Annotated in this window: 41 protein-coding genes and 1 pseudogene; 20 read left to right on the forward strand and 22 right to left on the reverse strand. The window is 59.2% G+C overall.

Annotated features, from left to right (window positions below; translation table 11 throughout):
* Together DXX3274_RS23985 and DXX3274_RS12025 are read right to left on the reverse strand one after the other, a co-directional pair.
* The coding region (locus tag DXX3274_RS23985; protein ID WP_193747025.1) for a filamentous hemagglutinin N-terminal domain-containing protein at positions 1-469 on the reverse strand (469 nt) is incomplete at its 3' end.
* A gap of 65 nt (positions 470-534) precedes the next feature.
* Positions 535-2,211, reverse strand: coding sequence for a ShlB/FhaC/HecB family hemolysin secretion/activation protein (locus DXX3274_RS12025; protein ID WP_042862085.1), 1,677 nt, complete (start codon positions 2,209-2,211; stop codon positions 535-537).
* A gap of 350 nt (positions 2,212-2,561) precedes the next feature.
* Between DXX3274_RS12025 and DXX3274_RS12030 the strand changes: the two genes are divergently transcribed.
* Positions 2,562-2,963, forward strand: a complete 402-nt coding sequence (locus DXX3274_RS12030; RefSeq protein WP_084478771.1) for a cupin domain-containing protein — start codon at positions 2,562-2,564, stop codon at positions 2,961-2,963.
* A gap of 179 nt (positions 2,964-3,142) precedes the next feature.
* Here the strand turns inward: DXX3274_RS12030 and hrpN are convergent, their stop codons facing one another.
* From hrpN to DXX3274_RS12075, 9 genes and pseudogenes are all read right to left on the reverse strand, one after another.
* On the reverse strand, positions 3,143-4,168 hold the full coding sequence (gene hrpN / locus DXX3274_RS12035) for a harpin HrpN (RefSeq protein WP_042859960.1): 1,026 nt from the start codon (positions 4,166-4,168) through the stop codon (positions 3,143-3,145).
* Between the two features lie 160 nt (positions 4,169-4,328).
* Positions 4,329-4,739, reverse strand: coding sequence for an HrpV family type III secretion system protein (gene hrpV / locus DXX3274_RS12040; protein WP_042859961.1), 411 nt, complete (start codon positions 4,737-4,739; stop codon positions 4,329-4,331).
* Positions 4,736-4,924 carry an HrpT family type III secretion system protein gene (gene hrpT, locus DXX3274_RS12045; protein WP_039694342.1) on the reverse strand — a complete coding sequence of 63 codons (189 nt, stop codon included), beginning with the start codon at positions 4,922-4,924 and terminating at the stop codon, positions 4,736-4,738. Before hrpT ends, hrpV begins: the two co-directional genes overlap by 4 nt.
* Positions 4,925-4,958: 34 nt before the next feature.
* Positions 4,959-7,028, reverse strand: a complete 2,070-nt coding sequence (gene sctC / locus DXX3274_RS12050; RefSeq protein WP_042859962.1) for a type III secretion system outer membrane ring subunit SctC — start codon at positions 7,026-7,028, stop codon at positions 4,959-4,961.
* Complete coding sequence (locus tag DXX3274_RS12055; protein WP_042859963.1) at positions 7,021-7,455, reverse strand: type III secretion system chaperone; 435 nt, start codon at positions 7,453-7,455, stop codon at positions 7,021-7,023. Before DXX3274_RS12055 ends, sctC begins: the two co-directional genes overlap by 8 nt.
* Positions 7,442-7,669 (reverse strand): type III secretion protein HrpF, encoded by a 228-nt coding sequence (locus DXX3274_RS12060; protein WP_038658225.1) that lies wholly within the window; start codon positions 7,667-7,669, stop codon positions 7,442-7,444. Before DXX3274_RS12060 ends, DXX3274_RS12055 begins: the two co-directional genes overlap by 14 nt.
* Before the next feature lie 287 nt (positions 7,670-7,956).
* Positions 7,957-8,361 (reverse strand): annotated as a pseudogene (locus tag DXX3274_RS12065) (type II toxin-antitoxin system YafO family toxin).
* Positions 8,358-8,651, reverse strand: a complete 294-nt coding sequence (gene yafN, locus DXX3274_RS12070) for a type I toxin-antitoxin system antitoxin YafN (RefSeq protein ID WP_042859964.1) — start codon at positions 8,649-8,651, stop codon at positions 8,358-8,360. Before yafN ends, DXX3274_RS12065 begins: the two are co-directional and overlap by 4 nt.
* Before the next feature lie 274 nt (positions 8,652-8,925).
* Complete coding sequence (locus DXX3274_RS12075; RefSeq protein WP_033568584.1) at positions 8,926-9,975, reverse strand: hypothetical protein; 1,050 nt, start codon at positions 9,973-9,975, stop codon at positions 8,926-8,928.
* 536 nt (positions 9,976-10,511) lie between these two features.
* On the opposite strand from DXX3274_RS12075, the gene DXX3274_RS12080 reads away from it, so the two are divergent.
* Entirely contained in the window at positions 10,512-11,672 is a 1,161-nt protein-coding gene (locus DXX3274_RS12080; RefSeq protein ID WP_042859965.1) for an alpha/beta hydrolase, read from the forward strand.
* Between the two features lie 10 nt (positions 11,673-11,682).
* Here DXX3274_RS12080 and DXX3274_RS12085 read toward each other — a convergent pair whose 3' ends face one another.
* The 10 genes from DXX3274_RS12085 to DXX3274_RS12130 all read right to left on the reverse strand — a co-directional run bounded on the left by DXX3274_RS12085 (position 11,683) and on the right by DXX3274_RS12130 (position 20,687).
* Positions 11,683-12,996: a lytic murein transglycosylase gene (locus DXX3274_RS12085; protein ID WP_042859966.1), complete on the reverse strand. Its 1,314-nt coding sequence runs from the start codon at positions 12,994-12,996 to the stop codon at positions 11,683-11,685.
* 99 nt (positions 12,997-13,095) lie between these two features.
* A complete protein-coding gene (gene sctL / locus DXX3274_RS12090) occupies positions 13,096-13,923 on the reverse strand; it encodes a type III secretion system stator protein SctL (RefSeq protein ID WP_238556037.1) in 828 nt (275 codons plus the stop codon).
* A 74-nt stretch (positions 13,924-13,997) separates the two neighbouring features.
* On the reverse strand, positions 13,998-14,591 hold the full coding sequence (locus tag DXX3274_RS12095) for a serine kinase (RefSeq protein ID WP_042859967.1): 594 nt from the start codon (positions 14,589-14,591) through the stop codon (positions 13,998-14,000).
* A 2-nt stretch (positions 14,592-14,593) separates the two neighbouring features.
* Positions 14,594-15,376, reverse strand: a complete 783-nt coding sequence (gene sctJ, locus DXX3274_RS12100) for a type III secretion system inner membrane ring lipoprotein SctJ (protein ID WP_042859968.1) — start codon at positions 15,374-15,376, stop codon at positions 14,594-14,596.
* Between the two features lie 121 nt (positions 15,377-15,497).
* Complete coding sequence (locus DXX3274_RS12105) at positions 15,498-15,863, reverse strand: EscI/YscI/HrpB family type III secretion system inner rod protein (protein WP_038658200.1); 366 nt, start codon at positions 15,861-15,863, stop codon at positions 15,498-15,500.
* 81 nt (positions 15,864-15,944) lie between these two features.
* Positions 15,945-16,151 (reverse strand): hypothetical protein, encoded by a 207-nt coding sequence (locus tag DXX3274_RS12110; RefSeq protein WP_033575736.1) that lies wholly within the window; start codon positions 16,149-16,151, stop codon positions 15,945-15,947.
* A gap of 164 nt (positions 16,152-16,315) precedes the next feature.
* Positions 16,316-17,299, reverse strand: a complete 984-nt coding sequence (locus DXX3274_RS12115; protein ID WP_042859969.1) for a sigma 54-interacting transcriptional regulator — start codon at positions 17,297-17,299, stop codon at positions 16,316-16,318.
* Between the two features lie 440 nt (positions 17,300-17,739).
* Positions 17,740-18,381, reverse strand: coding sequence for a response regulator transcription factor (locus tag DXX3274_RS12120; RefSeq protein ID WP_038919214.1), 642 nt, complete (start codon positions 18,379-18,381; stop codon positions 17,740-17,742).
* A 32-nt stretch (positions 18,382-18,413) separates the two neighbouring features.
* A complete protein-coding gene (locus DXX3274_RS12125) occupies positions 18,414-19,880 on the reverse strand; it encodes a PAS domain S-box protein (protein WP_042859970.1) in 1,467 nt (488 codons plus the stop codon).
* 252 nt (positions 19,881-20,132) lie between these two features.
* Positions 20,133-20,687 carry an RNA polymerase sigma factor gene (locus tag DXX3274_RS12130; RefSeq protein WP_042859971.1) on the reverse strand — a complete coding sequence of 185 codons (555 nt, stop codon included), beginning with the start codon at positions 20,685-20,687 and terminating at the stop codon, positions 20,133-20,135.
* 322 nt (positions 20,688-21,009) lie between these two features.
* Here DXX3274_RS12130 and sctW point away from each other — a divergent pair, with 322 nt between their 5' ends.
* From sctW to DXX3274_RS12210, 16 genes are all read left to right on the forward strand, one after another.
* Positions 21,010-22,179 carry a type III secretion system gatekeeper subunit SctW gene (gene sctW / locus DXX3274_RS12135; protein WP_042859972.1) on the forward strand — a complete coding sequence of 390 codons (1,170 nt, stop codon included), beginning with the start codon at positions 21,010-21,012 and terminating at the stop codon, positions 22,177-22,179.
* Positions 22,180-22,182: 3 nt separating this feature from the next.
* The gene (gene sctV, locus DXX3274_RS12140) at positions 22,183-24,285 is read left to right on the forward strand and encodes a type III secretion system export apparatus subunit SctV (protein ID WP_042859973.1); all 2,103 of its coding nucleotides are present in this window, start codon (positions 22,183-22,185) and stop codon (positions 24,283-24,285) included.
* A gap of 11 nt (positions 24,286-24,296) precedes the next feature.
* Positions 24,297-25,265 (forward strand): type III secretion system inner membrane ring subunit SctD, encoded by a 969-nt coding sequence (gene sctD, locus DXX3274_RS12145; protein WP_042859974.1) that lies wholly within the window; start codon positions 24,297-24,299, stop codon positions 25,263-25,265.
* A complete protein-coding gene (gene sctN, locus DXX3274_RS12150) occupies positions 25,265-26,644 on the forward strand; it encodes a type III secretion system ATPase SctN (protein ID WP_038922969.1) in 1,380 nt (459 codons plus the stop codon). Before sctD ends, sctN begins: the two co-directional genes overlap by 1 nt.
* The gene (locus DXX3274_RS12155; protein ID WP_050569868.1) at positions 26,631-27,110 is read left to right on the forward strand and encodes a hypothetical protein; all 480 of its coding nucleotides are present in this window, start codon (positions 26,631-26,633) and stop codon (positions 27,108-27,110) included. The genes sctN and DXX3274_RS12155 overlap by 14 nt, the downstream gene beginning before the upstream one ends.
* Entirely contained in the window at positions 27,107-27,634 is a 528-nt protein-coding gene (locus DXX3274_RS12160) for a type III secretion system HrpP C-terminal domain-containing protein (protein WP_042859975.1), read from the forward strand. The genes DXX3274_RS12155 and DXX3274_RS12160 overlap by 4 nt, the downstream gene beginning before the upstream one ends.
* A complete protein-coding gene (locus DXX3274_RS12165; protein WP_042859976.1) occupies positions 27,631-28,731 on the forward strand; it encodes a FliM/FliN family flagellar motor switch protein in 1,101 nt (366 codons plus the stop codon). Before DXX3274_RS12160 ends, DXX3274_RS12165 begins: the two co-directional genes overlap by 4 nt.
* Positions 28,728-29,381: a type III secretion system export apparatus subunit SctR gene (sctR, locus tag DXX3274_RS12170; protein WP_042859977.1), complete on the forward strand. Its 654-nt coding sequence runs from the start codon at positions 28,728-28,730 to the stop codon at positions 29,379-29,381. Before DXX3274_RS12165 ends, sctR begins: the two co-directional genes overlap by 4 nt.
* Positions 29,382-29,388: 7 nt before the next feature.
* On the forward strand, positions 29,389-29,649 hold the full coding sequence (gene sctS, locus DXX3274_RS12175) for a type III secretion system export apparatus subunit SctS (protein WP_033568601.1): 261 nt from the start codon (positions 29,389-29,391) through the stop codon (positions 29,647-29,649).
* 7 nt (positions 29,650-29,656) lie between these two features.
* Positions 29,657-30,460, forward strand: coding sequence for a type III secretion system export apparatus subunit SctT (gene sctT, locus DXX3274_RS12180; protein WP_038658155.1), 804 nt, complete (start codon positions 29,657-29,659; stop codon positions 30,458-30,460).
* Positions 30,461-30,504: 44 nt separating this feature from the next.
* On the forward strand, positions 30,505-31,584 hold the full coding sequence (gene sctU / locus DXX3274_RS12185) for a type III secretion system export apparatus subunit SctU (RefSeq protein WP_042859978.1): 1,080 nt from the start codon (positions 30,505-30,507) through the stop codon (positions 31,582-31,584).
* A gap of 96 nt (positions 31,585-31,680) precedes the next feature.
* Positions 31,681-32,172 (forward strand): OsmC family protein, encoded by a 492-nt coding sequence (locus DXX3274_RS12190; protein WP_042859979.1) that lies wholly within the window; start codon positions 31,681-31,683, stop codon positions 32,170-32,172.
* A gap of 193 nt (positions 32,173-32,365) precedes the next feature.
* A complete protein-coding gene (gene sbmA, locus DXX3274_RS12195) occupies positions 32,366-33,595 on the forward strand; it encodes a peptide antibiotic transporter SbmA (protein ID WP_042859980.1) in 1,230 nt (409 codons plus the stop codon).
* A gap of 624 nt (positions 33,596-34,219) precedes the next feature.
* Positions 34,220-36,205 carry a methyl-accepting chemotaxis protein gene (locus DXX3274_RS12200; protein ID WP_042859981.1) on the forward strand — a complete coding sequence of 662 codons (1,986 nt, stop codon included), beginning with the start codon at positions 34,220-34,222 and terminating at the stop codon, positions 36,203-36,205.
* Positions 36,206-36,764: 559 nt separating this feature from the next.
* Entirely contained in the window at positions 36,765-38,720 is a 1,956-nt protein-coding gene (locus DXX3274_RS12205; RefSeq protein WP_042859982.1) for a methyl-accepting chemotaxis protein, read from the forward strand.
* A gap of 350 nt (positions 38,721-39,070) precedes the next feature.
* Positions 39,071-39,880, forward strand: a complete 810-nt coding sequence (locus DXX3274_RS12210; protein ID WP_371206907.1) for a transporter substrate-binding domain-containing protein — start codon at positions 39,071-39,073, stop codon at positions 39,878-39,880.
* Positions 39,881-39,897: 17 nt separating this feature from the next.
* On the opposite strand, the gene DXX3274_RS12215 is transcribed toward DXX3274_RS12210, so the two are convergent.
* Positions 39,898-41,310, reverse strand: a complete 1,413-nt coding sequence (locus tag DXX3274_RS12215; protein ID WP_042859984.1) for an MmgE/PrpD family protein — start codon at positions 41,308-41,310, stop codon at positions 39,898-39,900.
* A 333-nt stretch (positions 41,311-41,643) separates the two neighbouring features.
* Here DXX3274_RS12215 and DXX3274_RS12220 point away from each other — a divergent pair, with 333 nt between their 5' ends.
* Both DXX3274_RS12220 and DXX3274_RS12225 read left to right on the forward strand, forming a co-directional pair.
* Positions 41,644-43,023 (forward strand): cystathionine beta-synthase, encoded by a 1,380-nt coding sequence (locus tag DXX3274_RS12220; protein ID WP_042862090.1) that lies wholly within the window; start codon positions 41,644-41,646, stop codon positions 43,021-43,023.
* Between the two features lie 30 nt (positions 43,024-43,053).
* A complete protein-coding gene (locus DXX3274_RS12225) occupies positions 43,054-44,208 on the forward strand; it encodes a PLP-dependent aspartate aminotransferase family protein (protein ID WP_042859985.1) in 1,155 nt (384 codons plus the stop codon).
* Positions 44,209-44,324: the final 116 nt, after the last annotated feature.

Here is a 44,324-nt window from a genome sequence, read left to right on the forward strand (position 1 = left end):
CGCAGCCGCTGCAGGTGATGCCGTACGGGTTCGCCACCACCACGTTCGCCGCCTGACCGGCCACCTCCAGGTAGCCCGCCAGCCGGCTGCGGTTCGGCGACACCACCTCGTTGAGGATGGCCGCGGCCGCACGTCCGTTCAGGTTGGGGTTGGTCTGCAGCAGACCGCCCAGCTGGCTTGGATTGAGCTGGGCGGTGCCGTTGTTGAGGACAAGTCCGCGGCTGTCGACATTGAAGTCGTGGTAGCGGTTGTGCGACAGCCCCGCGGCGTCCGGCGCGGCGATGTTCACCACCGGCACCCCGTTGCCCGCCGCCTCCAGCGCCGTCGTGCCCGACGCCACCGTCACCCCCGCCGCCAGCGCCGGCAGCACCGGCTGCAGCCCCGTCAGCCATACCAGCACCCACACCAGCACCCGCTGCGACGTCTTCACCGCTTTCATCCCTGAACTCCTGCTGCATGAAAAATTCAATGCCATGAAAGCATTGAAAAATATGTTGATTTATTGAATGTGTTAAAACGACTTTATTAAATGAGTTAAAACGACAAACCTACCCGGTAACCCACCACCATAGTGTCGGGTTGTAACCATGCCGGGTAGGCGATCGGCCACCCCACCGTTACCTGCTGGCTCAACCAGCGGCTGGCAACGGTCACGCCGACTGCGCCGCCCCATAATGAGGCCGCCGTCGAGTCATCCTGTTTATAGTTGTAGAGATGACCGCCATCGACCGCCGCCATGAAGGTGACGTTGCCCAGCACCGGCAGTTGCCATGCCTGCCAGTTCAGCTCGTTACGCCAGTAGGCGCCCCGGTTGCCGGAGGTGTACTGCTCGCGAAATCCCCGCACGGAGGATTCCCCGCCCAGCGTCAGCTGTTCGCTGCCGTAAAGCGCGCGGGCCGAGTACTGGCCGTACAGGCTGCCGAGGTAGGTGATGCTGTCGGTGACAGGGTAGTAATAGCTGGCCGACAGCGTCCATTTGTTGAACTCGGCTCGCGGTTCGTCCGCGTTTTTATCGGTGTCGGTTTCCGCGCCAAGCCAGCGCACGCCGCGGTTGTAAGTCGGGTTGAAGGTCGCCAGCCCGCCCCACAGTTTCTGACTGTGATTGACGCCCAGCGACACGCTGCTCAGCTTACGGCTGCTGGACGGCAATAGCGTTCCGTTAAGATAGTTATTGCCGGTGCGCTGGCTGAGCGTGCCGGCGATGGCGGTTTTCATGGTGCCGTTGCGGAACACGACGCGGGAGAGCGATAGCCGATGGGTATCGCTGTCGCCGGTGGAATGCCAGGGAAAATCGCGGCTGATAAACGTGTTGCGATAGCGGCTTTGGGAGTAGCTGTAACCCAGGTTCCAGTAGCCATACGGCATAGAAAAACCGGCCTGCAGGCTTTCTGCGTCATGGCTGGTGGCAAAGCGGCTGCTGTGGCCGGCGCTGATAAACCACTGATCGGCCACGCCGAACAGATTATCCAGCGCCAGGCTGCCGTTGAGCTGTTGTTCGCCGGTGCTTTTTTGGCCGCTGTTATCGAAGGTGAGGCCGCCGGTGAACGGCAGGTGAGCCCCGCGGGTCAGGTTCACCACCGAATACCCCGGCTGGCTGCCCGGCAGAATCTCGATCGTGACCTGCTGGGACGGCATACGGTTCATCTGCTCCATGCCCTGTTCGATATCGCGCAGATTCAGGATCTCCCCTTCCCGCGCAGGAAACGCGGTGCGGGTCATTCGTTCCGTCTGGTTATTGATGGTGATCTTTTCCAGCCGCCCTTCCAGGATCTCCAGTTGCAGCACGCCGCCCGACAGATCCTGCTCGCTCAGAAACGCCCGGCTGGTGATGTAGCCGCGCTGGATATACCAGTTGCTGACGTCGTGCACCAGTTGGTTGATCTGCTCAAGGTTGTTACAGCGATTAAGGTAGCCGGCGGTCAGCGCCGTCTGGTCGCGCGGGCCCAGCAAGGTACTGTGATTGAAGCGGATCTCACGCAGGGTAAAACAGGGGCCTTGCGGCGCGTTGTCCGCTTTCAGCGGCGCCTGCACGATATTGTTCAATTGCTGCAACGCTTCCCGCTGCTGACGGGATTGTTCAATCACTTCCGACTGGCGTTGCTGGGTTTCGTTTCGCTCCGCCGGATCCAACAGAGCGGAAAACGCAGAAGCGGTGTAACCAATGAGGGAAAAACAGACGATCAGGCCAGTTTTCCTGCTACTGACAAACATCATGCACGTCCATGTAATAGAAACAGATGGTAAAAATTGCCGAAATAATAATGCGCATTCCTTTCAAAAACAATACAAAAACTTACAATTCAGCTGACAGTAATTACGGCGAGATTTAAAATCAATTAATTGATTTTAAATGAGTAATTTAATTTTCTATACAAAGAAAACCTAAAAAGAATCGTTAACGTCACGAGGTATGGCGAAAGAAGATGTAAAAATAAGGAAACTGCATTTTCATCGGATGTAACAGTTGTTCGCTTTTTAAGCAATGCATTGTGTGAGATCTCTCCGCCACAGTTCATTTGCAGAACTGATTATTTCAGGTCGCAGCACCAGACGGAGAAAAAATGATGACTAACCAACTCAAGATTGTCAGACCGGTTAATCTCACGGAAACACAGCAGAAATTACCCTATTTTGTCGGTATTTCCCGCGATACCGTCGGCGCTAAACACCTCTCCATGAATATCGTGGTGATTCCCGCCGGCGCGGAAGCGGAACCGCACTACCACGTTGATTACGAAACCGCGATCTATCTGCTGAAGGGGCGGGTCGAAACACGCTACGGCACTGATTTATCGCAGACCTGCCTCCATCTGGCCGGCGAGTTTCTCTATATTCCACCCGGCGTGCCCCACCAGCCTCGCAACCTGAGCAATGAGGAAGACGCCATCGCGATTGTGGCGCGCAACGACGCCAATGAACGGGAAAACGTGCGTTTGTACCGGGTAGTGGATGACAACGCATAAGGCTGGGTCAAGCCACGCAATGCAACATGACAATAGCCGCCGGGCGGCCATCCGCGTTTCGACGCACGATCCGTTTGCCAGCCCCCCAGTTTCCACAAATAACCGGTTTCCACAAAGAAAAAGAGACAGGCTTCCCCGTCTCTGTTTTCTTTTCCGCGTTATCGGACAACCAAGGCGTATCAGGCGTGAGCCAGCTTACCCAGCGCCAGATTGGCGATCTTGTCGCCGACGACCGCGGCATCGATACCCAGCGACGCACCGCCCGCACCGCGCAAGTTCAGGTTGGTATTGCCGGTATCGCCCGCTACGGCGCTTTTGATCATGCCCAGCGCCTGACGGAATTTGTCCATGCTGGCGCCGGTCATACCGTCATCATCCGGTTTGCTCAGCGCTTTGGCCCAGGACTTGTCGTCAGTTTTCGCTGAACTCCAGCCATCTTTCTGATACTGCGGCTTACCAAAAATTTCCGGATACTGATCCATAAACTGACCGATCTCTTTAGCCAGACCACGATCTTCTTTATCCACGAAATGACGGTTGTTGCCGTCGACATGGGTGCTGACATTGCTCAGCGCATTCAGCGCCGCATTCTGGCCCACACCCATACCAATGGCGTTGCCCAGCTGATTGAACGATCCGGCACCGCTCAGCCCCTGCAAACCGCCGGCGCCCAGCGTCAGCGGCGAAGCGCCGCCCATCGCCTGGCCCAGGCCGTTGCCCAGAATCGACGACAGCGCATTGCCGACGCCTTTACCGAAAGCATCCATGTTGCCCTGCGTCATCTGGCTGGCATTCAGCATCGCGTTAGCCATCTGATTACCCTGATTGGTCAGGCGGTCAACCGTGTCTTTCCCCAGCAGATTATTCAGCGCGTTTTCAAACATTTGGGACAGGGGGTCATTGCCGGTTTTCGGCGGCGACAACAGGTTACCCGCACCCTGAGCGCCATTACCGAACGACTGGCCCAACTGGTTGCCCGCGCCAAGGCCCTGTTTCTGGCCGGAACCCAGTCCCTGCGCCATCGCGCCGGCAAACATCATCGACGTCAGCGCGGAAGTCAGCTTATCGATGGTGCTGCTGAGTTTGTCTACGCTGGAGCCCAGAGATGATGTCGCGGCGTTAAGCCCCTTCAGTCCCTGAGAGCCCAGCCCCAGACCGGAGACGCCCAAATCACCGCCGATGTGCGCTTTGATCGTAATTTGCATAATTTCGTTTCCTCATTCATGTCAGGTGTTCGCAAAAGTATCTGCAACGGATGCCCGCTCCGATCCCGATGCGGGCATCATGATGGATACTTGTTACTGAGTGACGCCAGCGGTGAAACGGTTCCCCGCTGGCGCCGGTTTACCGTAAAAAAACCGCGCGTCACCCCAACGGTCGGGCAATGCCGACGCCGGTTTGCGGGCGTACCGCTCGCTCCGCCGAAACCGGCGGCAGCGTCAGCCCCGCCAGCTCGAACAACCGTTCGATGACCTGCGGGTAGCTATCGGGCGCCGGCGGCAGCGGCCACCAGAGGATCAGCACGTCGCTGCCGTTCAAACACAGGTGGCAACCATCGCATTCCGCCGCCTGCTGATGACGACGGCCGAGCATGTTGCGTAACATGCCGGGATACTGTTGCCCCGGCTGAATCTGCAGCATCAGCTCACGACCGGTATCACCGTACTGAAACACCAGATCAACGCCGGATTGCGGCGACCAGCGCGCCGCCTGATGCCGGTTCATCGCCGCCATAAACGCCGTAACGCTTTCGAAAACCGCGATGCCGTCGGTCATAGCACGCTCACCCGGGTAAAATCGGCGGCGCCGGGGCGCATGTCCGTCTGCCACCAGATCACCATCTGCCGGTTGTCCGGCTCAGGACGGCAACTGACTGAGTCGCAGGCGCCAAGCGGCGCCCGGGCGGCACAGGCGCTGAGCAGCAGCGAACCGCACAGCACCAGCAAGAGTTGATAACGCATGGCTTTTCTCCCTAAAGGCTATCGTTTTGAACTGTCAGGGTTTAATCAGTGAGGCGCGCGACGGCTGCGCGTTTTTGGCCGGCAACAGCGCCAGATACACCTCGGTGGATTCGCCGGGCGCCAGCGTGGTTTTCGGCCAGGCGGCTACCGCCAGTGTGCGGCTGCCGGCACAGCTGGCTTCGTCAAAACGCTGGGGGCGAGTGCCGGTGTTTTTCACCACGCCCACCGCCAGACTGAGGGTCAAATTGCTGTACCACTGATGGCGATTGCTTTGATAACTCATTGACGGCGACGTGCGGCAGATGTCTGACAAACGCGCTCCACTGCCGTCGATGGTGAATCCGGCGGGCGTCTGGCCGCTGGCCAGATCGCGCATGGCGTTCTCAACCATACCGAACAGATCGGTTTTGCTGTTGCGCTGCGCCACGCGCCCCATAGCGTCATTGAGCTGGCGACGGTTATCCGCCGACACGAATCGGGTGGGATCGTTCTGATCGCCAATCAGGTGCGGGGTAAGAATGAACAGCCGTTCGCGGCGGGACACTTCGTGCTGGCGCGAGGTGAACAGTTTGCCGATCCAGGGAATATCGCCCAGCAGCGGTACGCGCTTATCACGATCGCCGCTCTCTTCGACGTGGAACCCGCCCAGCACCAGCGCCCGGTTCTCGCCAATCAGCGCCTGCGTGCTGACGGTGCCGCGTTTCACGCCGGAGGCGGTGCCTTCGGTATTGGTTTCCACCTGGCCGTCTTCAATATCGATCACCAGTTGAATGCTGCTCAGGCTGCCGCGGCCGACCACGCGCGGCGTCACCTGCAGGCTGGTGCCGGCCGTCACCGGTTGTACGTTAGCCACCCGCTCGCCGGTGGCGGTGATGAAGGCGGTACGGCTGAAATCGATCACCGCCGGCTGGTTTTCCAGCGTCAGCACCGACGGATTGGCGACAATCGACGCGGTACCTTCGCCTTCCAGCGCCTGAATATCGGCGAAGAAGCGTTTGAAATCGCTGACAAACAGCGTGCTGGAGCCGGACATCATGCTGGCGCCGCCGGTAACCGCGCCCAGTTTGCCCTGCCAGTTGGCCTCCAGCCTTGAAAGCGCGGTGCGATCGACATCCAGGATGATCGCGTCGATGTTGACCAGATTTTGCGGCACGTCGATCTTGTCGATCAGTTGCTGGTATTCGTCCCGACGCTTTTCGTCGTCGCGGATCAACAGCGCGTTGTTACGCACATCCGCCGATACCTTGCCGTTAAGTTGATCCTTGCGCCGGGCCGTTGCGCCGGCGCCACCGCTGCTGCGGCTTGCCAGCCGAGCCAGCATGGCGCGAGCATTGACCTCAATCGCCTGACTGGCATCCTGCCCGCCGCCGCTGGCGGCCGCCATCGCGCCGTCGTTGCTCATACCGCTGGCGGCGGCCGACGCGCCGGCAGGCGTGTTGCGGCTGCCATCCATCAGTTCATTGAGAATGGTCGCCACGCCGGGGATCACCAGACGCTGGTCGCGATACTGAATGGTACGATCCGACACCGAGGCATAACGCAGCGGGAAAATCATCACCTTGCGGCGATCTTCCTTGGTTTCGCGTTGCTGGCTGAAGTTACGGATCAGGTTGACGTACTCCGCCGGGCCGGTGACCAGCACCACGCCCTCTTCCGGCAGTTCCCCCCAGCCGAAACGCGCATCCAGCAAACCAATGCCGGTCAGCGCCTGTTTCATATCCGGCGCGGCATCCTGCGACACCTCAATGCGCACCGACGTCTGGTCATCCTGCGGGCTGACGTACAACACGTTGTTGTAGACGAACCACTGAAAACGGTGCTCCAGCGCCAACCGATCCAGAAACGCCACCGCGTTGTCGGCGCGGATTTTGGCCTCTACGTTGACGTCCTGAATGTTGCCCAGCACCAGATCGACGCCGTGGCTGTTGGCGAAATCCTGCAACACCGCCGACAGCGGCGTCTGTTCGGCGGAATAGGCATACGCGCCTTTGCTCCAGTCAGGCGGCGTCGCCGCATGGGCGATGGGCAACATCCCCATCAGCACCAGCGACCAGCAGAACAGGCGGTAGAGGTTGAACAATAGTGCATACAGCGCGTTACGCATGCTGATCTCCTTGCAAAAAAGCCAGTGTTTTCAGATTCAGCGGCGGCGGCGATGCCGGTCTGGCAAGCGGCGCCAACAGGCTCTGCCAGACATCCCGCTGATTAACCAGCGCTTCCAGTGAGCGACACAGCCGAATCGGGTCATCCGGTTCGCGTCGCATCAGTAACCATAATTGCTCGTCGGCGGCGGACCAGCAGAGCGCGGCGGCCTCCATGCCCAGTCGCAACACGGCGGCTGACGAGTAGCGCAGCGCCTTGTGCAACAGCCGGTCATTCACCTTGACCGACAGCGTGACGACGGCGGAGCAGCCCACCCCGTCGTGATAACGGGTCAACACCACCGGGCTGCCGTCAATGTGCAGCGTCAACTGGCCCGCGGCGCTGTTGAGCCAGCGTTCGATGACCCCGATCAACTCAGTTGAAGTCATTGATGATGGCCTTCGCCAGACCGTGCTTGACGCTCAGCATCTGCCCGGCGGCCCAGTTGGCGTTCGAATAGTCCATGCTGGCTTCATAAAAGGCATAGGTATCCGCCGCGCTGACCTCCCCCTCCGAGACGGTCAGCGCCATCTCGTCGAGCCGGGACTGCGCATCGACAAACGCGCCGTCCAGCCGGCGCTGAATAGGTGAAGATGAAGACATGGTTGCTACTCCCGTTGATTGAGCTGGTATGGTTGGCCTGCAGTTGTGTGGCCGGGGAGTGACGGCGGTTCCATCGGGTGAGGGAAAAGGAGAAAAGGAGAAAAGGAGAAAAGAGGCTGGTGGCGACAGCGATTGAGGTCGATTAACGAATTAGTGAAAGGTAGCGGGAGAGAGGGATGTGTACCAACTATCAGCCCCAACGTATCAGAGCCGGTTCACTCTCTGGCTGAGCGTTCAGTCATGGGCATGATGAGTCCGTCACCATCACCGACCAATAGCTAATCAATTCAAAATTTCATCCTGAACGCAGCGGCCATCATCCCGATCTTATGCATATTGTTATTGTTCCGTGCCATTTTATGGGCTTCGGGTTTTAAAATGATAATCAGCAGGTAGGCGTCGGGAGCCATCGCCCCCTGGCAGTAGACCTAATGGGCCTGATCGCTGGTTCTTTTGAACTGACGCAAGAATCTGGGAAAAGGCGCATCCGCATCAGCCAGGTGGATATGAGCCACCTGCTCTTCTTTTACCAACGGATAGGTCCGATCATCATCATAAGGCGCGTCACGCCCAAAGGTGTCCGGCAGGGCCCCATCCTGCTTATAGGCGTGAAAATCCGCCACCAGATCATCAAGCTCTTGCGGACTCAATTGTTGACGGATCAGCGCTGACTTGAAAATCCTTATGCTCATTCCGTGAACTCGGTAAGATCCTTATCAGAGGCATCATTCAGCAGCTTCTGTCCGTTATCTGCAAGAGCTCGTAAACGTTCGGCCGTTGGTCTGAAACGAGCGGCGGTATGAACCCTTTCCTGCTTCGCCTCCAGAAGATCGATCAGTTCTTCAAAGACCTTTGCACTCACCATGTAACCTGCAGGCCGATTGTTAGAGAGCACAGCAACAGGCTCATCAATGAAATACTTAGCCGGGTTTTTCCTTAACTCTGTAATATTTATTGATTTTTCAGCAAGAATACGTTCCATAAACCACCCATGATGTCTGTTTTAGTGATCATTTAAATACATACTATAGTATGCATTTATAAAACATGCAGTCAGTTAAGTATCGAAACCTGATGGCCCACCAGAAACGTAAGATCATTCAGCGATATCGCTGGTGCGAGCATCATGCGTTGAAAGCGAGAGAATAATAAAGGTCATTCTCCCGTATACATCAATGAGCGGCTCAAGCAGGAAATAAAAACAGGCCGCTATCCCCGATAGCGGCCTGTGGTCTGTGGATTAAACCGAAGGAAGATTAAAACGCGGTCTTACCGTACTGATAACGGTAAAAACGGCGGTACTCCGGTTTCTGCGGGTTATCCGTCGACAGCGTTTTCTGTAGCGATTTACCGCCGATCAGGCCGGTGATGCCGTAGGACAGCAGGCTGGTCTGCTTGTCCAGCAGGCTGATCAGATCGGTTTTCGCGCCGGCGGCGAGCTGATCGAGATAGCCGTTTTCAATCTGACTCAGCAGGCGGGCCGATTGCTCCCAGTTGGGGTCGAACGACACCAGCTGTTGCAGAAACGCAATCGGCGCTACGCCTTTGCCCTGATACAGCGCGGAGATTTCATCTTCTTTGCTGACCGGCGCGGAATGGCGGAAACCAGCCATCACCAGTTTGGCGCGTTTGGCCGGGCCGGCTTGTTTGCCCATCTGCTCGGTGATGAAGCGATACCAGCGGGAATCGAAGGCAAAGCTGGAGCGGGCATCGTAACGCGCGCTGTACACCAGCGTGTCGAACACTTCCCGCCCGCCAAACCATTTGGTTTCCAGTTCGGCCAAGATCTGAGCGAGGGTTTTATCTTTGAGAATCGCATTAAACGCGTTGGTGTCCTTGTCGGAATCCTGCTGCCCCTGCACCGGGTCCACTACCACCAGTCGGATGGTTTTCGCGTTGGCCCACACACCGGCAGCCTGATTCTGCACCGCCAGATGGTACAGCTCGGCCAGAAACTCGGTTAAACCGACCGCCGCGCCGCGGCTATGCCCGCCGACCACCAGTTGGTACTCTTTCAGCGTTTTCAGGTAATCCACCAGCGGGAACAGGCTGTCCAGCGTCACCACGCCGGCACGGTCGTCATAACCGTTGACCTGATCGTAGAGCACGCCCAGCGTTTCGCTCATATCCACAAAGCTGCCGCCCCAGCTGGCGCGTTTGGCCAGCGCCTGGGTTTTGGTCAGCATGGCGGCGGTGCCGATGCCGTCAATGGCGACCACGGCGCTAAAGCCGCTGATTTCGACGTTGGCGAGAAAATCCTGCTTGGTGGTGCCGGTGCCACAGAACCAGATTAGTACTTTTTCCATGTGTAACCTCTTGGTTTAAATCGATTAAGAACAGTGGTGTCTTCGTCAGGCAATGTAGCGGGGGCGAAGGCCGGCATGCTGCGTCAGAACAACGCGAATTCAGGCCGTAACGACGGCGAACCGGCCCGGACAAACACGCCTGAGAACCAGAGAGAGGCCGGGAACGCTCGCGCCCGGATAAGCGGAATGAAGTCTATTGTCGACGGCATAGAGCCTGCGACGCCGCGTCCATTGCGATAACGATTCATTACAGCGCCAGCCTTCCATCTCAGCCTCTCAGCTGACCGGCGGCGCTGAATGAGTGCAGACTACAGGATGATGCCCGCCGGTTAACGGCGCGGAGGTTGTGTGGTCGACCGGCGGGAAAATGCGGCCGAAAAAGGGGGATGATGAGTAACGCCAGAGGGAAAAGCGCAGAACTGACCGGGTCATGCCGGCGATAGAAAAACCGGGCGGACCTGCGCCAGCGCAATGCGGCGACGCACCAACCGTCTTACATTGCCGGACAGCGTGCCGGACAATCAGGAGCAATCCCCGTGAAAACCTATCTTGGAAATGACGAACTGAATGAAAAATACCCGGCGTACCCGTTTGCGTTGCAATCACAGGATGGGAACGCGACCCTGACCGGTCAGATCAACTATCCGGAGACACCGGCGGGCGAATATCCGTTGGTGATGCTGACGCCCGGCAGCGGCATGCACGACCGTCACTATCTGATTGGCGACAGCGGCACCCAGGCGGATTTTGTCTTTAGCTGTCTGGCGCAGGATTTTCTGGCCGCCGGACTGGCGGTGCTTAGGTTTGACAACCGTGGCGTCAAAGGCCACCTGCGCGACAAAACGCTGGATAGCCCGGAATACCTGTTCAACCGCGAACTGGCTTACCGGCAAATGTTTATCGACGCCGCCGTCCGCCAAACGGTGACCCCGCAAAGCCAGTATGAAGACCTTTATACGTTGTACCGGTATGCCAGCGAATTGCCGCATATTGACCGCCACAATCTGATCCTGCTCGGTCACTCCGAAGGCGCCATCAACGTCGGCCGCATGGTGGCGCGCTATCCGGTCGCCGCCAAAGCTCTGATGCTGGTATCGCCGGGCTTCTCGTCCATGAAACACGTGCTGGAATGGCAGCTCATCCACCGCACCATCGCCTGGCTTAAGGCGATCCCACATACCGGCGACCGGCTCACGCTGGAAGATCTGAAAAACGGATTCGGCCACAGTCCGCTGGCTTTTTTACAGCCCATCAGCAGCCTGTTGCCCTACAAGGGATACTGGGATGAAGCGGATTTCGACGGCATGACCGCCAGACTGCAGGCCAGTTTCGATGCGCAGCGCGACGTGGTCTTGAGCCACGACGATCGAGAGCCCTGGCCGGCCGACGCGCCGTTCACCCAGTCATCCTACGCCTGGTGGAAACAGTGGTATCAGAATGATCAGCCGGAAATTGAGCATCTGGCGCGGTGTCAAAGCCGGGTGGTCTGCTATTTCGGCATGATGGATACCCAGGTGAACGCCGCCGCCGAAGCGGCATGGTTCGAGGGGGTAAAACACCGCTTTCCGCATATCGATATCACCCTGCTGCCGGATGTCGGACATACCCTTGGCCTGCATGGTCTGCTGGGGCCGATGACGGAATCGTGCGCCGACCTGCTGGTACGGACGGCGCACGATATCGTGACGGCGCGCTAAACGCCGGCGTTTAACGACAGCGCAGTCTGTCCAGCAAAGCATGGTCGGGATACCCATCCGCCGGTAACCCTTCCTGCTGCTGGTAAGTGCGGATCGCCCGCGTCGTGGCGCGGCCAATGTTGCCGTCGATAGCCCCCTGATACAGTTGCTTTTCCTGCAGCAGAATTTGCAGCGCCTCGCGCTCTTTGCGGGTTAACGACGTCTCCTGACGCGGCCAGGGCTTGAGCACCGGCGTCTCGCGCTGGTAGTTATCCGACAGCAAGCCGACGGTAAGCGCATAGGAAATGTCATTGTTATAGCGCAGAATGGCGCGGAAATTAGCCGTCACCAGAAACGCCGGGCCATTCTTCCCGACCGGCAGCAATATCGAGGCTTGCTCCGAAGACAGCGCGGCCAGATCTCTGGGCGCCGCGGTTTTCACCCCGAACGCCTGCCAGTCGGCAACGTTTTTCTGGTTATCCAGCCCGGAAAGGGAATAGTCAAAACCGGCGGGCAGCGTCACTTCAAATCCCCAGGGGACGCCCGCTTTCCATTTGGCCTGCTGCATATAGTTCGCCACCGACGCCAGCGTGTCCGGGAATGAGGTCCAGATATCGGGGTGATGATCGCCATCGAAATCCACGGCGTATTGCAGGTAAGAGGTCGGTATAAACTGCGGCATCCCCATCGCCCCGGCCCAGGATCCTGTTATCTGCTGCGGCCGCGCATCGCCGTTTTGAATCATGCGTAATGCAGCGATTAAATTCTGCCGGTTAAACGCCCGACGATAGTTGTAGTAATCCAGCGTAGCCAGCGAGCGCACCACCGCTTTATCGCCGGTATTGGCGCCATAATGACTTTCAATGGAGAGAAAAGCGAACAACAGGGGCGGTTCAACCTGATAACGCTGTTCGATACGAGACGCTACCCCGGCGTATTGTTTAAGCAGCGCTTTCCCTTGCGCAATGTTCTCCGGCGTCACCCGTTGCTCAATATAGTTCCACACCGGCGTGACCAGCTCAGGCTGTTTTTGCGTGGCCGCCGCCACGTCGCTGTCCGGTGTCAAACCAGCAAACGCGTTATCAAAGGTGCCGGCCGTAATGCCCTGAGAAAGAGCCTCCTGACGCAGCGCGGCTTTCCACTGTTCAAAACTTTCGTCTGGCGTCGGCAGCCCCGCCGGCGTGTCAGTGACGCCGTGCGATTTCAGCAAGCCATCAATATCCCGGCATTCACGTGGCGGGTAATGCGTGTGGGCGCATGAACTCAGCACCCCGGTACCGATCAGCAACACCATCACCTTTGCCATCGACATCATTGATGATGCCTGTGTTCTGTTATTGACCATTTGACTATTCCAGTAAGAGACATACCCGTCATACCGTAACTCGAATTATTTAGGGTATGGAAACATGCCCAAAGCAGGTCCGTAACATCATCGGCCAGATCATGGCTGCCGGAACACCGTTGTCGGACGCCGCCGGAATCGTGCAACATCTACTCTTACAGTAATAGTGCAGCAACAGGCGGGAATATACAGACAACCACTGATATAAGTGTCACTGACAGAATTTATCCGTAGTATTCCCGCTGTTTTCGTAACGACGTATTGCGGCCTGGTCTCCTGCCCTCCTACTCTCGCCGTCGCACTCAGTTTAACGATAGCACCTCCGCCTTCGGCAACAGCTGTTCGACCGCCCGTTGCCAGCTGTTCGACCGCCCGTTGCCAGCTCAGGGTCATGACGCCCTGCCCGGTGATCAGTTTCAGGGTATCCTGCGCCAGCGCGTCGTCATGGCTCAGTTTCCAGCCCAGGTGGCTGTGTTCGCTCAACCAGGCGGCGACATCAGCCAGACAGTCGGGATGGCAGTACAGCGTGCCGCGCCCTTCTCCGCCCTGCGTGCGCAGCAGTTGACGCAACAGCGCCGGGTAGCGTTCGGCGTCGGGCACCGCTTTGAGAATTTGGGTCATCGCGTCGGTCAGCAACTGACCGCACCGCGCCACCAGCCAGTTTTCCATCTGCTCGCGTTCCTGCTGCCAGCCGCGCAGTATCTCATCCGCCTGCTGCCAGAATTGCTGTTCCGCCTGACCGGTAGCGATGGCGATCGCCTCGTGCGCCTGCTGGCGCGCCTCGTCCAGCAGCGCATCCGCCTGTTGCCGCGCTTCGGCCATCACCGCCAGCCCGCGCTGATGCTGCTGCAATTGTTCAACCCGGATCAGTTCTGCTTCCTGCACATCCGTGCCGGCCACCAGTTTTAAACACCGCCTGGTCAACATACTCTCCCTCCCTGATGTCGATGATGCTTACGATTGATAATTTACCTTCAATATAGTTTAGTTGGTAAATTATTTTATACTAAACCGCCCTCATGCGCCGCCGGGTTGCCATCCGCCGCTTTCCAGATGATGGCATCGCACAGGCTGGCGATACGGCTGGCGGGCAACGCCTCGCCCAGCGGCCGACCGGCGCCGTCGCGCCAGTCGCGCGGGTACAACAGTTGCAGACGCGACCAGCAGGCTGGCGGGAAACGACAGCGTAGGACCATCAGCGCATCACGCTCCCGGTGCTGGTCAAACGCCAGCGCCGGCGGCAGCCACAGACCGGGGCGCAGCGCTTTCGCCAGTCGCCGGCACCAGACGGCCAGCGCCTCCGGCAGGTCGCCCGGCGTTTCGCGGCATACCGCCGCCATCAGTTGCAACACCTGACGCCGTCGCCCCACATCCAGTTGCCCGAGTTGCAGCAACGTGCTCTCCGGCGCGGGGGGAAACGCCTCGGCCACACCGAGACGACGGCGCATCGCGGCATGGTGCACCGGCGCCAGCGCCATCTGGTCCTCGCTGAAAACCGTCGCTCCCCGCCAGCTGGGGTCCGCCTGCCGCAGGCAGTCATAGCACCACCATCGGCTCCAGCGCAGGGCGTCGTTGTTATCGGCCACGCTTATCATGCTTAAGCCCCTGCGTCCGGTTGCGCCTGTTTCCTGCGCGCTTGCTGTTGTTCCCACCAGGGCTTGCCGAAACGCCAGCCCAGCACGCCGGCCAGCCCCAGCGCCAACAACCCGGCCAGCCATTGCAGCTGCGTCATGGTCTGCGGCGTCAACTGAAACGGCCCCAGCGACACGGTTGGAATATGATCTTTGTACGGTTCCGCCGGAACAAACACGATGGCCAGATCTTTATCGCTCTTGCCGGCCAGCCCCGGAATACTGCTGGCCACCATGCGGCGGATACGCGGTTCGATACTGTCCGGCTCCAGCTCCGGCCGGTATTTGATGAATACCGCGGCGGACGCCGGTTGAATGGGTTCCCCCGGTGCAATACGCTCAGGCAGCACGACATGAACCCGAGCCACCAGCACGCCGTCAATTTGCGTGAGTGTGGATTCCACTTCCTGAGACAAGGCATAAATGTAACGGGCGCGTTCTTCCAACGGCGTCGAGATCACACCGGTTTTCTGAAACACCTGGCCCAGATTGGTGCGGGCCTGACGGGGCAATCCCGCGGCGTTGAGAATATTGACCGCCCGTTCCATGTCTTTGACATCAATCAGAATACTGACGCCGGCTTTCTCCGTGCGCTTTTCCGCCCCGATGTGATATCCCCCCAGCGCGGCGATCACTTCGTTGGCATCGTTTTCGGAAAGACCGCGATGGAGTTCCACGCGATCGCCGCAGCCAGCGATCAGCAACGCCAGCAGCAGGGTCAGGAATCGGTGCAGGACGGATTTACTCATCATGGTGCCATTATTGTGAGTTGTTCATGATTCGATCATGATTGGATTAGTCACGATGGCGTTGACTAATCACGACAGTGTTAACTCATCACGATCGTGTTGATTACAGGTTTGATCCTGGCTATTGCAGGTTGGTCAGTTTTTCCAGGCTCTGGACGCTTTTAGCCACCACTTTGGCATTGAGCAAACTTTCCAGATAAAACGAGGACAGCGTCCGGGTGGCATCCATCACATCCTTTGGGTTATTGCTGTTGATGCTTTTGCCTACCTGACGTTCTGCTTTCTGCAACAGGTTTTCCAGGTTATCGGATTTCTCCGCCAGCGCGCCCAGCCAGGCCTTGTTGTCCGCTGTCGGCGTTGCCGGCGCGGCGGGTTCCATCGCGGCGCTAAACCAGGTCACATCCGATTGCGCAGGAATATCAACGCTGCGCGGCTCACCGTCACCGATCAGTCCCTGAAGCTCATTGACGCGGGTGATTTTCATCATGAATCCGTTCCTCTTTGATGGATGTTAATGTGACAAAAAACCGGGGGAACTTCCCCCCGGTAGTCGACTACCTACACAACATCAGAACTGGATGGCTTTTGCCGCTTTCTGCCCGGAGTTCATGGCTTTGGTGGCGGAGTCCATCTGACCGTCGGTGATTGAGCTGATAGCATCGGTTTTCATTTTTTGCGCCTGGGCGGCCGTGGTCATCGCCGTGGTAGAAGCCATGGTTTTGTCCAGAGTCTGCATGCCTGCCAATGCTGCTGCGTTAGAAAGTCCCATCATGATAGATATCTCCAGTTAATAGTTGATTGATAAAGTGATTTCGCTAATGAACTTTGCGACTTACACAGTCATCGTGTTCATAAGTTAAGTAGGAGATAGCGAGAGGTGGTTCCGAAAGATATTCACTTTTTTTCCCCTGGTGGTGATAACAGGATACAGCCGATAAATTACAGCCCGCGCGCCGCCACATTCAGCAGCTTGATGCGGTGATAGAGCGTGCGTTTGGGAATACCCAGCTCATTAACCACCGTATCGATACAGTGGTCGTTGCGCTGCAACGCCTCCTGAATCAGGAACCGCTCAATACGGCGCAGGCGCACTTTCAACGACGTCAGCGGCGTATCCGCCCCCATTCCCTGCCCGTCGCCGTCAGCGGCTATCGGCACCGGCGACAGCCCCAGCACCCAGCGTTCGGCCGCCGCTTTCAACTCACGAATGTTGCCGGGCCAGCCGTGCATCAGCAGTTGTTCCTGCATGACTGCCGATACTCCTGGTACCGGCAGTTTCAGACGAGCAGCGGCTTCGTGTAGGAAACGCTGAAACAACGGCAGAATGATTTCCGTACGCGAACGCAGCGTCGGCAGCTGGATTTTTACCGTATCCAGCCGGAAATAGAGGTCACGCCGAAAACGCCCTTCGTCCACCAGCTTCTGCAGCGGCGTCTGAGTGGCGACAATCACCCGCATATCCACCGGTTTGAACTGCGTGCTGCCCAGCCGTTCGATGCCGCGGCTTTCCAGTACCCGTAACATTTTGGCCTGCAGCGTCAGCGGCATACTGTCGATCTCATCCAGAAACAGAATGCCTTTGTCCGCGGTTTCAAGGTATCCGGCGCGGGACCGGCTGGCGCCGGTGTAAGCCCCGGACACCACCCCGAACAACTCGCTTTCCGCCAGCGTTTCCGGCACGGCGGCGCAGTTCACCGCCACCAACGGGCCGGCGCAACCGGAAAGCTGATGAATACGGCGCGCCAGCGTGTCTTTGCCGGTGCCGGTTTCACCTTCCAGTACGATATCGACGTTAAGGGGCGCAATAGTGTGGATGAGAGAAGAGAGCGGTCCGTGTATATCTTCCGACGGATGCGTTAACGAGGACTCATGGGAGACACAATGAAGTGACTGCACGGATTCATTGCTATTCCTTATCGTCATGACAACTCCTGTACCTTTTTCTGTATTCCATTATCAAACTGTCGAATCTATCCCGTTCCAGACTGTCTCCCGCAGCAACATAGCCATCAGTAGCTGTCATTGCATCATTACGGGATACAACCTAATCCTGAACGCTGGCGCGGTCTTAAGTTCCGATGGCTCATTGTCGTCCTGACAATTCCTTAACACTTAACAATCGCTAACCTGCAAGTATTAACAAATCATTCATGGTGTGTGTAAGCATTACCGTCAACGGCAAAACAAACCATCAGCCAACCGCTGAAGTTGTGGTAGGAATTTCAGAGCAAAAAGTAGGAATAATCTTACCCCGGAGACAACAACGCCGGCGGCGTTCCGGGTACTGAAGGCGTGGCTCCCCCCTTCGTCATGGCATTGTCTTACGGCAAGGTCATAAGCAAAGGGAGGAATACAGACTACGGTCAGGCGATTAAACGCTGGCTCAATGCATATTTCACAATGTCCGCGTTGGTGGTGAACTGCATTTTTTCCATTAACCGTGATTTATGGGTGCTGACGGTTTTGTTGCTGATGGCCAGCGTTTCGGCGATGGCGTTAACCCCCTGTCCCTGAGCCAGCATCACCATGATTTGATGCTCGCGCGAGGTCAGCAGCTCATGGCGCCCGTCGCCGCGGGTCTGGCAATCCGCAAACACAATCTGCTCGGCGATACTGTGGTCGATATAGCGCGCGCCCTGCGCCACCCGGCGAATAGCCGACAGCAGCGCCTCCGGGTCTTTGTCTTTGGTGATATAGCCGAGCGCCCCGCTTTTCAGCACCCGTCGGGCGATCTGCGGTTCGCTGTACATGCTCAACACCAGAATCGGCAGACGCGGATACTGCGCCACAATACGAATAATCAGTTCTTCGCCGCAAATCCCCGGCATGCTCATGTCCAGCAGCAGTAAATCGATCTGGCTCTCGCGCAGTTGCGCCAGCACCTGCGACCCGGTCCCCGCTTCCGCCACCACCTCCAGATTCTCGTCTAATGCAAAGATCTGCTTTAATCCTTCACGCATAATCACGTGATCGTCAGCGATCATCAGCTTTATGAGTCTATCCATTCGCGTTTCGTCCTCTCCAGAGAAAATCTATTCTACGCGGTATCCTGCGGAAACGTCAGCCGAACCAGCGTACCCGCGCCAGGCTGACTTTCTATTACCACTTCGCCCCCCAGCATCCGGCCGCGCTCTTTCATGCTCATCAGGCCGAAGGCGTGAGGTTTACGGGCCTGGGCGTCAAACCCTTTGCCGTTGTCGCGCACGCTCAGCACAATCAGTCCTTCGCGGTTTTCCAGCGAAATCACCACCTGCGTCGCCTCGGCGTAACGGGCGATATTGGTCAGCGACTCCTGCACCACCCGGAACGCCGCGGTGGCGCATTCGTCATTCAGCACCACTTCCGGCTCCGGCGCCTGCAACAGACAAGGGCAGCGATACTGGCGGATAAAATCATCACGCAGCCACTCCAGCGCGGGGGTCAGCCCCATATCCAGCACGTTAGGGCGTAACCGGGTCGCTACGTGTCGCACCACCTGAATGGTTTTATCGGATAACGCCATCAAATTCTGTAACTGCGTTAGCATATGCGGGTTATCGCGGGCGAACTGCATGCGCATCAGCGACAGGCTCATGCGCATCGATGTCAGGTGCTGCCCCAGCTCATCGTGGATCTCTCTGGCGATGTGCTTGCGTTCTTCTTCGCGGGAGATTTCCCGCTGGCGCGCCAGCAGCCGCAGCTGCATGTGGGAATCCTCCAGTTTTTTTTCGGCATAGCGGATGGCGGTGATGTCGCGCCCGACGGTCAGGATCGACGTCAACTTACCGCTTTGATCGAATTCCGGCACACAGCGGATATGGTGAATCACCCGGTGGCGCGTTTCCGTGGCGCCGATGTCTTCCTCCAGCTCGCCTTCGACGCTGCTTTCCGAATCCACCACCATCTGCACCAGTTGCAAAATGCGCTGGGCGCAGCGGGCGTTCGGCAGCAGATCGGTCAGCCGCCGCCCGCGCAGCTGCTCGGCGGTAAAACGCAGGTGGGCCAGTGTGGCGGGATTGGCGTACTGGCAGTTGAGCTGCGGATCAAAGCGCGTGATCAGATCCGGCGTATTCTCCACCAGCGCCCGGAACTCCTGCTCGCGGGCGTAGGCCAGTTGTTCGATATGCTTGCGTTCACGAATATCCCTTACTACGCACATACTGTACTTTCGTCCTTTATGTAGAAAATGATTCACGCTGACCTCAACCGGCAGCACCATGCCAAAGCGGGTTTTATGCCGGGTTTCAAACGTCAGCCCGCGCTTCCAGCAGCGGGGATCGCTCCAGTGGCGGTTGGTCTCTTCCTTTGTCCAGCCAAGGTCGATGTCCTGTATCCGCATGCGACGAAACTCGCGGCGACTGTAGCCCAGCATGCGGCAGGCTTCATCATTGGCGTAACAAAACTGCTCCATATCGTTGACAATATAAATAGCATCTTTGATACGACTAAAGGCGAAATCCACCAGTTCAAGCGGCGGTACGTCATCCGGGTGGTGGGGTTGTGGGGAAGTCGGGGTATATAACATTGCCATCTCCTTGCTATCGCTAAGCCTGCCGGCCCCCGTAAACCGGGCGCCGACAGCAGAAAGGAAAGCCGCAGAAATCGCCTCCGGGGAAGGTGGCCTGCGACCCTGTTAGGCTGCTCACCGCACGACATGCGGGTACGCAGCCTGATACTGACAGGTTCCTTCACCTCCCCTGATTCAGGGGAGATGCCCTCCCGGGGCATGGCAATATAAGCGAGCCCCCGTGCCAGGCTGCCGCACGGGGGATTCAACTTATGCATCAACGGCCTGGCGGAGATATCCCCTGGCGCGGGAAAGACGCGAACGTACAGTGCCAATAGGAATGTTGAGCTGCTCGGCGATATCCTGGTAGCTGACATCGGCATCCAGCAGCATCATCAACATCTTACGCGTTTCCTCCGGCAGGTGCGCACTGGCCGTCAGCGCGCGGTTCAGCGAATGATCGCACTCCGTAATGCGGCTGGGATCGATATCCGTCGACAGAATTTCCATCGCTTCCAACGCATCGTCGCTGATATCGACGGCACGATAACGCGCCTGCTTGAAGTGGTTTCGCACCAGATTCAGGGCGATGCCGAATACCCAGGTCTCCGGGCGCGAGGCGCCGGCGAACTTTTCACGGTTTTTCAGCACTTCCAGATAGGTCATCTGCTGTAAATCTTCCACATCTTCACGGTTCGATACGCGCTTGCGAATGAAGTTTTGCAGTCGCTTGCCATGCAGGCGAAAAACCTGCTCCCAGTCCACGGTATTGGCAGGGGTATGAATCTGACACGCGTCCATTTGTTTCAGTGCAATCGTTTCCATTTCATTAACTCTCCATCGTTATGCCCCAATTGGCGCATCTGGGAGAGCAAGGCGCGTGCCAGCCGATGAAAACGAATTAACTAATTGTTATATAATAATTTATTTTTTATCGAACTGGCTTTTTATGCCAGTTTTTGCCGGTAAAATCCGGCCTGAATTGCAAGCTTTTGCAGAACACACCAAACAAATAGTAATCAAATTTATAATAACATTATGTTATTTGTTTTCGTTGACTTACATCATCCAATGGGAACCCGTTTCCCGGTCCTGCCACATAACAGCACACCGTTAAAGCAGAGGCTGCTTCAGGCAGGACAGGACCATGATTTCACTCAATAACGTTTCTTCCGTGCTCAACACCAGCAGCACGTCCATCGCCAATGACATTGACGAGCAGGAGCCGGTCAGCACGCCGGTCAAAACCAGCGAGGCCAGACCGTCGCACGACAAAGCCCTTCATGATGCGATGGAAGAAGTCGCGGCCAGCTTCGGCGAACAGGTCGAACGCAAAAGCAAGGCGCTGAACCGGCGGCAAATCAGCCAGCCGCAAAGCCGTATGCTGGCCAACATCGAACGCATCGAAAAACTGACCGAGCTGTTTCAGCTACTGGAAAATCCGAAACATCCGACGCTGGACCAGCAGATCCGGCAGATGCAGGCGCTGCTGCGCCAGTCATCGCCGCCGTCGGTCGAGGCCATCATGCAGGCGGCAGGCGGCGACGCCGCACGCAGCGATATCGTGCTGCGCCATGTGCTGAGCCAGGCGCAACAACAGCAGGACGCCTCTCTTGCGCAGTCGACCAGCCAGAGCCTGGCCCAGTTGCATCAGGAAAAAGGGCCGGAAGTACGGGCGGGGTTGAACACCGCCGCCGCCATTTCCCTGTTCAGTACCGACCCGAACCAGAAACAGGCGCTGCGCGACCTCTACTACCAGCGCATCGTCCATCAACAGTCGCCCAGCGCCCTGCTCGACGCGCTGCTGGAGCGTTTTGACGCTCAGCACTTCGCCGCCGGGCTGCGTACGCTGCAACGGGCGCTGGCGGCGGATATCGCCTCGCTGGCGCCGTCCATCTCGAAGAATGCGCTCAGCAAAATGCTCAGCAGCCTGAACGACTCGCGTCAGCTCAGCCATACGCTGTCGGCCAGCCAATCGTTGCTCGCCCGGCTGGCGTCGCGCATGCCGGAGTGCACGTTGGGCGCGGTGGAACTGACCCGGCGGTTGATCGGCCTGAGCGCCAACGGCGCCTACGCTCGCGACCTGCACAATCTGGGCCGCGAAGTCGCCGGGCAGGATGCCCAGCGCCAGTTGCTGTTTTTCAACGGCCTGTTGCCGCTGGTTAACGACCTGCCGCACCCGCTGTGGCGCGACGCCAAAAACCGACTCACCGCCCTGCAACTGATTCGTAGCCTGATCGGCGATTTCGCCCAGTACGAAAAGCAGCAGCAGGATGAAACCAAACCGATGAACGACCGATCTCGGAACAAGGGGTAACCGATGGCTGTGCTGATCGCCTGGCTTAACCGTTTTGCCATGAGCGCCATGCAGCGCTCCGAGGTGGTGGGCGCCGTCATCGTCATGGCGATTGTGTTCATGATGATCATCCCGCTGCCGACCGGCCTGATCGACGTGCTGATTGCGTTCAACATCTGTATTTCATCACTGCTGATCGTGCTGGCGATGTACCTGCCCAAACCGCTGGCGTTCTCCACCTTCCCGGCGGTGCTGCTGCTGACCACCATGTTCCGGCTGGCGCTGTCCATCTCCACCACCCGGCAGATTCTGCTGCAACAGGATGCGGGTCACGTGGTGGAGGCGTTCGGCAACTTCGTGGTAGGCGGCAACCTGGCGGTCGGCCTGGTGATCTTCATGATTCTGACGGTGGTGAACTTTCTGGTGATCACCAAAGGTTCGGAGCGCGTGGCGGAAGTGGCGGCGCGTTTCACCCTCGACGCCATGCCCGGCAAACAGATGTCCATCGACAGCGACCTGCGCGCCGGGTTGATCGATTCCCAGCAGGCTCGCCAGCGACGGGAAAACCTGGCCAAGGAGAGTCAGCTGTTCGGCGCGATGGACGGGGCGATGAAGTTCGTCAAAGGGGACGCCATCGCCAGCCTGGTGATCGTGTTCATCAACATGATCGGCGGCTTCGCCATCGGCGTGCTGCAAAACGGCATGGCCGCCGGCGACGCCATGCACATTTACTCGGTGCTGACCATCGGCGACGGTCTGATCGCCCAGATTCCGGCGCTGCTGATTTCGCTGACCGCCGGGATGATCATCACCCGCGTCTCCGCCGACGGCCAGAAAATGGACAACAACATCGGCCGCGAGATCGCCGAGCAGCTGACCAGCCAGCCCAAGGCGTGGATCATCTCGTCGATAGGCATGCTGGGGTTTGCGTTGCTGCCCGGAATGCCGACGCTGGTGTTTCTCATCATCAGTCTGGTATCGCTCGGCAGCGGGTTATTCCAGCTGTGGCGCGTCAAACAGAGCGGTTTGCAGGATGCGCTGCTGGCGGATGACAGCATGCCCGCCGAACAGAACGGCTATCAGGATTTGCGGCGTTTCAACCCGACCCGCGCCTACCTGTTGCAGTTCCATACCGTGTGGCAGGGTGCCGCCGCGGCCGCGGTGCTGGTACAGGACATCCGCCGCCTGCGCAACCGGCTGGTGTATCACTTTGGCTTTACGCTGCCGTCGTTCGACATCGAGTTTAACCCCAACGTGCCGGAGGATGAGTTCCGCTTCTGCGTGTATGAAATCCCGCAGTTGCGGGCCAGTTTCGGCGTGCCGCTGCTGGCGGTGCCGCGCGGACAACTGCCGGAAGAGACGCTGGACGACGGCATGATGCCCGGCCTGTCCGCCCGCGACGAACACCATCTGCTGTGGCTGACGCCGGAACATCCGCTATTGCAGCAGCCGGAACTGAGCCCCTGGAGCGCGGACGCGCTGATCCTCAGCCGCATGGAGAATGCGATTCATCGCAGCGGCGCGCAGTTTATCGGCCTGCAGGAAACCAAATCGATCCTCGCCTGGCTGGAAGCCGAACAACCGGAGCTGGCGCAGGAACTGCAGCGCATCATGCCGCTATCGCGCTTCGCCAGCGTACTGCAGCGACTGGCGTCGGAGCGGGTGCCGCTGCGCTCGGTACGGCCGATCGCCGAAGCGCTGATCGAAGTCGGTCAGCACGAGCGCGACATCAATGCCCTCACCGACTACGTGCGGCTGGAGCTGAAAGCCCAGATTTGCCACCAGTACAGCCAGGACGACAGCCTCACCGTCTGGCTGCTGACGCCGGAAACCGAAGAGTTGCTGCGCGACGCATTGCGCCAGACGCAAAACGAAACCTTCTTCGCGCTGACCCAGGAATACGCCGCCACCCTGCTTGGTCAGTTGCGGCGGGCGTTCCCGCCGATGACGCCGCCGTCGGCGCTGATTCTGGTGGCGCAGGACCTGCGCAGTCCGCTGCGCATTCTGTTGCAGGACGAATTCCATCATGTCCCGGTGTTGTCGTTCACCGAGCTGGAATCGCACCTGTCGATCAACGTGGCGGGCCGTATCGACCTGCAGGACAGGGTTGACCCCTTTAACGCATAGGATAACGCAAAATGTTTGAACTCCGTGTTCTGACCGGATTGCACCGTGGGGCCGCGCTGCCGCTGAGCGGAACCTCATGGCGTATCGGTTCCGCCGATGAGGCGGATATGGTGCTCTACGATCCCGGCATCCGCGAGCAGCATTGCCTGCTGGAAAAACAACCCGACGGCTGGCTGGTATCCGTACTGGACGGCCCGGTCAGCAACAGCGAAGGCCACGCGGCGGCGCAATCGCTCTGGTTGCCGTCCGGCACGCCGTTCGCCGCCGGCGGCATCTGGCTGTGCGTGGTCAGCGCCGATACCCCCTGGCAGGATGAGGCGGAAGAAACGCCGCCGGATGACGACCAGACCGCCGACGACGCCGTCACCGGCGCGCAAGACGCCCTGCCTGACGCCGCCACTTCGGACACGCCCCCCGCGCCGACGCCGGAACCGACGGTGACGCGCCGGGAAAAGCCGCGCCTGCCGCTGTGGGCCAAATTCAGCTACCTGCTGCTGGCGGTGCTGCTGTTCATGATCGTCGGTAGCTGGATGTTGCAGGAAACGGCGGCGATGCCGTCCGCGCCGCCGCCGCAGGATAACCGTTTACCGATCGGCACCTTGCCGCAGTTGAACAGCACCCTGCAAACCATGCTGACCGACCGCGAACTGGAGCGGCTGGTTTCGACCAGTCAGGATAACAACCGCATCGTGCTGAGCGGCGCGCTGCCGCCCGCGCAGCACACCCGGCTGGCGCGCATGCTGGCGCAGTTCCACCAGCGTTACGTCACCGCCTTGCAGATTGAAAACCACACCACCGTGAAGAACGACCAGCTGCCGTTCCAGATCGTGCAGGTCACCAGCGGCCCGAAAGCCAACGTGGTGACCTCGGACGGGCGGCGCATCTTCGTCGGCGACGAGGTGGACAACCTGCGGCTGGTCAGTATCAACGACAGCCAGATCGAATTTCGCGGCAAACAACAGATCAAGGTGAACTGGTGATGAACGCGCAGGACGCAATCGATACCCGCTATCCCCGGCTGAGTCGGTGGCTGCAACAGCAACAACGCCAGCTGGCGGCGTACTCGCCGGTGACGCGACAGGGGCAGATCATCGGCATCAGCGGCATTCTGCTGGAGTCCAGCCTGCCGAACGCCCGCATCGGCGACCTGTGTCTGGTGGCGCGCGACGACAGCTCGCAGGTGCTGGCGGAAATTGTCGGCTTCAGCCCGGAAAACACCTTTTTGTCGGCGCTGGGCGCGCTGGACGGCATCGCGCAGGGCGCAGTCGTCACACCGCTGTACCAACCGCATTGCGTGCAGGTGTCCGACGCGCTGTTCGGCAGCGTGCTGGACGGCTTCGGCCGCCCGCTGGAAGACGGCGGCCACAGCGCGTTTGTCGAGCCGGGCTCACTCAACGCCAACCCCATCCCGGTGATCGGCGACGCGCCGCCGCCAACCGAGCGCCCACGCATCGCCGACCCGCTGCCCACCGGTATGCGCGCCATCGACGGCCTGCTGACTATCGGCTGCGGCCAGCGCGTCGGGGTATTCGCCGGCGCCGGCTGCGGCAAAACCACCCTGCTGGCGGAGCTGGCGCGCAACACGCCGTGCGACGCCATCGTGTTTGGGCTGATCGGCGAACGTGGCCGCGAACTGCGCGAATTCCTCGATCACGAGCTGGACGAACAGCTGCGCAGCCGCACCGTGCTGGTCTGCTCCACCTCCGATCGCAGCAGTATGGAACGCGCTCGCGCCGCCTTTACCGCCACCGCCATCGCCGAAGCCTTTCGCGCCGCGGGCAAGCAGGTGCTGTTGATTATCGACTCGCTGACCCGCTTTGCCCGCGCCCAGCGCGAAATCGGCCTGGCGCTGGGCGAGCCGCAGGGGCGCGGCGGGTTGCCGCCCTCGGTCTACACCCTGTTGCCGCGGCTGGTGGAACGCGCCGGGCAAACCCGTCAGGGCGCGATTACCGCGCTGTATTCGGTGCTGATCGAACAGGACTCGATGAACGACCCGGTGGCCGACGAAGTACGGTCGCTGATCGACGGCCACATTGTGCTGTCGCGGCGGCTGGCCGAACGCAACCACTACCCGGCGATCGACGTGTTGATGAGCCTGAGCCGCACCATGAGCAACGTGGTGGAGCGGGAACACACCCGCCACGCCAACGCGGTGCGGCGGCTGATGGCCGCCTACAAGCAGGTGGAAATGCTGATCCGCCTCGGTGAATACCAGCCGGGGCACGACGCCTTTACCGATGCCGCCGTCAGCGCCAACGACGACATCAACCGTTTTCTGCAACAGGCGATGCGCGAGCCGCAGGGCTTCGACCACATTCAGTCGCAACTCGAAGAGGTGAGCCAGTATGCCAATCTCTAACGCCACGAAATCCGTCAGCGCGATGGAGGAGCAGCAGCCGGACAGCAGCGCGCAGGAGCTGAGCGCAGTGCTTAACCAGTTGCTGCCGATCCGTCGGCAGCGCCTCAGCCGCGCCGAGCGCCAGTTACGCCAGACCGAACAGGCGCTCAGGCAAACCGAAGCGGCGCTACGCACGCAACAGGCGCAACTGGCACAGTTACAGGCCGACTGGCAGCAACAGCGCGATATCTTCCTGCGCGAAGCGCTGGGTAAAACCCAGACGCTGGAGTCGCTGAAAAACCAGCTGGAGCAGGAACAAAAGCATATTCGTCAGATTCAGGCGCAGGTGCTGCTGTGTACCGACTGGCAGCAACAGTATCTGAACCGGCAGCAGCAGGTCGGCCAGGCTCGGGAAGCGGCCCGGCTCTGCCAGAAAGCCGTTGAAAAACTGGAGTTTCTGTTAACCACCTATCAGGAGGCGATATGACCCCTCATCTGCCCGCGACACAAGATGTTTCTCTGCCTGCCCTGCGCCCGTTGCCGCACGGTCAGGAGCAGGATTTCCCCGGCTACGGTTACGACGATGCCTTCTGGGAACCGTTCGGCGAACTGTCCGAACCGGAAATGCGCTTTCCCGACGCCAGTTGGCTGCCGTTCGGTCCGCCGCTGGCGCTGAATCCGTCGCTGAGTCTGGACGCCTTCGCCGATGCCCCGTCGCAATCGGAACCGGTCACACCGGCGTACTGGCCGGCGCTGGAGTCGTCGCTGACCGACATGCCGCTATTACGCCGCGGGGAACCGCTGTCGTTCAGCCTGCAACTGCCGCAGTTGGGCAGCGTGGACGTTCGGATGGTGACGCTGCCCGCCAGCGGCTGGGACGTTTCGCTGCGCTTCGGCAAATCCGCCTACGAGCAGTTGAAAAGCCAGCGCGACGCCTGCCGCCGTTCGCTGGCGGATACGCTGCGCGCGCCGGTGCGCCTGCAGTTTGAAAGCCGGGAGGATGAGGAATGATCCCGCTCGCCCGGACGCTGCGCCCGGTCAGCCAGGCGCGAGCCGCGCTCTCCCGCCAGTTGGCGTCGGCGCACCGTTTTGCCTTCATGCTGGACGGTCAGCCCGGCGAATTGCGCCTGCAACTGGCGGACGACGCGCCGACCGGCGGGCAGGAAAGCCGCTGGCGCTGCCATGCCGGCACGCTGTGGCTGGACGACAACGCCGCGCCGCTGCTGTCGCTGCTTTCCGCCTGCCCGGCGCTCACGCCCGGCCCCGAGGACACCGCGGAAACCGCCGACTGGTACTGGACGCAGTATAACCACCATCTCAGCCCGGCGCTGCGCGAGCTGTTCGGCGAGATGCGGCCGGCGTCATCGCCGCAGCCGGACAGCGAAGCGCATGGCGACCTGACGCTATGGCTGGAGGTTATCCGCGGGGATTTCCGGATTCGCAGCCGGTTGCGAACGTCGACCCGGACCTTGCAGCAGTGGCAAAGCCAGCCGGGGTGGTACGCGCCCCGCTACCCGCTGCCCGGTCATCTGGCGATGCGCGTGCCGTTGACGCTGGCAGACGTGACGTTGTCACATGAACAATTGGCGACGCTGGAACCGGGCGACCTGATCTGTCCACTCAAACAGTACTTTTCACCGCAAGGCAACGGCTGCATCACGCTGGCCGACCGGCGGCTGACCGGGCAGCTCAGGATGGATGCGCTCGCCCCTTACTGGTTTACCGTGACAGAACTGGAGGAATGTCCCGTGACAATACCCTTTGACGACGCAACCCCGTTTGAAACCTACGCCGTCCCCGAGACGTCGCAGTACGCCCCGGATAGCGACAATCACGCCGGCGCGCCGTCGGGCTACGCGCTGCCGCCGCTAACGCTGGCACTGACCGTGCGCTGCGGCTACCTGACGCTGACGTTGCAGGATTTGCAGCAGCTCGCTCCCGGCACGGTGTTGACCCTGCAACAGGCGACGCCCGGCGAAGCTACCCTGTACCACGGCGAGCAACCGCTGGCGCTGGGCGAACTGGTGGACGTGGAAGGCCGGCTGGGGCTGCAAATCACCCGCCGTCTTGGCGTGGATGGGGACATCGCCCCGGAGCCATCGTTATGACCTCGGGCAGCTTCGACCCGGTGATGTTTGCCCTGTTTCTGGGCACGTTGTCGTTGATTCCGCTGATGATGATCGTCTGCACCTGCTTTCTCAAGGTTTCCATGGTGTTGATGATTACCCGCAACGCCATCGGGGTGCAGCAGGTGCCGCCCAACATGGCGTTGTACGGCATCGCGCTCGCCGCCACGCTGTTCGTGATGGCGCCGGTATTCAGCGACATCAAGCAGCGGTTTCAGGACACGCCGGTGGATTTCAGCAGTCTCGACGCGCTGGAAAGCAGCGTGACCCGAGGTATCGAACCGTTGCAGAAATTCATGTCGCGCAACACCGACCCGGACATTCTTACCCACCTGCATGAAAACAGCCTGCGCATGTGGCCGGCGGCGATGGCCGAAAAAATCACCACCCAAAGCATCCTGCTGGTGCTGCCGGCCTATGTGCTGTCGGAACTGCAGGCCGGGTTTAAGATCGGTTTTCTGATTTATATCCCGTTCATCGTTATCGACCTGATCGTCTCCAACGTGCTGCTGGCGCTGGGGATGCAAATGGTGGCGCCCACCACCCTTTCGCTGCCGCTCAAGCTGCTGCTGTTCGTGCTGGTCAACGGCTGGACGCGCCTGCTCGACGGCCTGTTCTACAGCTACCTGTGAGGCGACCATGGAAACGCTCAATCTGTTTAGACAGGCGATGGTGCTGGTGGTGATGCTGTCGGCGCCGCCGCTGCTGGTGGCGGTGGTGGTCGGTGTGCTGATTTCGCTGTTGCAGGCGGTAATGCAGTTGCAGGATCAAACCCTGCCCTTTGCCGTCAAGCTGGTGGCGGTAGGACTGGTGTTGGCCATGACCGGCCGTTGGATCGGCGTAGAGCTGATCCAACTGGCGATGATGGCTTTCAACATGATCGAACAAACCCGGGCGTGAGGCGGCCATGTTCTCCATCGCCACAATCCAGAATATCTACGATTTTATTTACGCGCTGACGCTCGGCGTGGCCCGGCTGTATCCGTGCCTGTTCCTGGTGCCGCTGTTCTCGTTCACCATCATCAAAGGCATGCTGCGCAACGCAGTGGCGATCGCGCTGGCGCTGGTGCCGGCCGGCGCCATCCAGCAACAGATGCTGACCACCACGCTCACCTGGCCGATGTTGCCCGGCCTGCTGCTCAAAGAGCTGGTGATCGGGCTGCTGCTCGGAGTGGTGCTGGCGATGCCGTTCTGGCTGTTCGAGTCGGTCGGCGCGCTGTTTGATAACCAGCGCGGCGCGCTCACCGGCGGCCAGCTCAACCCGGCGCTGGGCAGCGACGCCACCCCGCTCGGTCACATGATGAAAGAGCTGTTCATCATGCTGCTGATCATCACCATCGGTTTTCCCGGTTTTACCCAGTTACTGTGGGACAGCTACCGGCTGTGGCCGGCGTTAGACTTCCTGCCGCCGTTGTCGGAACAGGGGTTTCACACTTATCTCGACCTGCTTAAAGACACCTTTCAGCACATGGTGGTGTACGCCGGGCCGCTGGTGGCGCTGTTGCTGTTGCTGGAATTCAGCATCGCCATTCTCAGTCTCTACAGCCCGCAGTTGCAGGTTTACGTGCTGTCCACCCCGGCCAAGTGTCTGGCCGGCATGGCGTTTTTCGTGCTCTACATGCCGGTGCTGCAGTTTCTCGGCGAAGGCCGGCTCAAGGCGCTGACCGACCTGAAACACCTGTTCCCGCTGTTTTTTCAGGCGTCGCCCTGAAATGGCAAAACGCGCGATACGGTTAGTAACCGCGAGGTACTGCGATGAGTGAAAAAACCGAAAAACCCACCCCCAAAAAATTGCAGGACGCCCGCAAAAAAGGGGAAGTGGGACAGAGTCAGGACGTACCCAAGCTGCTGATCAGCTTCGCGCTGCTGGAGATGATTCTGGCGCTGACCGACAGCGGCATGAGCAAGCTACAGGCGCTGATGCAGTTGCCGTTGAGCCGCATCACCGACCCGTTCGGCCACGCGGCGGATGAAATTTTCAGCGAAGCGCTGTCGCTGCTGGCGACCTTCTGCCTGCTGACCATCAGCGTGGCGTTGCTGATGCGCGTCGTTGGCGGCTGGATCCAGTACGGCCCGCTGTTTGCCGTCGAAGCGCTGAAAATTGATTTCAACCGCCTCAACCCGATCAACCAGATCAAACAAATGTTCACCATGCGCAAGCTCACCGACATGCTGACCAACATCCTGAAGGCGGTGACCATCGGGCTGGTGTTCTGGCTGGTGGTGATGCCGCAGTTGGAGTGGCTGGTGGAGCTGGCTTACGGCGATCTGACCGCGTTCTGGAAAGGGGTGGAAAGCGTACTGAAAAGCGTGGCGCGCACCACCCTTTCCGCACTGCTGGCGCTGGGGTTGCTCGACTTCGGCCTGCAAAAATACTACTTCCTCAAACAACAGCGCATGAGTCACGAAGATATCCGCAACGAGTTTAAAAACTCGGAAGGCGACCCGCACATGAAAGGCCATCGTAAATCGGTGGCGCAGGAAATCCTCAACGAGCCAGCCAGCCCGCGCGCCAAACCCAAAGTGGAGGACGCCGACCTGCTGCTGGTCAACCCAACCCACTACGCGGTGGCGCTGTTCTACCGCCCCGGCAAAACACCGCTGCCGCGCATCCTGCTCAAGGGCGAAGACGATCAGGCCAAGGCGTTGATCGCCCGCGCCCATCAGGCCGGGGTGCCGGTGGTCCGTTTCATCTGGCTGGCGCGCACCCTGTACCGGATACCGGAAGGTCACTACATTCCGCGTGATACCCTGCAACCGGTGGCGCAGGTCTACCGGGTGTTACGACAGTTGGAAAAAGACCTGCCGCCCCAGGATGTGATTGAGATGGGCTAGGGGCACGGCGCGTCGCCGTTCGCTGCCGTTATGGCATCGGCGTCATCGCCTGTTAGACTACAGCCGGGTATTTCTTAATCGGAACACGAGGGCAGCATGGCAGACAAAATTCATCGCTATCAGGTCCAGGTCAGTTGGACCGGCAATCAGGGCACCGGCACCCAAAGTTATCGCGGCTACAGCCGCGACCATGATATCTGCGCGCCGGGCAAACCGACGCTGCCCGGCTCATCCGACCCGAGTTTCCGCGGCGACCCAACGCGCTGGAATCCGGAAGAGCTGCTGGTCGCGTCGCTGTCCGCCTGCCACAAGCTGTGGTATCTCGGGCTGTGCGCGGGAGCCGGCGTCACGGTGGTGGCCTACGACGATCGGGCGGAAGGGGAAATGGTGGAAGAGGCTGGCGGCGCCGGGCAGTTTCTGTCGGTCACGCTGCGTCCGCGCGTGGTGATCAGCGCCGACAGCGACGCGCAGACCGCTCTCGCGTTACATCATCAGGCCCACGAAATGTGCTTTATTGCCCGCTCGGTTAATTTTACCGTCACCCACCAGCCGGACATCGTGGTCGACGCGCCGTCGCCCCGCCAGTAATACTACGGCGGCGATATCAGAACCTCTCGCCGCCGCTCCACCTCTGCGCCCTGCTCATTGCTGCGTCGTCTTGCTCATTGCTGCGTAAAGAAAACCGCTCCCCAGTCAAAAATCGTTTCAATATAATCCTGCGCCTGCGTTAAATATTTGCTATCACGGCAGTTATTCTCCTTTTACGGATAAAAGTGCGTTTATGTTCAAATCGTTTTTTCCCAACCCTAAACTGTTTTTCTCCTCCGCGCTGCTCTGGTCGCTGGTCGCGGTAATCATCTGGTATAGCTGGGGTCGTCCGTTGGGCGATAGCCTGCTGCACATCACCCAGCCGCTGCCGCAAGGCGCAATCCGGTTCCTGTCGCCCGCCTTTCTGTGGTTCTACGGTTACTACCTGCTGTGCGTGGCCATATTCGCCGGCGCCTGGGCGCTGTTCAACCCGCATCCCTGGCAACGCTGGTCGATTCTCGGCTCCTCGCTGATCATTTTCGTGACCTACTTTTCGGTCGAAGTCGGCGTGGCGGTCAACGACTGGTACGTCCCGTTTTACGATCTGATCCAGAAAGCGCTGAGCGCGCCTAACGCGGTGACCATTCAGGCGTTTTATCAGCAGTTGCTGATTTTCCTCGGCATCGCGCTGACCGCGGTGACCGTCGGCGTGCTGAACCTGTTTTTCGTCAGCCATTACGTCTTCCGCTGGCGTACCGCCATGAACGACTACTACACCTCGCACTGGCAAGCGTTGCGCCATATTGAAGGGGCGGCGCAGCGTATTCAGGAAGACACCATGCGTTTCGCTTCCACGGTAGAAAGCCTGGGGGTGGATCTGGTGAAGTCGCTGATGACGTTGATCGCCTTTTTGCCGGTGCTGGTCAGCCTCTCGTCTCACGTCAAATCATTGCCGCTGATCGGCGAGATTCCTTACGGCCTGGTGATTGCCGCCATCATCTGGTCGCTGGTGGGCACCGGCGTACTGGCGCTGATCGGTATCAAACTGCCGGGGCTGGAATTCAACAACCAGCGGGTGGAAGCCGCCTACCGTAAAGAACTGGTGTATGGCGAGGACGACGCCAGCCGCGCCACGCCGCCCACGGTAAAACAGCTGTTCGGCAACGTACGGAAAAACTATTTCCGTCTCTACTTCCATTACACCTATTTCAATATCGCGCGGGTACTCTATCTGCAAAGCGACAACGTGTTCGGCATCATCATGCTGCTGCCGTCGATCGTGGCGGGCAGCCTGACGCTTGGCCTGATGACCCAGATAACCAACGTGTTCGATCAGGTGCGCGGTTCGTTCCAGTACCTGATCAACTCCTGGACCACCATCGTGGAACTGATGTCGATTTATAAACGTCTGCGCAGCTTCGAGTCGGTGATTCAGGACGTGCCGGTGACCAGCGACGCTGCGGATATGACTTCCAGCGCCTGATAGGCGTGTCCCTTCCGCGCTGTCGAAGCGGCAGCGCGGAGTCCGGCTACATCAAGCCATTACCCCAGCACCGGCGGATTCAGACAGACGCCGGCGTCCTGTCCGGAGAATGCGGGACGCCGCCCGCACCGGCATCAAAAATCGGTTGGGATTACCGTTGGAAAAATCGGATACCTGAACGCCGTCGCAACGAAAAGTGCGCTTTTTTCGCGCCGATATTTATCGGACCAGGGGAAGAAACGATAAAACGCAATCTCTCTCCATCAACGAATAAAATAAAAAAATAGGATTTAATGCTTTATTTCAGGCTGAATTTTGGAATGAGCAGCAAAATAGACAACCCTAAACACATCCCCAGACTAGTACGCGAAATCATTTAACAAATAAGGAACAAAAAAAGAATAGATCATATAACCCAACCTGTAACAAAAACCGGTAAATAGCGGACTATTTGATTAGCCAGCAGACTATTTATGTCTCTAAAAAATGTGATACTATTCACACGTTTTTTCTCACCTCTGGAAATTCGATATTTTTTATTCTGAAAAAACAAGGACGTAGACAGATGAACCCCTTCTGTTGATCTTGCATTATCAAAGCGTTAGCCCCAATAGGAATCCCTTGATGAGCACAATTCTACATACCTATAACAATCTAAAGGTTGGTATTAAGCTGGCGATTGGGTTTGGCCTGATTTTGATCATGTCTGCCTTCATCATGCTGTCAGGCATAAATGGTTTTCGTCACATTGACGGCTACGTCAATAAATCCATTATCAGTAACGACATTAATAACAATCTGGACGAAGCCCGCCGGGCACGTCTTAGCTTTCAATATACTCACGATTACACCGCCATTAATAAAGCCGGCGCCTTGATAGAAAAAGTCGGCCAGTCGCTCAATCAGGCCAATCAATTAACCTGGTTGCCCGCGTCGCAGCAATTGCTGGATCAGTTGAACGATGCCTACAAAAAATATCAGCCTGCCCGCGAAGCACTGATCACCGCCAGCCGTCAGCGTGACGCCGTCGCGCAGAAACTGGATCAGGACAGCAGCGCCAAAACGCTCGATACGCTGCGCGCCCAATTCGACGGCAGTACCCTGACGCCGGAATTGCGACTGGAATTCATCACGCTGCTCGAACAACTGGTGGACATTCGCGACCTTGCCCACGAACTGCTGCTGCAACCGTCCACCCAGTCTGAATCCAGCCTGCGCAAGGCGCTCGCCGCCGCCGCTACCGCCATCAATCAGGCGCTGCCGAACTTCAGTTCCGAACAACAAGTCTGGCTGAACCAGTCATGGGGGCTGTTCGCCGCCTACAACGGCTACATCAACGATTACATGCGCGCCTTCCAGGACGAAAATACCGCCACCAGCGCCATGCTGGATGCCGCGGTGATTCTGGATAAGGCTTCCAGCTCACTGTATGAACGCCAGTTGTCGCTGGTCAGCGCCACCACCACCAGTTCGCAATGGCAGTTATTGTTTACCGGTCTGGTGATTATCGCTATCGGGGTACTGATGGCCTGGCGCATCACCCTGCAGATTACCCGTCCGCTGCATCAGAGCCTGTCGCTGGCTGAACGGATCGCCCAGGGTGACCTGACCGCCTCCATCAACGTCGTTCGCCGCGACGAACTGGGGATGCTGATGGCCGCCATGGCGGCCATGAACCACAAGCTGCGTGAGATGATCGGCGAAATTCGCGAAGGGGTGAGCAATGTGGCGTCCGCCGCGTCGGAAATCGCCGCCGGCAACACCGACCTCTCCTCCCGCACCGAGCAGCAGTCGGCCGCCGTAGTGGAAACCGCCGCCAGCATGGAACAGTTGACCTCAACGGTGAAACAGAACGCCGACAACGCGCATCACGCCTCGCAACTGGCGGCCGATGCGTCCGGCAACGCCACCAAAGGCGGCGAGATCGTCACCAACGTGGTGAGCACCATGAACGAAATCGCCGTCAGTTCCCGGCGCATTTCCGAAATCACCTCGGTCATCAACGGCATCGCCTTCCAGACCAACATTCTGGCGCTCAACGCCGCGGTGGAAGCCGCGCGCGCCGGCGAACAGGGCCGCGGCTTCGCGGTGGTGGCGGGCGAGGTGCGCAATCTGGCCCAGCGCAGCGCCCAGGCCGCCAAGGAGATCGAAACCCTGATCGGCGAGTCGGTCACCCGGGTGAATACCGGCTCCACGCTGGTGGAAAGCGCCGGCAAAACCATGGACGAGATTATCCGCTCCATCTCCCATGTGCATGACATCATGGACGAGATCGCCTCGGCCTCTGACGAGCAAAGCCGCGGTATCAATCAGATCTCCACCGCGGTAGCCGAAATGGACGCCACCACCCAGCAGAACGCCGCGCTGGTGGAAGAGTCTTCCGCGGCGGCCAATTCACTGGAAGAGCAGGCGCAAACGCTGGAACATGCGGTATCGGTGTTCCGCCTCGGTAATGACGACGTTTCGACGCGCCCGGCGCAACGCGCCAGCCTTAGCGCCAGCAAACCGCTGAAGTTGACGACATCCGCCGCGAAAGCGACCACCGTCGCCAAAACCGCCGTCGTGAGCCGCCCCTCGGCCAACGGTAAAGATGACTGGGAGTCATTCTAACCCTCGCCCAGTCTGACGACAGGCGCCACGACACGGTAGTTAACTACCTGCCGTGGCGCTCTGTTTATGTGCCTCCTGCATCGCACGCCCGCCGCATTATTCTTTAATCCCGCCGACGATTATTTCCCACCGATAGCCATTGGTATTTATCGATATTCTTTCTGACTTACCGTCTGCCCGAATTACCCCAGAGTTCAGGGTCTCGTTTTATTACACTTTTATGTCAGTCATTTAAAAAAATTAAAAAATTGAATTACGCTTTAACGATAGCGGATCGTCCTTTCAATTACTAAAAATGATAGTACCGAAATAAAATATTACGATATTGAAACATAATTTTTACATTACCTTTCCCTGCGTTAAGGATGAGGTTATGATGTTCTTGATAGTAAAGACCTGTTTATAAAACAGCAGCATCGCCGCTGGCTATCCTATAATCGATAACAATAAAACACAGCTTCGGCGCCCACGTTCCTGAAGCGATACTGCAATTTTTCTGTTTAATTCGGTGTTTGTTTTTCCCGTCACTACCCTGGTAAATCAGAAAAAGGAAGGCCCAATGAATACTGTTTTTGGCGCTTATAACAATTTCAGAGTCGGTGTGAAGCTGGCGATGGGATTCGGACTGATATTATTAATGGCAGCGATAATCATGCTGTCAGGGATCAATGGCTTTCGCAATATTGATGCCTATTCCCAGAAATCCATTATCAGCAATACGATTAATAGCAGCCTGGAAGAAGCCCGGCGGGAACGTCTGCGCTTCCAATATACCCATGACTACTCGGCTATTAATAAAAACGGTGAATTGCTGAATAAAATGACGCAATCGCTGGATATCGCCCAGACCATGAAATGGGATGCAGACACCCGTATCCTGCTGGACAAGATTATCCAGTCCAGCAAAGATTATGGCGTCGCGCGGGAAAGTATGGTCAGCGCCAGTCAGAAGCGGGACGCCATCGGCCAGAAACTGTCTCAGGAAACCATCGGTAAAGTCATTGATACCCTGCGCGGGCAATTTGATGCCGCCACGCTGCCGGCGGAATTACGGCTGGAATTTATGTACATCAACGAGGGACTGTCCGATATCAAAGACACGGCCCATGAACTGACGTTGATGCCGTCCGCCGAAACCGAAACGGCGCTGCGCAAGGCGCTGGGCACCGCACAACAGGCCATCACGCAGGCGCTGCCGACATTCAGTGCAGAGCAGCAGACCTGGCTGAATCAGACCTGGCTGCCTTTCGCTACCTACAGCGGCGATATCACCCTTTACATGGCGGCCTATCAGGAAGAGAACGCGGCGTCTCAGCGCATGGCGGATATCGCGCTGGTTCTTAACCAGTCTGCGACCCTGCTCTACCAAACCCAGTTGGACAAAGTGGATAACATTACCCGCCAGTCGCAATACGAACAGTGGATCATCGGGCTGGCGATTATCGCCATCGGCGTGCTGCTGGCCTGGCGCATCACCCTGCAACTGACCCGCCCGCTGCGTCAGAGCCTGTCGCTGGCTGAACAAATAGCCCAGGGCGACCTGACCGCCTCCATTACCGTCACCCGTAAGGATGAATTGGGTCAATTGATGACGGCGATGAATGAGATGAACCACAAGCTGCGCGGGATGATCGGCACCATTCGCGAGGGGGTAAGCAATGTGGCGTCCGCCGCGTCGGAAATCGCCGCCGGCAACACCGACCTCTCCTCCCGCACCGAGCAGCAGTCGGCCGCGGTAGTGGAAACCGCCGCCAGCATGGAGCAGTTGACCTCAACGGTGAAACAGAACGCCGACAACGCGCATCACGCCTCGCAGCTGGCGGCCGATGCGTCAGGCAATGCCACCAAAGGCGGTGAGATCGTCACCAACGTAGTGAGCACCATGAACGAAATCGCCGTCAGTTCCCGACGCATTTCCGAAATCACCTCGGTCATCAACGGCATCGCCTTCCAGACCAACATTCTGGCGCTCAACGCCGCGGTGGAAGCGGCGCGCGCCGGCGAACAGGGCCGCGGCTTCGCGGTGGTGGCGGGCGAAGTGCGTAATCTGGCCCAGCGCAGCGCCCAGGCCGCCAAAGAGATCGAAACCCTGATCGGCGAGTCGGTCACCCGGGTGAATACCGGCTCCACGCTGGTGGAAAGCGCCGGCAAAACCATGGATGAAATTATCCGCTCCATCGCCCATGTGCATGACATTATGGGGGAAATCGCCTCAGCTTCCGACGAGCAGAGCCGCGGCATCAACCAGATCTCCAACGCGGTAGCCGAAATGGACGCCACCACCCAGCAGAACGCCGCGCTGGTGGAAGAGTCTTCCGCGGCGGCCAATTCACTGGAAGAGCAGGCGCAAGCGCTGGAACAGGCGGTCTCGATATTCCGCCTCGGCAATGACGACAGCCATCGCTTTGCCCGCAACACGCACAAACCCGGCGCCGCCGGCGCTAAAAAACCGCTGATGCTGGCTGGCGCCGCGACGGGCGCCCGCTCCGGCAGCGATGAGTGGGAATCGTTCTAAACCGTTAATCCAGCCTCATCATGGCGGGCATCGCCCGCCATATGTTGCCGCTTTCCTCGTTTTACCGCCCAGCGCATAAGCTCAGTCACTCTTCGCATTTAATGTCGCAGCGATTTCCTGCAATACTGCCTGAATGCGTCGTCATCATGTTAATGATATTAAAGCATTATTTATGAAATAAACCGATGCCGCGCGTCCTGTTCGCCTTTTACTTATTGATTAATTCAACGCCTACTTTTATCGGGGGATGATCGACGTAGCCAGGCCGACACGGGCACGTCACCTCCCCCACCGATATCGGCGCTTAACCATTCACACACGGGGACATTATGCATTTATCTTTTCGCACCATGATTGCCGCACTGGCGCTGGCCGCCGCGCCCTGGCTGGCTCAGGCCGACACGCCCGCCTCTACCTGGCAACACATCAAACAAACCGGCGAACTGCGCATCGGCGTGGCGCAAGGCGAACCCTGGTATTTCAAGAACGCGGCGACCGGCGAATGGGACGGTATCGGTTATCAGGTCGGTAAGGTGCTGGCGAAAGACCTTGGGGTCAAACTGGTGACGGTGGAAACCACCTGGGGCAACGCGGTCGCCGCGCTGCAAACCGGCCAGATCGACACCATGCTGGTGCTTGACCCAACCGACGAGCGCAAAAAAGCGGTCGATTTTCCTGAACAACCGTTCTTCTGGTATGCCCAGGGCGTACTGGTGCGCGACGGCATCAGCGTCGCCAACTGGGAAGACCTCAACCAGCCGGATGTCAAAATCGGCGTCACGCTCGGGTCCAGCCCAGACCTGCTGCTGACCAAAAATCTGCCGAAAGCGCAGCTGGTGCGTTTCCCCAACATGGATGAAGGCGTGGCGGCGTTTTATGCCGGGCGGGTGGATGCGTTGTCCTACTTTCATCCAGCGCTGGCGCTGCAACAGGCTAAAGTCGGTAAAGGCAACCTGATTCTGCCGAAGCCCATTGTGGCGGTCAGCACCAGCGGCGCTATCCGCAAGGAAAGCGACCAGACCTTCCATCAGTTCCTCAACGACGAATTCGGCAAGCTCTATCAGTCCGGTCAGATTCAGCAGTTCTACGAGCAGGCGCTGAAAGCCCGCGGCGTCGATATCAGCAAGGTGCCGCCGGTGATCCGCGAAGCGTGGAAATAACCGGCGAACGAGGAACGTCAGCCCGCAAACAGCGGCGCCAGCGCCGCCCCTGCATCCGGCTGGCGTTCCAGTTCCAGCAGCGTATCAATAAGGCGATCGATCTCGTTCTCACCCAGCCGCCGCGACAGATTGTCGCGGCACTTGCGCACAATCTCCGCTTCCGTCATCGGGTTCTCATCGCACCCCGGCGGATAATCTACTGCCGGCGCGTTCAGCCACTGCCCGTCGACTTCGAGCCGTACCCGATTGACAGGCCGTCGTTGCACCGCCATCAACCGATCCAACTCGTCGTCCACCACTAACTCGACCCGCCGGGCAAACGCCAGCAGCGTCGCATTCTGCCGGGCGGCCGCGTTGCTCCAGCGCTGCCGGGGAATCCCGTAGGCCAGACAGGCCAACGCCAGCGGCACGCTGAACTGGGCATCGGTTTCGCTCAACACCTGCGTATCGGCGAATTGCTGCACCAGCGTCTGGCTGCCGATGACCTGAATCCGCGCGATCCGATCCGGCGTCAGCGCCTGCTGCGCCAGCAATGGCTCAAACGCCGCCAGCGCGGTGTGCATCCAGCGGCAAACCGGGTAGCGCTTGAAACTGGCATGGCGCAGCCGCCAGTCATCCCCCAACCCGTCGACCAGCAGCGACGTATCACACCGGTCGGAGCCGATCATGCGCCAGAATCCCTGTTCGCCCGCCAGCACGTCGCGCGGCCCGACGATCCCTTCCTGATGCAACAACCCCCCTCGCACCCCGGCTTCCGTCGCCGGCGCGTTATAATCCTTGAACGCCACCAGCGGCCGCTGCTGCCAGTTGTACTTGTGCAGCCCCGGCAGCGGAGTCAGCGACGCCGCCAGCCCGATGGCGTTTTCCAGCCCGGCGGCATCGCAGCCGCGCAGCAGACCGAACGCGACCGCCGCGCCCAGCGACTGATGCTGGCACACGCCGTACACCTGCCGAAAACGCTCCGGACTCGGCTGCTGAGCGAGAATCACGCGCCCGTTGATTTCCCAGGCCGCCGCCAGCGCGCACAGCAATTGCGCGCCGGATATCCGCCGCTCGCCCAGCGCGGCCAGCGCCGCAGCCACCAGCGTGGCGCCGGGGTGACCCATGCCGCGGCCCTCCCGCTCAAAGCCGTCGTCATAATCCAGCGCGTTCATCGCCGCCGAATTGACGAACGCCGCCCCCAGCGCCGACAGCCCGTCCCGGCTTCCCAGCACCGGCGATGCTCCCGCGGCATACTGCCGACGCGCCATGCGCTGTGCCTGCTGAAACACCTCGCTCTCCAGCCCGGCGATGCCGCACCCCAACGTATCCAGCAGGTGCAGCAGAATTTTTCGCCGCCAGAGCGCCGGGATTGCCTCTGGAGTTAGCCGGCAGGCAAAGCGGGCCAGCGTCAACGTGAGTGAATCGTTTTGGTTCAAAGGGACGGGCATCGGTTCAGGCTCCGGTCGAGTGGGCTGAAAACAACGTAATAAGCGGCATGATAACACCCTGTTTTACGACTGTTTTATTCCATTTTCGCCGTCTGGCGCGAGCAAACGCCATAACCCCCCGGCATCGGACGGATATACTGCCATACGGCTGTCACCCTACATGTCTATCTATCCACATCTCTATCTGCCTGCACGGCTATCAGGCTGTATGGCTTTACCGCCAAACAGCATTTTATTTCTGAAAATCACATATAGATGGTTAGTTATATTATTTTTATGGCGTTACGACTGAGTTCTACCATGTCCACCTCGTTATTAACCGAGGTGATGACTATGCCTATTTCTACGTCCGTACCGACATCCGTACTCGGCCTGATCGGCAACACCCCGTTGCTGGAGCTGACGCAGTTCGATACCGGCCCTTGCCGGTTATTCGCCAAGCTGGAAAACCAGAATCCCGGCGGTTCGATAAAAGATCGCGTCGCGCTATCGATGATCGAGGCGGCTGAGCAACAGGGAAAACTGCCGCCCGGCGGCACGCTGATCGAAGCCACCGCCGGCAATACCGGGCTTGGGCTGGCATTAGTGGCGGCGCTCAAAGGCTACCGCCTGATTCTGGTGGTGCCGGACAAGATGAGCCGGGAGAAAATCTTCCATCTGCGCGCGCTGGGCGTCGATGTGCGGCTGACCCGTTCCGATGTCGCCAAAGGCCACCCGGATTACTATCAGGACTACGCGCAACGACTGGCGGACGAGATCCCCGGCGCGTTCTACATCGACCAGTTCAATAACCCGGCCAATCCGCTGGCCCACTACCGCACCACCGCGCCGGAACTGTGGCGGCAGATGGAGCACGATATCGACGCCATCGTGGTCGGCGTCGGCTCCGGCGGAACACTGGGCGGACTGAGCCGTTACTTCGCCGAAGCGTCGCCGAACACCGAGCTGGTGCTGGCGGACCCGGCCGGGTCAATCCTGACCGATTACGTACGGCAAGGCACCACGGGCGAAGCGGGAAGCTGGCTGGTGGAGGGCATCGGCGAGGATTTCCTGCCGGCGCTGGCGAATTTCAGCCAGGTGAAACACGCCTACGCCATCAGCGATCGGGAATCGTTTCAGGCCGCCCGCGAGCTGTTGCTCAAAGAAGGCGTGCTGGCCGGTTCCTCCAGCGGCACGCTGCTGGCGGCGGCGCTGCGCTACTGCCGCGCCCAGACCGAACCGCGCCGGGTGGTAACGCTGGTGTGCGACAGCGGCAACAAGTACCTGTCGAAGATGTTCAACGACTACTGGATGATTGAGCAAGGGCTAATCCAACGCCCGCCGCTGGGCGACCTGCGCGATCTGATCACCTATCGCCATAACGAAGGCGCTACCGTGTCGGTCTCCCCCGCTGACTCGCTGGCGGTTGTTCATGCCCGGATGCGGCTGTACGACATTTCCCAACTGCCGGTGCTGGAGCACGATCGGGTGGTCGGGGTGATCGACGAGTGGGACCTGCTCAACAATCTCAAGACCAATCCGCGCCATTTCTCGCTGACTGCCCGTGACGCGATGACCGATCAGGTCAACACCCTGCAGAAAGATGCGTCGTTCGATCAACTGCTGACCACCTTTGATCGCGGGCATGTAGCGGTGATTCTGGACGGCCAGCGTTTCCTCGGCCTGATTACCCGCACCGATGTGCTCAATCACTGGCGGCATCTGGTGCGCTGACCTTTCTACCGTTTACCACAAGGATTAATCATGAGCCATTTCGATACCCTGACCGTTCACGCCGGCTACACGCCGGACAGCACCGGCGCGGTGATGCCCGCCATTTACGCCACCTCCACCTTCGCCCAGTCGGCGCCCGGCCAGCACACCGGCTACGAGTACTCACGCAGCGGCAACCCGACCCGCCACGCGCTGGAAGCCAATATCGCCGCGCTGGAAGGCGGTATTCAGGGCTTTGCCTTCGCCTCCGGGCTGGCGGCCAGCGCCACGGTGCTGGAACTGCTCGATCAGGGCAGCCACATCGTCGCGGTGGATGATATTTACGGCGGCACCTGGCGATTACTGGACCGGGTGCGCAAACGTACCGCCGGGCTGAGCGTCACCTACGTCGACCCGGCCGACCTGACCACGCTGGAGCGGGCCATCACCCCGCAAACCCGCATGATTTGGGTAGAGACGCCCACCAACCCGCTGCTGAAACTGGCCGACCTGCGCGCCATCGCCGAACTGGCCCAGCGCCGCGGCGTGATCAGCGTGGCGGATAACACCTTCGCCTCCCCGGCCTTGCAGCGCCCGCTGGATCTGGGTTTCGATATCGTGGTTCACTCGGCCACCAAGTATCTGAACGGCCACTCGGATGTGGTCGCCGGGCTGGCGGTAGTCGGGCGGGACCCGGAACTGGCGGCGCAACTGGCGTTTTTGCAAAATGCGGTGGGCGGAGTGCTCGATCCGTTCAGCAGCTTCCTGACGCTGCGCGGTATTCGCACGCTGGCGCTGCGTCTTGCCCGCCATAGCGACAACGCGCTGACGCTGGCGCGCTGGCTGGAGCAACAACCGCAGGTGGAACAGGTGTACTACCCCGGCCTGCCGTCTCACCCGCAGCATGCGCTGGCACGTCGGCAAATGAGCGCGTTCGGCGGCATGATAAGCGTCAGACTGCGCGGCGATGCCGACTACGCCGGCGCGGTGATTAAGCGTACCCGGCTGTTTACGCTGGCGGAAAGTCTGGGCGGCGTAGAAAGCCTGATCAGCCAGCCCTTTAACATGACCCACGCTTCGCTGCCGCTGGAGCAGCGCCTGCGCCTCGGCATCACGCCGCAATTGCTGCGCCTGTCGGTCGGCATCGAAAACGTGGAAGACCTGATCGCCGATATCCGGCAGGCGTTAACCGGCCAGAGCGCGTAATCCCGCTTATCAGGGCTGTCATCGACAGCCCCAGATGACTGACAAACCCCTTAAGTACAAGGGTGAGGGGTTTTTCCGGCGTCAAAAACTGTGCTGAGGCAGGCGACTTCGCCGAG

This window comes from Dickeya sp. NCPPB 3274 (assembly GCF_000406205.1).
Classification (GTDB): Bacteria; Pseudomonadota; Gammaproteobacteria; order Enterobacterales; family Enterobacteriaceae; genus Dickeya; species Dickeya fangzhongdai.

Bases quoted from the DNA above. Each gene is read 5' to 3' on its own strand.
- DXX3274_RS12025 (WP_042862085.1), bottom strand. From the start codon at position 2,211: ATGTTTGTCAGTAGCAGGAAAACTGGCCTGATCGTCTGTTTTTCCCTC.
- DXX3274_RS12030 (WP_084478771.1), top strand. From the start codon at position 2,562: ATGATGACTAACCAACTCAAGATTGTCAGACCGGTTAATCTCACGGAA.
- hrpN (WP_042859960.1), bottom strand. From the start codon at position 4,168: ATGCAAATTACGATCAAAGCGCACATCGGCGGTGATTTGGGCGTCTCC.
- hrpV (WP_042859961.1), bottom strand. From the start codon at position 4,739: ATGACCGACGGCATCGCGGTTTTCGAAAGCGTTACGGCGTTTATGGCG.
- hrpT (WP_039694342.1), bottom strand. From the start codon at position 4,924: ATGCGTTATCAACTCTTGCTGGTGCTGTGCGGTTCGCTGCTGCTCAGC.
- sctC (WP_042859962.1), bottom strand. From the start codon at position 7,028: ATGCGTAACGCGCTGTATGCACTATTGTTCAACCTCTACCGCCTGTTC.
- DXX3274_RS12055 (WP_042859963.1), bottom strand. From the start codon at position 7,455: ATGACTTCAACTGAGTTGATCGGGGTCATCGAACGCTGGCTCAACAGC.
- DXX3274_RS12060 (WP_038658225.1), bottom strand. From the start codon at position 7,669: ATGTCTTCATCTTCACCTATTCAGCGCCGGCTGGACGGCGCGTTTGTC.
- yafN (WP_042859964.1), bottom strand. From the start codon at position 8,651: ATGGAACGTATTCTTGCTGAAAAATCAATAAATATTACAGAGTTAAGG.
- DXX3274_RS12075 (WP_033568584.1), bottom strand. From the start codon at position 9,975: ATGGAAAAAGTACTAATCTGGTTCTGTGGCACCGGCACCACCAAGCAG.
- DXX3274_RS12085 (WP_042859966.1), bottom strand. From the start codon at position 12,996: ATGGTCAATAACAGAACACAGGCATCATCAATGATGTCGATGGCAAAG.
- sctL (WP_238556037.1), bottom strand. From the start codon at position 13,923: ATGTTGACCAGGCGGTGTTTAAAACTGGTGGCCGGCACGGATGTGCAG.
- DXX3274_RS12095 (WP_042859967.1), bottom strand. From the start codon at position 14,591: ATGATAAGCGTGGCCGATAACAACGACGCCCTGCGCTGGAGCCGATGG.
- sctJ (WP_042859968.1), bottom strand. From the start codon at position 15,376: ATGAGTAAATCCGTCCTGCACCGATTCCTGACCCTGCTGCTGGCGTTG.
- DXX3274_RS12105 (WP_038658200.1), bottom strand. From the start codon at position 15,863: ATGATGAAAATCACCCGCGTCAATGAGCTTCAGGGACTGATCGGTGAC.
- DXX3274_RS12115 (WP_042859969.1), bottom strand. From the start codon at position 17,299: ATGACGATAAGGAATAGCAATGAATCCGTGCAGTCACTTCATTGTGTC.
- DXX3274_RS12120 (WP_038919214.1), bottom strand. From the start codon at position 18,381: ATGGATAGACTCATAAAGCTGATGATCGCTGACGATCACGTGATTATG.
- DXX3274_RS12125 (WP_042859970.1), bottom strand. From the start codon at position 19,880: ATGTTATATACCCCGACTTCCCCACAACCCCACCACCCGGATGACGTA.
- DXX3274_RS12130 (WP_042859971.1), bottom strand. From the start codon at position 20,687: ATGGAAACGATTGCACTGAAACAAATGGACGCGTGTCAGATTCATACC.
- sctW (WP_042859972.1), top strand. From the start codon at position 21,010: ATGATTTCACTCAATAACGTTTCTTCCGTGCTCAACACCAGCAGCACG.
- sctV (WP_042859973.1), top strand. From the start codon at position 22,183: ATGGCTGTGCTGATCGCCTGGCTTAACCGTTTTGCCATGAGCGCCATG.
- sctD (WP_042859974.1), top strand. From the start codon at position 24,297: ATGTTTGAACTCCGTGTTCTGACCGGATTGCACCGTGGGGCCGCGCTG.
- sctN (WP_038922969.1), top strand. From the start codon at position 25,265: ATGAACGCGCAGGACGCAATCGATACCCGCTATCCCCGGCTGAGTCGG.
- DXX3274_RS12155 (WP_050569868.1), top strand. From the start codon at position 26,631: ATGCCAATCTCTAACGCCACGAAATCCGTCAGCGCGATGGAGGAGCAG.
- DXX3274_RS12160 (WP_042859975.1), top strand. From the start codon at position 27,107: ATGACCCCTCATCTGCCCGCGACACAAGATGTTTCTCTGCCTGCCCTG.
- DXX3274_RS12165 (WP_042859976.1), top strand. From the start codon at position 27,631: ATGATCCCGCTCGCCCGGACGCTGCGCCCGGTCAGCCAGGCGCGAGCC.
- sctR (WP_042859977.1), top strand. From the start codon at position 28,728: ATGACCTCGGGCAGCTTCGACCCGGTGATGTTTGCCCTGTTTCTGGGC.
- sctS (WP_033568601.1), top strand. From the start codon at position 29,389: ATGGAAACGCTCAATCTGTTTAGACAGGCGATGGTGCTGGTGGTGATG.
- sctT (WP_038658155.1), top strand. From the start codon at position 29,657: ATGTTCTCCATCGCCACAATCCAGAATATCTACGATTTTATTTACGCG.
- sctU (WP_042859978.1), top strand. From the start codon at position 30,505: ATGAGTGAAAAAACCGAAAAACCCACCCCCAAAAAATTGCAGGACGCC.
- DXX3274_RS12190 (WP_042859979.1), top strand. From the start codon at position 31,681: ATGGCAGACAAAATTCATCGCTATCAGGTCCAGGTCAGTTGGACCGGC.
- sbmA (WP_042859980.1), top strand. From the start codon at position 32,366: ATGTTCAAATCGTTTTTTCCCAACCCTAAACTGTTTTTCTCCTCCGCG.
- DXX3274_RS12200 (WP_042859981.1), top strand. From the start codon at position 34,220: ATGAGCACAATTCTACATACCTATAACAATCTAAAGGTTGGTATTAAG.
- DXX3274_RS12205 (WP_042859982.1), top strand. From the start codon at position 36,765: ATGAATACTGTTTTTGGCGCTTATAACAATTTCAGAGTCGGTGTGAAG.
- DXX3274_RS12210 (WP_371206907.1), top strand. From the start codon at position 39,071: ATGATTGCCGCACTGGCGCTGGCCGCCGCGCCCTGGCTGGCTCAGGCC.
- DXX3274_RS12215 (WP_042859984.1), bottom strand. From the start codon at position 41,310: ATGCCCGTCCCTTTGAACCAAAACGATTCACTCACGTTGACGCTGGCC.
- DXX3274_RS12220 (WP_042862090.1), top strand. From the start codon at position 41,644: ATGCCTATTTCTACGTCCGTACCGACATCCGTACTCGGCCTGATCGGC.
- DXX3274_RS12225 (WP_042859985.1), top strand. From the start codon at position 43,054: ATGAGCCATTTCGATACCCTGACCGTTCACGCCGGCTACACGCCGGAC.